The organism is Bacillus sp. FSL K6-2944, assembly GCF_038005385.1.
Taxonomy (GTDB): Bacteria; Bacillota; Bacilli; order Bacillales; family Bacillaceae_G; genus Bacillus_A; species Bacillus_A cereus.
Genome location: NZ_JBBOTE010000009.1, coordinates 1 through 57671, shown reverse-complemented (window position 1 = coordinate 57671; position 57671 = coordinate 1). Strand labels below are relative to the sequence as shown.

The window sequence follows — 57671 nt, the reverse complement described above, 5'->3', positions numbered from 1 at the left end:
TAATTACTGCGGGTATTCTATATGTGCGAGAAAACCTGCCGAAAGAACAGCATTCGATGGAATATGTATACAACTTATTGACAGAACCTTCAGAAAAAGAATTGAAGAATTTGTTTGCAAATTTAGAAGAAGAATCGTCCGCTAGAATCGCTTTTGGTGTCGTGAAAAATGCGACAGATAAAACATGGGGCGGGATTGTGAGTAACGCAGCCAAGGCAATGAAACTATGGAAATTAAAATCGGTTCGTACGTTTTCAAAATACAGTAGCTTTAAATTAGCGGATATTGGGAAGAGAAAAATCGCTTTATATGTGGTCATTCCATTGGCAGACCGTACGTATCGAGCGTTAATTAATACATTCTTTGCTCAATTATTTCAAGAATTATGTGCCTATGCGGATACAAACCATAATACGTTAGATATTCCTGTTCGGTTCTTATTAGACGAGTTTGCGGTGCGCCCATACGGGCATATAAGAAATCTCTGTGGGAAAGAGATAGGAGTCTGCGCTTAACCTATTCGTTACCTTGCTTACCGAAAAAGAGAAATCTGGACGGGACCAGAGCATGCAAGGAAAGCTCTAAGTTGCCCAAATGACCTAGGCACGACTGAAGAGCAAAACGAAACGTTGTAAATAAGGATGAAAGCTAAACTGCTTCAACCATAGTTTAAGAGGGAGTATCGTCGCCCGTGGTGAAAGGGTCATTGATAAGCCACGTTACTTGAGCGTGAGAAAATTTGCCGAATTTCTCGTGAAACACACTTAAAAGTGTGGGCAGAACAAAAGTAACTCAACCTGAGCATCAGGAAACAAACGAAGATGGCATCCGATATTACAACGCCCTTGTTCTTATATGTACTAAATGGGGATTACCTAAGTTGGAGTGCCTAGCAGGTAGGCTATTGAGGATGATACCAAGTGTAAAAAGCAAGGTATGTGGCTCATGAAAATCTAATACGGTAACGGAGCTTTCGTAGTAGTCAGAGCATAGGAAAGCTATGTACAGGGCGAAGGAAAGCAGTCTATTCGACTAATTACAAAGAAGGAAGGAGCGAGAGGCTTTGAGAAATCCTGAAATTGTATTAGGAAATCTAGTAAAACATAGTACAGATAAGAACTATAAATACGTGAAAATTTATAGGAATTTGTACAATCCATTATTTTATCTTAACGCCTACCAAAATATTTATGCTAAAGAAGGAAATATGACGATTGGAACAGATAACCAAACAATAGATGGTATGTCCATGAATCGAATACAACGCATTATCGAAAAGATGAAAGATGAATCATATCAGCCGAATCCAGCTCGAAGGGTGTACATTCCAAAAAAGAATGGACAACGAAGGGCATTAGGGATTCCGTCAATAGATGACAAATTGGTACAAGAAGTCCTTAGGAATATTCTGGAATCTATATATAATCCTACTTTTAGCAATCGCTCTCATGGTTTTAGACCAAATATGAGTTGTCATTCAGCTTTATTGCAAATTAAGGGTTCATTCACAGGATGTAGATGGTTTATTGAAGGGGACATGGAAAAATTCTTCGATAATATCAGTCATCACGTCTTGATAGGAATATTGAGGAAACGAATTCAAGATGAAAAACTCATAGCACTCATATGGAAGTTCTTAAAAGCAGGATACGTGGAAGATTGGAAGTATCACAAAACATATAGTGGTACACCGCAAGGTGGAGTTATAAGTCCAATATTGGCAAACATTTACCTAAATGAACTGGATGAATATATGGAAGAGTTCAAAAAGGATTTTGATATAGGAAAATCTAAAAGAACTAATCCAGAATATAGTCTGATTCAAAAAGAAATTCGTATTCTTAACGAACAAATCCAAAATGAGAAGCAAGAGGAAAAACAAAAAGAGCTGATAAAACAAAGAGCTGAGGCTATTAAAAGTAGAGATAATATGGAAGCAAAACTCCCGGTTGATGAAAAATATAAAAGAATTCAGTATGTAAGATATGCAGATGATTTCCTAATAGGAATAATAGGGAGCAAACAGGATGCAAGAGACATAAAAAAGAATCTCACCGAATTTCTAAGGGATAAATTGAAGCTAACTTTATCCGAGGAAAAAACAAAAATTACTAATACTCGCGAGAAAGTAAGATTTTTAGGATATGACATTAAAATATTAAACGACAATGCGGTGAAAAGAAGAGCAGACGGTCGAAGAACACGCCCATATAAAGGGAAATGTGAATTGTATATGCCCACTCACTCGTTATATCAACGGTTAATGAAAAAAGGCACTATACAGATTTCCCAGCGTACAGGAAAATGGAAACCGATGCATCGATCAGAGCTGTTGGGACTGGATCCGATTGAAATCCTAAGAACTTATAATGCTGAAATTCGAGGCACGTATCAATACTATCAATTGGCAGTAAATGTATGTCATCTAAATAGTTATAAATATTTCTTAGAATATTCGATGTACAAAACTTTAGCTAATAAATATAGAACCACTTTAGCAAAGGCAAAAAAGAAGTTTATGGTAGAAGGCGTTTTTACAATTTTCTATAAAACAAAAAAGGGAATTAAGTCTGAAATACTCTATAATAAAGGGTTTCAAAGACGCAAGACACCGATAAATAATGGGAATGTGAATTATTTTCCAAGTGAGAATCAAAATATGGCATCAACCTCTCTTATTCAACGCCTAATGGCGTATAAATGTGAGTGGTGTAAAAAAGAAACTCCAGATTTAGAAGTGCACCATGTTAGAAAATTAAAAGACCTAAAAGGTAAAAAGTGGTGGGAGAAACAGATGATAGCCCGCCAAAGAAAGACAATGGTGTTATGTAAAAGATGTCATGTTGATTTGCATATGGGAAAACTAGACTGAATAGATGGAGAGCCGTATACCTTGAGAGGGGTACGTACGGTTCGGTGGGGAGTTCTTGGAAACCTATCATAGAAATATGGAAAGGCGCTGGGTTCTTACCTTACAACATTGGAAAAATGCCTGATTTTGCAGAACGACTTTCTACGGTCCGTTCCTATGGGATGGAAGTATCAATCATTGCGCAAAGTATCGGGCAATTAATGGATCGATACGGTGAGAAACAAACTGGTGAGATTATGTCCAATTGTGATACGACTCTTTTTTTAGGCACAAATGACCTCGACACAGCGAAATATTTCTCAGAACGACTGGGTGTGACGACCAAAAGGTTGCGAAATGATAGCCAAACACCTGGAGAATTTGATAGCAATCAACAAGCGTATACCTACGTACAGAGACCGCTCAAGACACCCGATGAACTCTTGAATCAGATGAAAAATAATGATTGTTATGTATTTCAACGTGGCAGATTACCCATTCATGCGCAAAAAGCATGGGTAGCCAACTGGTTTGCAGACCAAGTAGGAGAAAAGGCAGACATGGGATGGCATTTAAAAGAGAAGTCAGCAGAATCGAGTATACCAAAAGAAGAAAGGCCAAAAGAAACGGTAGAGTTTTCCTTTGTATCAGAAAATGAAAAACAAGAAGATAATCAAGACGAATCGCAAGCATCTGTACCAAGTGAAGGAGAAGTACAGGAAACAACGGAAACATCAGAAAGTCAGAAACAGAAAGAGGAACACAACACCGAAGAAACTGTGTCCTTACCGATTACGGTGAAACGAGAACTATGGGGAGACGAGGTGTTACAACCTGTAAGGGTAGAAAAGAAAAATGGACGGATACAAGCTTTGTATACGATGGATTTAGAAGCGGATGAAGAAGCGGATGAAGAAGGAGAAGAGGGCGTTCAGTTTCTTGTACAGAAGAATCCAGTTTGCATGATGACAGATATAGAGTGCGTTCCTCACTATGACGTAAAGGAAACAGAAGAACAGTTTCTGATACAGGTGAAAGAAGCGATCCAGCACATTACACTCAGTCTGATTTATAAAGAACAAAAACGAGATTTTTCGCCAGTGGAACATATCGAAGAGAAAGAAGCACAAAGAAGGAAAGAACAAAAAGAGAAAGCGGAGGTGTAGGTATGATTATTGTATTTGGGGACGGGACGGTAGAGGAAACCGCTACAGAATATGTGTATCGGTTTTCGAAAACAAAGTTAAAACAAGAAGCTCCATTTGACAGCATCAAACAAACCAAATCGTATTTGTTACCGTGTACCTTTGCGGAAATGATACGAGGAGATGTCATACTTCGGTATGAAAAAGAACCCCACTTGTTATCGTTTTCTCGTATCCAACAAGAAAATGAAGCGATCAAAAGGAAAGTGGTGTCTCGCTTGGTCCACCTCTTCCAAACACATCAAGAAACGATGCTCCTTCCCATTCCAGACAATATTTTTTATACGAAGAAAGGGGAAGTGAAGCTCATGTATCAAGCGATGGACCACATGCCTGTCACGGGATTTAATCGAAATGATAGGTTGACCCATATGAAACGTTTACTTGCCTTTGCTTTTTCGAACGAATCATTTGAAGCTTGCATGCTTCAGTCAGTAGAAATGAGGAATGAATTTTTACAACATATCTATCAATCTACAACATGGGAAGCGTTGCAAGAACTCGTGCAAGAGCCTGAGGAAACGGAAGAAAAACAAAAAAAGAGAAAGAGAAATTGGTCATTCGCACCCTTCTCTTTCCCTCTTTCCACCAAGTTATGTGTCGCTTTGTTGACACTATCGGTTTCCTGTAATTTGTATGTTATCACAAAAGACAGTATCCACCCAGCGATGGTGAATGCGAAACAGGATGAACAAAGTGAAAAACAAAAGAAACAAATACAAATGCTAGAACAAGAGAAAACAAAGTTACAAAAAAAAATGCAGGATAAAGAATCTGAAATCAAAGAAATTGTGGGGCAACTGAAAATTGTCATTGAAGAAAACAAAAAGTTACAACAAAAACAAGCGACTGTGCCTCCAGCGCAGTAACAAAAAGGAGTGAACGTGCATGTGGCAAGCGGTGAAAGACTTTTTTACAACGGTAACGAATCCCATTGAAGCCTTTTCTCGGTGGATTGTGGAATTGTCGATTCAACTCTTAAATTTTTTCTTAGGTTCGATTGTGAGTGTCACGAAAATTGATACGGAATATCAAAAGGTACAGGTGATACAGGATGTATTTTCTTGGGTTCGCTTTCTCGTCTATGCCTTAGTAGGAGTCATTGTCCTTCATCAATTATTTAAACAATACTTAGCGATTTCCACGGGTTCCATTCAAAGAAGAACAACGTCCCAAATCATGGGGGATATCGGAAAGTTTGCGTACCGCCTCCTGATGTTACCCTTGTTTTTAGATATCATGATTAAAATCAATTCTTTCTGGGTGGGATTTATTTCAGATAAGGGGCTGGTAGTTGATCAATTTGTAGAGTATTTAGGACTCAATTCAGGAGACAAAGGGGATAAATCCGTTAGTGAAATCGTGTTAGGGAATATCGCACAGACGTATCAATTACAAATGGCAGGAACGGTTGTATTTGTCGCTATTTTCTTTTTAGTCTTACTCGCTATCTTGTTTGTCTTAATGTATATTCAAATGATTATGAGACTCGGGCAAATTGTCTTTTGTTATGTGTTAATACCTTTTGTAGCCTTATCCGCTTTAAATGAAGAGATGGATATGTATTCAACATGGTGGAGAGAAACGATTGCTATTGTGGGAACAGCAGCCGCCCAAGTAAGTTTCTTATATTTAGGTCTCAATTGTATGTTATCTGGTCACGCCATTTTAGGAACAGGTATTTTAATAGGGGTTGTGACAACACCAGCTGTTTTACAAAAATTTGTCTATTCTACAGGTGTGGCAAGTGGTACAGGAAGTATGATGAAATTTATGACACGTCAAGTGCTGATGAAGAGGAGATGATGAACCGTGTATATCAAAGCAACCGTAACCGTTGTACGAAATTGGAAGCCTATACTGATTGGCATACTGGTTTTGTTTAGTCTCTTCATCTGTTTGATGTGGGGAGGAGGGAGTAAGCCACAAACACCAATGGGGACAGGAACAACAACTGTTCCACCTGAAGTTCTAAAATGGGAACCTACGGTTCGTAAATATGCACAAGAATTTGGTGTAGAGCCCTATGTACCGTTAATGCTAAGTTTAATTATGCAGGAGAGCGGCGGACGTTTGCTCGATGTCATGCAATCGGCAGAGGGCGCTTTTAACACGAAGTACCCGAAAATTCAAAACGGAATCACAGACCCGGACTACAGCATATGGGCTGGCGTACAAGAATTCAAACATTCTATTACAATAGCAAATGTGCAGAGTCCATCTGATATCAATCGAATAAAATTAGCCCTTCAAACATATAATTTTGGCCCGGGATTTTTGAACTATATTAATAGTAATGGCGGGGAATATACTCTAGAATTAGCGAAAAGTTTTGCCTTAAAAATGGCAAATGGGCGCACACAATGTGGATTCAGAAGTCCATTTTGTTATGGTGATTATAGCTATGTTGAAAAAGTTTTGAAATACTATCAAACGAGTGAAATTGCTGGTGGTGGAGCTGTTGGAGACGAATTTTTTCAAAAAGTTATGGCTGAAGCCATTAAATATAAAGGTTATAAATATGTATTTGGCGGAGCAAGCCCAACTGCAAGTTTTGATTGTAGTGGTTTAACCCAGTGGACATTCCGAACAGCAGGTGTGCAATTAGATCGAACCGCACAAATGCAATGGAATCAAACAAAACGTATCTCTGCTGAAGAAGCAAAGCCCGGAGATTTAGTGTTTTTCCATGGAACATATAATTCAGGGACATATATTACGCACGTAGGTATTTATCAAGGGAATATGCAAATGTATCATGCTGGTGACCCCCTTGATTATGCTGATTTAAATAAACCGTATTGGCAGCAACATCTCGCAGGGTTTGGTCGAGTACAATAACGATGAGAAAGGGTGAATGAAAATGAGACGTAGTATAGCAATTCTGATTTTATCTATAGGTATAGTGATATTAATAGGGTATGCTTGGAAACAAAAAGGGGAGGTGAAAGTATATGAAACAAAATATAAACAAGTTTTGAAAGAAAATACCAGTTTAAAAGAGAAGGTGCAGGCAAAAGAGAACAATGAGGAAACAAAAGTAAAAAAAGATACAGACGCCTTTTTACGAGCCTTCTTTACGTATGATACGTCAAAAGGTGAACAAGGGTGGTCAAAAATTGATGCATATACAACAGAGTCTGTAAGAGGGAAGTTAAAGCCAGCAGGAGAAGAAAAGAAGCCAGAAAAAACCCCACCAGAAACAACGATTGTTTCAGCTATAAAAGATGTCAAGTTATACTATACAGCTGTGCAAAATGGTGAGAAAGCGAATGTGTTTTCTCGTGTGTGGATTAATACGACTGTAAACGGTGTAACGAGTACCATGCAAATGGTATTAGATATTGAGATGGTATATAGTCCTGAAAAGAAAAAATGGATTGTAGGAAACATTAGTATCCAACAGCCTTTAGGTGAAGAAGGATATATCAATTAATTATTTTATGCAGAGGGAGTGGTTTATATGAAAATGAAACATGATAGAAATTGGAATGCGCTATTGGATTTACAGTTACAAGGGGAGAAAAAAATCCAAGTATTAAATTTTGTGATGGAACGATTAGATGCGAAAAACCAATTGCATATGACACAAAAAGAAATCGCAGAACAAACACAGGTATCCGAACGCACTGTCAGCGAGACGATGAAGACGTTACAAGAATCTGCCTTTTTACAGCGTTTACAGTCGGGTGTGTATGAGGTCAATCAGGCATTTGAATATGAACATCACCTTTCTGAAGAAAAAGGGTTAGCAAAGGGAATGGAAGTGTTACGTGACAATTTACAAACGGTTACAGTAAAAAACGTATTGAATAAAAGTATGAAGGACGTGCAACAACTGATTGAAAGCGATTTAGAAAATCCGAAAGGTTCTACATTGACCAAAGAGGATGTGAAAGAGTTATTAGATCAGCATGTGAAGAGCTTAGAACAAACCCTTCATCAATACTATGAACAGAAAGAGAAGGGGGTTTCGTGGAAAGAAGCCATTCATACCTTAAAAGAAAATGTAAAACAGAGTTATCAAACCTTAAAAGAAACCTTTATGCAAAAAGTGAAACAAAATGTACAAACGGTAAAAGAAGCACCAGGGCAAGTTAAACAGTATACAAAAAATAGATTAATTGATGGAGTAGTTCGTGTAAATAATCTCATCCTTACAAAGAGTCAAGAATTGAATCAAAAACTGGAACAAGCGAGACCGTATCAAAAGGAAACGTTACGAGAAAGGGATAATGAGAAGACGGTTGTACAAGAAAAGGAACAGCTTATAGAAAAAGAAGTGGTGCAAGAAAAAACAGTGGAAGAACCTACTATGCCACAGCCTCTTGAAAAAAACCTCTTAGTAAAACAACAAGCTGAAATACCTACGGATACGATAAAAAAGAATTTTCAAGAAGTGGTAACAGAACAGTTTGAAAAACATCCTGAAGCAACGATGGAAGCATTACGAGAGTATATTGTAGAACAGCATCCGCATATTCATCGAATTGAACAAGTGAATGCGGAAGAATTTGTCACAAGGATTGAAAAAGTATCACATATTTTACTAGTGAACCAACAAGCCAAGATTATAGATCAAAAAGAAGAGTTAGCGGTCATAGCAGAAGAAGTAACAGACGAAAAGCAGGTAGAAAAATTTGCGGATTTAGTGAAGGAAAAACAAGAAGAAATCGTGATGGAAGAAGAGGTTTCAGTGAGTTTCGAAAAATAAGGAGTGGACAACAAAATAGAACCCTACGTTGTTATTTTTTTGTAGGGTTCTCATACTTCTTTAGTAAATCGCTAACAGCTTCGTCTAGTAATTTAGATTTATTAATACGAGTGTCTTTCGCTAATTGGTCTAAATCATACCAAAGTTCTTTAGCAATTGCATTCGAAAGTGTCTTACGATTTTTTAAGCCTCGGTTTTCCATTTCTACCACCTCTAATGTAATTATATAAATGTTTTAAATCACTTTCAACTACTTGCGACTACATGTAGTTAGTTGTATAATTAATTTAGAATTTTAAACGAAAGGTAGTGTGATAATCGTGAACTGTCCATACTGTGCAACTCCGATACAAGTTGATAAGAATGGTGTAGTACAAGAAATTTGTGAATTCTGTGGTGGTCATATGCGGGAACAACAAACAGGTGTCTTACAGCTTTGTCAGAATGGGGAGCGTTTTGAGTTCACTAAGATGCAACAACAACTCTTCTTAGAACACATTCATCAGTCTGTAGAAGAGTTGAAGCAGTATCATACGTACGATTTGTATGTGTTGCTAAAGGAAGTAAGAGAAGCAAGGAGTCAAACGTATTACGGTTTACAACTACTAAATAAAGCTTCCAAAACAGAAAGTACATTACAAGCTACTGCGGATGAAACAGGCGGAGAGTATGAGTATTACACAAGAAAGGCGTGGGTAATAGAAAACATTCTATTAGAACGTCAGGGATTCTTTCCAGAAAAAATTACAGCTCGAGTTCTTCAATATATGTGGGAGCAAATTAAAAAATCGAAGAAAAAGAGTATGAGGATATCAAAGGTTCAGCGCCAGTACAGAGGAGAAGCTTGCTTATAAAGTTTAATGCTGGAGTACAGATTCATAATCCAAAAGGAGAGAAGAAAAAATGAAAAAAACGAGAGAAGTATATGTATGTGAAAGATGTGAAAATGTTTGTGAATCAACAGATTGTTACTTATGCGATGCTGTGTCAGCTCGAAAAATCCCAATGGAAATTGATACAAAGACTATGATGCAAGGTGTGAGAGAAGTATTAGCCTTGATTGAGAGTAAACAAATAAGTATTATGCTAAGTCGTTGCTTTGATGCACCAAGTGACTTAGTGGTAGTAAATATGGCGAAAGAAACGATTCTTGAGGATCTTAATAAGATAGATTTTGTCTTTAACGATGTAACAGCAGTGAAATACAAAGGTTTTATGAGAGAGTGCTTAGGAATTGGATTGCTAGACCCTTATAAAACAGTAGAAGGAGAGCAAGTAACAGGGTTATTTATTTTCACGGAATAGGCTTGTTTGCAAAATTGAAATATTGGAAGAAAGGAGAAGGTGTTGTGGAGGAAATCTTATAGAAGAATCGGAGGAGTATAGTATGAAATTCTTTGAAAAGCGTTTTTTGAAAAGTTTACTGAAGTTTAGCAAATTTGTACATGAATATCGTTTTGAAGATTTTTCAGCACAGGAAGAGAAGGTGTATCAGAAAAACCTTGAGAAACTAAGAAACTTATTTGGTGTAGAGAAATCCCCTATATCCCTAGATGTGATTGATACATCGGTATTAACAGCATATCAAAGAGAACTTTTACAAGAATTTGAGCAGAATGAACTCTTTACTAAGGTTAGGTATAGAGAAATGGTACGGTTTATCTGGAGTAATCCACGGTGTACATTTTCTCATGTCGAACGAGAAGTCATTTGTTATATGCTTCAAACATTGGGGAGTTCTTCTGAAGAATATGATAGAAATCAGCAAGAACAAAAACAAGAGAAAGTGCAAAATTTCCATGAAATCGAAGGTGAAAGAGAGAAAATTCACAGGTTAAGAGAACAATTAATACAAGTAGACATCTTGCAATTAAAAGAAATGGCAGCAGGATTGATGCACAACACATTTGTGTTGCTACGAATGTATTCTTCAAATCAGTATAAGAAAATGCTTGGAAAAACAGCTTACCATCAATTTATTTTTGAAATCGCGGACAGAATGCATAATTTGCCGGAGATTCTTCTCGGTGAGAATAAAAGAGCAATAGTAGAAGAACTGGCTGATACGGTAGTGTTCTTACAAGAACAGAAGCATGTTGACATTATGTTTTTACAATCTAATCTTCAAAGAATGGAAGTTGTACTTAGTAAAAATACACAAAAAATATGTGAGTTGAACCTAACTTGATTCTATATAACAAATTGAGGTGAGGGATTTGGAACAACAATTCCGATATGGTGAAGCGAATCTGGCAATATGGGGGATTCACGTTGATGTTACAGGATGTGTGTATGCACAAGTTGGTATTCCGAACGTAGGGGATATGGAAATTCAAGTCTATAACCATGAAGGAAATGGAAAATTCTTAGTAACACTTCCTGAATTCAATTGGTGCAGTTATGTGGGGGATTTTGAAAAGTTTCATACCAGTCCAAAAGATTATCAGAATGATGTATTTAAAGGATATCGAGGGTACTATCTTACGATGGGCGATATTGTCATGCCGATATCTGAATTGCAACCTTACGTGAGAGAAGTGAAGTTTATTTTTTCCATGCTTCTTTCTTTTCTATATAAAGAAACAACAAATGAGTTATATATTAACACGGGTACGACTTGCACAGTAGAAGAGCATATTGAGTATTGCAAAAGAAAATTAGAATCATGGAATGTGTATATTGCTAAATGACTAAATTGAAGAGGTGAAAACAGTTGGAAGAATATATAGAAGTGCAAGAAAGAAAAGAAACTGTATACCGAATCTATCATGATTTGAGCTTAGAATATGATAAGGGAGCAATATATGTATCTACACATCATGCTGAAATTATAGTTCGGAAACTGTTACAACATATTGAAGAAATTGTGTTAAATATGAAAAGTAAACGAGTAAAGGATAATTGGTTTATTGGTGCCCCTTTGGAAAATATATTGTGTAAATATTTCGGATTCACTTCACATGCAAGAAGGTGGCATCAAGAGTATGTTGAAATTGAACTGCATCACAATTGGGAAGGTGTTTATTTAAAGCATATTCACGAGCCAAGCTGGTTTCACTTATGTAACTTCCAAAAAATAATTGAGCAAGAAATGCTATTAGAACAAGAACAAAATGAAAAGTTTTTGGAGAAAATCAAGGCACTCATGACGATTCCGTATGGAGATGAAACACTCGTTGAAGGAGAATTGAAGAATTATAACTTACATGAGTTGAAACGTTTACATGATTATCTACAAGTTACATTCAAAAAATTAGAAAATAGTCTAGGTAGAGTGTGTATAGAGGAATGGAATGCAGACCCTGCAAACTTTTTTACGGAGTACTATACGGATGGATGGGCGGAAATAGAACAGTAATAGGAAGAGCGGAAGTTCTAACTGTAATTCAATTCAAGGGGGAATCCACGTGAAAGTGATACTATGTGAAAAACCGCAACAAATGAAAAGTTATTCGGAAGCATTTCAAAGTGCCAAACGAGAAAGTACACATATTATCGTAAAAGATACGGAAATCTTCGGAGATGAAGAAGTGATTATGATATCAGCGCTCGGTCATCTCATCGAATTATGTAACCCTGATGAGTATAAAGAAGAATGGAAAAAATGGAGTATGGACCAACTACCTATTATTCCAGAAGAGTTTAAAATGAAGGTGTCAAAAGATAAAAAAATGATTTTTCAAAATGCGAAACAGTGGTTACAAAAAGCAGATGGAATCATTATTGCGACTGATCCTGCTAGAGCTGGAGAGGCCATTGCGAAAAATATTATTATCATGGCAGGTGTGAACGAAACACCACAAAAACGCTTGTGGGTTAAGAGTATGACGCATGATGCAGTCAGAAAAGGATTTCAAAACTTACGAGATGCAGAAGAAACATATAGTTATTATTTAGAAGAACAAGCCCGTTCTGTTAGCGATTGGATTATAGGCATGAATGCCTCACGAGTATTTACGTTGTTGTTCCGAGACAAGAAAGGCGTGAAAGAGGTGTTCAGTGCAGGACGGGTACAATCAGCCTTGTTACACTTAATTCGCCAACGTGAGAAAGAATTAGAGCATTTCAAATTGCAATCATTCTATGAAATTCATGGGCATTTTAATGCGAATGGAATACCCTATGTCGGAAAACTCCTCCAAGATCATAACATTATGAAACTCCATTCAAAAGAAGAAGCACAGGGAAAGTTGCAACAATTGCAAGAGCATACAGCACGTATACAAAAGGTGACAGTGGAACAAAAATTGAAACAAGCGCCGAAATTATATAATCTGTCGGGCTTACAAGCAAAATTAAATAAGAAATATAAAATGTCCCCTAAAGTAGTACTAGAAACTGCACAAAGCCTATACGATAAAAGAATGCTTTCGTATCCCCGAACAGAATATCAGCATATTCCTGTAGCGGAAGCGGAACAGTTGCCAGGTATTCTAGAAAAGCTCGCAAATTGTAAAGATTATCAAACTCTGATTGAAAAAAAAGAAAGAGACACGATTGTACAGCAAAAAGCGTACGTGGATGATGAGAAATGTGGAGACCATTACGCACTGATTCCCACGAATCAAGTTCCTAACTTAGAAACCTTATCCAAAGAAGAAAGATGGCTCTATGATGAGGTTGTGCGTAGCGTCATAGCAACGTTCTATGAGCCTATGACATATAATCAAACAGACTTTTTCACTGAAGTGAATCAAGATATTTTTAAATCGACAGGGAAGCAAATTACCCATCTTGGATGGCAAGTCGTGTTTGGAAAAGAAGAGGAAGAGAATCAAAAAGAACAGACGCTTCCACTTGTAGAACAAGGTCAATCTGTAGAGACAACAGAAATCAAGTTACATGAAGGTAAAACACAACCTCCTAAACTATATACAGAAGGGCAACTAATTACAGTAATGGCAAAGCATGATATTGGCAGCGAAGCAACGAGATCAGGCATTATAGAGAGAATCAAAACACTGTTGTATATCAAAATTGAAAAGAACATCGTACATGTAACTAATAAAGGGAAAATGATGGTGGAAGCCATTAAAGATACCGCAATTGGTTCACCAGAATTAACTGCAAAATGGGAAGTATATTTGAAAGGAATTGGAGAAGGGAAGAAAAAGGATAAGCCTTTCGTAGAAACCTCCAAAAAGTTAGCGCAGAAACTCATCAACGAAGCAAAAGACCAAGTAAACGCATGGGCGATAAATGACTTTGTAGAGGATAAAAAAACGGAACATCATATAGGAGAGTGCCCATCCTGCGGGAAACCTGTCGTAGATAAGAAAACGATATATGGTTGTTCTGGATATGCGAAAGACAATCTAAAGAGTTGTAAGTTTTCTGTTTCGAAAGAATTTTTAGGACAGAAGATTAGTGAAAGTAATATGATAAAGCTGTTAGAGGGTAAGAAAACGACGTTACTTAAAGGATTAAAAGGGAAATCAGAAAAGGAATTCGATGCGTATTTAAAATTGGACGCTGGGAATATTCAGTTTGTATTTCCGAAGAAAAAGAAAATAGCAAAGACATGAATGAGAAAGCGACTGTATGATACAGTCGCTTTCTGAAAATAGACAAATACAAATGAGTAGTAACTTGCTATACAGTTAAAGGGAATAGTATACATCATACCATGTTTATTAGAAATAAAGATATGTAATAATGCATATCTTTATTTTAGAATGTCTCCTTCTTTTTTGGCAGAAGCTAGCTGGGGGTATGGGGGCTAGTCCCCATGATTGACGTAACGATACATGAAATACATGAAATGAATGGACGATAGTACAGGCGTTTTGGCACGTATACTATTCGGTGTAAGCTGAAGAACCTAAAATCTCCTTTTTTGTCGTCAGCTTAGCAACGATACGTTGACGTGCCAAAAAAAGTTTGGCAAGGATGGAAGGGCTACGGAACAACGTAGAGTGGCCCTCTCCAAAGGTGGAGATTTTCTGAAGCAAAGCGGAAGAAAATACAACCTGTTCCTTGCGGAACTTTTAGCCTTTTGGGTATCTGTTTTTAGCCCGCCCGTTCATCGCACGTATGTAAAGGTGTCTGTCAAGGACCTTCGCACAATCTTCTTGTTCTTTCTGTGCAGTGATAACCCATTTAGACGATTTTTCTGGAGTTCTTCCGCCTCCTTATTTACGTGAGGAAATTAGCATGTTAATATGAGTAGTGTTGTTACTTAAATAGCTGATTTCCTAAAACACGTTCCCATCGCTGTGGGGACGTGTTTTTCCGTTTTGGGATAGGTTGGGGGAGTACAACGAAAAGAAAGTAGAATATGGTATAATAAAGGAACAAATAATGGTGAGCAAAGTGAGGGAGAACGATGAAAAATCATGAGCATGTAAATGGTCAAATTCTCCAAACGAACAAGAAATGGTCACATCTGAAACAGAATCAGAAGAATTTGATAGCAGGATGGTTACAAGAAGAATATCGAGGTTTTATCGTCATGTATTTGCGAAAACCCAAACGTTATGAAGAAGAATATATGTTAGATAGTGTGATGGAACGAATTCAGGCACGTGATATTTGGATACCGTATGTAGAAGTAAAGACGTATTTCACACGAAAAAAAGGAAAGTGGTATCGGAAATTAGAAAGCGAGTTAGAAAGTAGAAGGATGGAAGAAGAGAAATAGATTCGCATAACAAATGAAAGAATCGGAATGCTGATTTGTTATGCGAAAGGGGAGCGTATGAAAAAAGACGTACGGAAGAACAGTACGCCTTTCTGTGCCTTATGCCTTTCAGGAGAAAGCGCAATGCCACTTTGTAGTATTCTGTAGGGATTTCGTGTGCAATGAATGAATTGTATGGTGGAATTGCTGTTCTTACTATATGTGAAGTCCGTTTTTTTATATGTTCTTTAGGTGATTCGTTTTATTTTTGAGTGAAATCATAAAATGAGGACAAGACGATGTATGTTGATATGTCTTGTCCTCATTTTGAATGGAGTTAAGGAAAAATAAGCAATGACAATCCAACGAAACAGATGTAGTTATGGTGTAAATAACAGTAGTTGGATGGGATTGTCATGTTAGGATGTGCAAAAAGAAAAATTTTATGCGAAAATGGTTATAAAAACCATTCTATGAAAAAGTATGGTAAAATAGAGGAGACATGTGTATAAGGAATTCGAATTCGGTTCTTTTGCCGAATTCGAATTCCTCCTTCATCAAGAGGAAAGATAGCGCATGACAAGAACGACTAATGGATCCAATTCTTGACTATAGGCGACAACTACAGGATGTGTGAATCCATATAATTTTGTTAATTTCCGAAGTATTTTTTGTTTCTTCTTAATTTTCTTTTGTAAATAGGAAATATAGGGTGTAGACATGAATAGCCTCCCGTGTTGTATACAATATGTTATAAAGTATACATACATTTCACCAGAATGAAAACGGTAACGAGAGAGAAAAAATTCTATTTGAAAGGGAGGAAAACAGAAGGATGAAATCAACAGGGATCGTACGAAGAGTAGACCAGTTAGGACGGATTGTGATACCAAGGGAAACAAGGCGTACGCTTGAGATCCACGAAAAAGACGCCATAGAAATATTTGTAGAAGAGGAAAGTATCATTTTACAGAAATATAAATCGGATGGTACGTGTCTCGTAACAGGAGAAATTTCTTCCCAGAATATCAAACTAGCGGACGGACAGCTGACGTTGAGTCCAGAAGGGGCAAAACAGCTTCTAGAGGAATTAGAACAGTATCTGGACAGAGTTTAAGAATACGAGGGGGAACGAAGGATGGAGAGAAAACCACAACCTGTTTTAAAAGAAAGAACTAGAAATACCGTATCGATGCAGGAACGGTTATTACAAGAAGTCATACAAAAGAAGAAGGTCACTTCTGTGATTTTAATCAACGGATTTCATATGAAAGGAATCGTAAAAGAATATGATGCATTTTCTATTTTGGTAGAATCCGATGATAAAAACCACTTGATTTATAAACATGCGATTTCAACGATTCGATTATAAAAAAGCATGAATCCCAATGATTTCATGCTTCTGTAGTCTGATAGACAGCTACATATTTAGTTGTTTACTGCTTCTTTTAATTGTTTACCGGCTTTAAAGGCAGGTGCTTTTTTTGCAGGAATGATAAGAGATTCTCCCGTACTTGGATTTCGCCCTTCTCGTGCAGCACGTTCTCGGACCTCGAATGTACCGAAGCCAATTAGCTGGACATTGTCACCTTTTTGTAGTGTTTGCTGGATGGATTCTAATACGGTATCTACTGCTAGGCTTGCTTGTGGTCTTTTTAATCCTGTTTCCATCGCTACCTTTTGAATTAATTCTGTTTTATTCATAAAACACCTCTTATTGTCATGATTATTATCTTAGTATAAGGCGAGAATGAAAACGGTGCAAGGTAGTTTGTAAGTGTAACAGATCAGATTCTTTGCGAACGAGAAAACGTGTACATGAGAAAATACCCTAAAAAGAGAATGAGGCGAAAGAAAATGACAAATATTTTTTACATGGAGCTCAATGATCTTGATCATGAACTCGAACGAAGTGCGGAAATACTGAGGGTATTGGCACACCCTGTCCGTCTACAAATTGTACATCAATTAGTCAGGAAACAGACTTTAAATGTGACCGAATTACAACAGATTTTGAAATTGCCGCAATCTACGGTTTCACAACATCTTCATAAAATGAGAAATCATAAAGTGTTATCACATGAACGCAAAGGAACAGAAGTATTTTATCGAGTGGACGATAAACAAGTGAAACAAGCGCTTTACGTACTGATGGGCTAAACAGCTAGTTTCGTGTATCTGCCTAGTTATGTACGGATATAAAAATAAAACGAGAAGAGGGGGCTTCTATGGGGGGGAATTTATGTTACACGTATATCACAATAAAAGAAATCATTTTTATCCATGCCTATGTGACAGGGAAAGAAATTCCCTCTTCACAAGTATTACAAATTCTAGGACAATTTGATCCGGAAGAAATCCCAGGTACAATTAGAGAAACGCGTCGGTATCGTATACGAAATAATGGAGAAGAATTGTTCCAATACTATAGACAGAAACATCCGAAATTATTTGAGAAACAAAGATTATGCACGTACGAAGAGTTGAAGCAACGAGCAGTGTATTACTGTTCGGCCCATTTGACGATTCACATGTAATTCAGGAGGTACAGGAGAATGTTCTGTTCACTTGAATACTACCTAATAAATGGAAATTAAGTCCAATTTATTAGCCGAGGTGATAAAAAAATGAACGCTCAGATTCCTCTGTAACGAAAGAGAAGAAAGCGCCGAATACATTTAGGTCTTGAAAGAAAAAAAGCATCCATACGAATAGATAAGGGTATGAAAAGATGGATAGTAAATATTTCAGGTAGAAAGGGATATAAATCAGTGAGAATAAGTGCATATACAAGTGGTTTATAAAATTTCACGTACCATAGTAAAAAGAATAAAATAAAACATCCAAAACAAAGGTTGCTTCTTCTCTCCTTCCTCCGCTACAATAGATATATACTTTGTAACTACTCAGCTTCTTCAAATAAAAAAACAGGCCAAATACATGTTTCCGATTCGAAAACATGAAAAGAAAATACTCCAATCAGAGAAAGAATCTATGCCAAATAGAGAAATTCTCTTATGAAGTCGTGTTATTCCAAGGAACCGTTCTAGTTTCTATGACTTGGTTTATCGCTTGTAAGACCGATTGTTTTTGTTTTTTCATGGTACTCATAAAGCTTCGTATCTGACAAAAAGATTCTGCGCCTTTCTTACTTCGGAAAGTCCCAGACACTTTCTGTTTTACTTTCGTCATCCGAATATCCCGTTCTGCTTGATTGTTATCAAATGGAATGGCTGGATGTTCTAAAAACGCTAGAATTCTGTCAGAATACTTGACGAAGCGATTCCATAAATTTTGAGAAGGCGTCTGCTTTCCTTTCTTCTTTTGTTTCGTGGAAAGAATCTGTTGTTCTTTCAATATGGATTGATACATAATAAACAGATTCTTTTGCGTCGCTTTTGGCATGGTACCTTCGGATTGCTTTTTCATCGTCAACGCTTGCGTTAGAAATTTCTGCATCTGTTGTGCCCATTGTTCTCCAGTACTATCTATAATTCCTTGTAAATCTCGTAAGAGATGGGCATTACATAAAACGTGACGACAATCTGTATACGCATCATACGATTTCCAACCATCATGCATCGCAATTCCAGAAAAAGATGGCAAGATTTCTCCAGCATCCATTGCTTCTTTTCCACGTTTTTGATGAATATGTTGCAATGTCACCTCCGGTGTACTGGCAGTATGTAACCATTGTGTTTTGTTTTCTACACGCATACCAGTTTCATCAAAATGGACAACAGGAGACTGCAGAATCTTTTCCTTTACTTCTTTTATGAATGGCTGCAATTGAGAAGCGAAAGCCTGTGTATGATTTACCAGGGTTCCTTCGCTTATAGAATGTCCAAAACAATCCTGAAAGAATTCTTTTGTTCGCTTCAAAGAAATGCATTGATAATGCGTTAAATAGGGAATCAGTCTTTTTATATTTGGACCATATTGAACAGGACGAGATACTGTCGAAGGAAATTGGGCTTCTTGGATAGAATGGCAATGTGGGCATTCTTTCTGTTCTACTTTATGTTCTGTCACTTCGATCTGAATAGGTGGTAAGTCATACACTTGGCGAATGCGATACCCTTTTACAGGCTCGTGGTTCAAGGAAGTATGACAACAAGTACAATATGTAGGAGAATGTGTAATCGTATGATCTGGAGTCGCTGTCAAACCAAGAGTATGTCCCTTGTGGCCCAACTGGCCACCCGTTTGACGATGAGACGGTTTGCGCAAACTTTTTGTAACGGGCTTACCCAAACCATCTGTAGAAGGTGGCTTATGACTATTTTTGGAGTTTTTTTTTGAAGCATTTTCTAGTTCTTGTATACGTTTTTCTAACTTAGAAAATGTTTCTTCAAATAAAGAAATAACAGCTTCAGGTCCTTTTTTATATGTATCTAAAATAATTTTTCGATCGACCATAAGATTCACCTCCCCTGTTTGATATACTCAGTATTTACAAATGGGAGGCATATGAAACTAGTAAAATTTAAAAAAGACACCGAAAGGTGGCTGAGTAGTTACTATACTTTCTTTACCCATTCCCCCGAAAAAGGGGAATAACAAAAAAGACAGAATATGAAATAAGAAAGGTGACTCACTCTATGAATCAACCTTTAGTGAATTTACGAGTGGATTTTGCTTTTAAACAATTATTTGGTGTACAAGGACAAGAGGAATTATTGATTTCTTTTTTAAATGCAATCTTGCATGAATCCTTATCTATACCGATAGTATCGCTAAAAATTGAAGACCCACACCTCCATAAAGAATACGAAGAAGATAAATTATCCATACTAGATATATTAGCGACACTTCAAGATGAAACAAAAGTTAATATTGAAATTCAGTTGCGAAATACACAAGAAATTGTGAAACGCTCCCTGTATTATTGGAGTAAGTTATATACATCCCAATTAGAGCAGGGGATGCCTTACCGCTCTTTGCGAAAAACGATTGCCATCAATCTATTAGATTTTAAGCTCTTTCCTCATTATGATGATATGCATACAGTCGGAGAATTTTGGAGCAGGCAACAGAAGGAAGTGTTACTTGAAGACCTAGAAATACATTTCATCGAGATTCCAAAGCTAGTAAGACAATGGAGAGAAGAAAAAATTAATCCGTGGGAAAATGAATTCGCTCGTTGGTTACTTTTACTACCAGCGCACGAAGATGAACATTTAACCCACACGTTGGAGGATATAGCCATGAAACAAGATCCAATGTTACAGAAGGCAATCCACAAATGGGAAAATATGAGTCAGAGTAGCTCTTTCCGTCTCGCATATGAAGCACGTGAAAAAGTATTATTTGATGAACAAGCTAAATTAGCACATGCACGTGAGGTTGGTATAGAAGAAGGTATGGAAAAAGGAAAACAAGTAGGGAAAGAAGAAGGGCTTCAAGAGGGTATAGCAAAAGGAATGGAAAAAGGAAAAGAAGTTGGCATTCAAGAAGGGAAAATCCAACTAATTCAGGGCATGCATAAAAACGGAATGGATATAGAAGATATTGCAAAGTTTACGAGTATGGACCTGTCGGATATACGTCATATTTTGGGACAATAACAAGTAGGCATCCCTACATGAGATGCCTACTTGTTATTGTCTGATTATTCAGATAGTTTTGTTTGTATTTCTCTCCTGCTAAACAAGCGATTGTACTGTTCCTGTATACTTTGGAGTTGTAAACTTAGTCCTTTTGCCATTGGTGCCATCTTGAGGTCTTGTTGTAAGATGAGCAATAACTGGGACACTTTTATAAGCATCTCGTGAATCTCATATGCTTCTTCTATCAAACCGTCTATATAAACCTGATGAAGAATAGACTCAATTCTGCCCATTTTTCCATCAATTTCTTGTAACAATTGTGCAGAATTACCAGACCATGACTTGTCCACGTATAATCCCTCTCCTGTCTTCGATATCTATTTGCATCCAATTTACTGATAGTTTTCATGTTACTATGGAAAAATAGAAAAGGAAATCTGGAAATTCAAACGATACACTTCTTCTGTTACATTCTTTTCAATTGTTTTTATAATTGAAATTTATATATGTATTACTATTCTTGTAAGTTTAGTGGTATATGGTATAAGCATTCCGAATTTCTATTAAAATATCAGCAATTCGTTTGCCATTTTTCAAAATCACGTGATTTTTTGTATACTCGTCTATACATTGTCCTAATTCTTGATTGAACATGACTTCTATTTCACCGTTTTCTCGCATGTTACTCGTTAATAAGGTCGGCTCTTTACTTAACAAGCAATACAATTGTAAGGTTTCAGCCAATACTGTCACTAATGGTCTCAATAGAATATCATGGTGTGGAAGCATATCAGCAGCAATTTGTTTATTTAAAACAAATTGAATGCCATTTTCTTTTACATCAAATCGATATAAGAAAATCATATACACATAGCACACCCTTTTCATATGATGTGTGAAGATATAAGAGAGAATAAGAATCGTATACTGTTGTATCATCCGCTCATTCCCTCGACTGAATAAAAGAATGGTCTATATTCATTATATATCAGGGGAAGTCACTATTCAATTTGTTATTTCATTTTAGCTGGATATTTCCAATCTGGCTTATCTTTTTTATCAGGTTTTATGTTTGTTTTTTGTTTTGGTTTCTTTTGCTCCACTTTGTTCTTCACTTGATTTTGTTGTTCGAATATATCTAATTTTGTTTGCATTTGTTCCACTTGTTCTTTTACTTCCTTAAGTTCCAACTTAATTTCTGATAGCAATCTTAAAATGGCATCGCCTTTATTCATAACAACCACCTTACTTCAGAAGATGAGTATTTTCTCAATGTATAATAGAACGAATTTTCTGTTTAATTTGGTATAATAAAGAAGAATAATTGCCATTATTCCCTTTTCAAAGGATGGACTATACCAATAGTCTGTTCTTTTTTTGATGCTTGTATCCTTTTAACATATGTTTAGAAAATCGATTCGGATATAATGCATGTAACATATCATACGGACTGCTTCCCCAAAACTTATCACAAGGGTACTTCAATCCTTGCTGTTTGATCCATTTTCCCGTATATATTTGTAGCAATGTTTCCTCCGTTAATTTTACCTTTTCTTCAATCGTCCATCGTAAAGCTTCTAACGCATTCTTTTCTGTCCAAAAATTATAAGGAGATACTGAGAATTCCCATCTCTTAAACCGCCCTGGATACAAAGAATTTAACATAATAAATGGATTATTACTCCAAAATTTATGTAATGGCACAGATAATTTCTGATTTTTAATCCACCTAGCACTATATATTCGTTTCAACTCCTCGTCCGACAATTGCTCCTTCTCTTCAATTGTCCACTTTAATGCTTCTAATGCTTTTTCTTCTGTCCAAAACCCATTCGGAGTTACCGGTAATTCCCATTCTTTAAACCGATTGGGGTATAAATCATTTAAAAATTGATACGGACTATCTTTAAAAAATTGGTTTACTGGCGTGCGTAGACCATGTTGAATTAACCACTTCATACTATACTTGCTTTTTAGCTCTTTGTCTGATAATTTTTCTTTTTCCTCAATTGTCCATTTTAGTGCTTCTAATGCTTTTTCTTTTGTCCAAAACCCTTTTGGAGTTACTAGTAATTCCCACTCTTTAAATCGATTCGGATATAACTCATTTAAAAATGCGTAGGGACTACCCTTCCAGAAAATGAAGCAAGGTGAATATAAATTTTGCTCTTTTATCCAACGCAGACTATATTTTTGCAAGAGTTCTCCCGCATTTAATTGCTCTTTTTTTTCAATGGTCCATAGTAGTGCTTCGATTGCTATTTTTTTTGTCCAAAAATATTTAGGAACACATTGAAATTGCCACTCTTTAAACCTTCCAGGATATAATGAATTAATCATCATATAAGGACTGTCTTTAAAAAAAATTCGACAAGGAGTCGTAAGTTTATGCTTTGCAAGCCATTTTGTACTATATACTTTCAAAATTTCTTTTTCATCTAATTGTTCTTTCTCTTCAATAGTCCATTTCAAAGCGTTCAATCCATTTTCCTTCGTCCAAAAATGTAGAGGGGCCATTTTTAATTCCCATTCTTTTACGTGTCCTGGGTACGCATCATTTAACATCCTATAAGGACTGTTATTATATTTTGCAAGCACTGTTGTTAATTTCATTTTTTGAATTAATTTTTGATTCCAGCCTTCACGAAGATCTTGTATATTCCATATTAACACTTGTTCAATTAAATATTTTGTAACACGCCTAGCTAGTTCATTATTTTCATCTTCACTCCAAGTTCCAGGTGGAAACTTCTTTCTGTCTCCATCTAATATTTCTTGATAGATTTCTTCAATTCTAACGGCAAGCATGTCATCACTCATTTCAATTGAATTTATGAAAGAGAATTCAGATAATTAAAATACGGTTAATTCTAAGATATAGGGTTAATTTTATAATAATAACTAGCATAGTATTTTTCAACCTGTTCATAAAGGTGTACTTTTACAGATATGCAGAAACATAGGGAAACTCTCATCTGTAAAAGTTGATTTTAAATTTTACAGACAGCTGTAAAATTTTTGTACCTTTATAGATGGAAATTAGCTATAATTATGATTGAGGTGACAATATTGCAAGATAAAAAGTTTGGATATGTCAGAGTTTCCAGTAAAGACCAAAATGAAGAACGTCAGATTGAAAATATGAAATATCTTGGAATAGAAGATCGGGATATTTTTATCGATAAGCAGTCTGGGAAAAATATGAAGAGGGAAAACTATCAAATGTTAAAAAGATTGGCGCGTACGGGCGATACCATTATTTTTGATTCCTTAAGGCTTAGTGACAGGGTAGCTGCTCTAGTCCGCAGGACTTTTTCCATTAATAGTAAAACAGGGTGTTCTTGAAGGTTATGCTCTCTCTCAATTATACTATTTATTAAATAAACGTAATGAGATGAGGGGAAATATTGAAAAAAAGTTGGACTGAAGAAGAATTATTAGAGAACTACATGCTGTTACCAAATGAACGTCATTTAGTATTGAGTAAAAAAACAAACGCCAATCGTCTGGGATTTGCTGTCTTACTAAAATATTTTCAACAGGAAGCTCGTTTTCCAAGCGAAAAACAAGATATCTCGAAAGATATTGTGCAACATTTAGCACATCAAATAGATGCTTTACCTGAAGATTTTTTTGAACATTATAAATGGGGCGGAAAAGAAAGAAGTTATACAGATCATCGAAAAATCATTCGTGATCTCTTTGGTTTCAGAGAGATCACTTCAAAAGATAATCTCCAATTGATACAATGGCTAAAAGAACAAGTACAACTTACACATGATATGGAAGATTTATCTGATCAAGCTTATCATTTATTTCGCAAATGGAAAGTAGAACCACCTTCTAAAGGTAGTTTAAAACGAATGATTCATTCCGCTATTGATACGTATGAGAAAGATTTATATTATACAATTTCCGAACATTTATCCGCTGAAACTTGTTGTCGATTAGATGCATTGTTAGCTGTGCAATCAAATGAGGATTTAGAAATTGTAGACATCATGTATGAAAAAACAAATTCAAATCAGTTATCTTTTCGATATCTTTTATCGTCTGCATGTAAACCGAGTGTAAATACTATGGAAACAGAATTAAAAAAACTGTTAGCCATCCAACGATTAGAAATTCCTCCTAGACTATTTCAGCATTTACCTCCAAAGTTAGAAAAGAAATATCGTTTCCGCGCAGCAACAGAAACTGTAACAGAATTACGTGCGCATCCGTCCCACATTCGTTATACATTATTAGCTATCCTTTTTTCACACCAATATGGGAAAGTCATTGATTCTTTAGCAGATTTATTAGATGAAATTACACTTAAAATCAAAAATAGAGCTAAAAATACAACTCGGAAAGAAGCCATTACAGAATTGGAACGGGTAAAAGGAAAAAATAAACATATTATAAGCTTATTAAAAGCAACTGTAGAACATCCCGAAGGGATTATTCAAGATACCCTATTTCCAATTGTTAGCGCTAACACAATTCAAGATATAATAAAAGAGATGACAAAAAATGATCGTGAATATAAAGAAAAAATTTATACTAGGATGCATGCTTCTTATGGCGGACACTATCGACGGACATTTATTGATATTTTGATGAATCTTACCTTCCGGTCTAATAACCAATTACATCAACCTGTAATTGAAGCTATTCAACTTATCCGAGAATATAAAGAAAGTGGCCAACGTTATTTTGCAATTGAAGATACTGTTCCAATTGAGGGTGTCATTCAACCTAAATGGAAAAATATCATTATCGAAGCGGATAGTCAGGGAGTTGAAAGAGTCAATCGAATTAACTATGAAATTGCAGTCATTCAATCTCTTCGTACGCAGCTTCGGTGTAAAGAAATTTGGATTGAAGGAGCAAATCGATATCGTAACCCGGATGAAGATCTTCCACAAGATTTTGAAGAAAATAAGGAAGAATATTTTGAAGCATTAAAGATACCACTTGATGTGAAGCCTTTTATTGAAAATATAAAGCAGTTAATGAAAGAAAAACTACAAATGCTTCATCAAGGATTAGAGAGTCAAAGCAATAAAAAAATAGTGATTACTACCAAAAGTAATAAAGGATGGATCCAAGTTACTCCCCTTGATAAACAACTGGAGCCTCCACTTGTACCAACTATTAAACAAGAAGTTAAAAATAGATGGAATGATATTAATTTATTAGATTTATTAAAAGAAACAGACTTTCATACAGGATTCACCAAACATTTTAAAACTACAGCTAACCGAGAAATATTAGATTCAGAAACGATTCAACGTCGTTTACTTCTTTGTTTATTTGGATTAGGAACAAACACTGGGTTAAAAGCAGTAGCTGCTGGAAACCCCATTGATAATTATCGAGAGCTTCGATATATGCGTCAGAAATTTATACATAAAGATCATTTAAGAAAAGCGAATGCAGAAGTAATCAATCAAATTATGAATCATCGAGAGAAAAATGTATGGGGAGAAGCTACCACTGCTTGTGCCTCGGATTCTAAACATTATGGCGCTTGGGATCAAAACCTACTAACAGAATGGCATCCTCGTTATAGAAAACATGGAATTATGATTTATTGGCACACAGATCGAAATTCTGCATGTGTGTATTCTCAAATTAAATCTTGTTTATCTTCTGAAGTAGCTGCAATGATGGAAGGTGTATTGCGCCACTGCACAGATATGGAAATTGATCGAAACTATGTAGATACGCATGGGCAAAGTGTGATTGCATTTGCCTTTTGTCATCTGTTAGGCTTCAAACTTATGCCACGTTTCAAGAATATTGGTTCTCAAAAATTGTATCGTCCTGAAGCTGGGATGAACGAAGAATACCCTCAGTTACATCCTGTTTTAAGTAGACCGATTAACTGGGATCTTATTCAACAACAATATGAAGAAATTGTTAAGTTTGCGACTGCCCTAAGACTGGGAACAGCTTCTGCTGAATCTATTTTAAAACGATTCACAAGGGATACAAAACATCCAACATATTTAGCATTATGTGAACTTGGAAAAGCAATGAAAACCATTTTTTTATGTGAATATTTACACTCCGAAGATATTCGTAGAGAAATTCAAGAAGGACTAAATACTGTAGAGCAATGGAATTCAGTAACTACTTATATTTTCTATGGGAAAAATAGTGAATTACGCTCCAATTCACTAGAGGATCAAGAAGTATCGGCCTTATCACTACAGCTACTTCAAAATTGTTTGGTCTATATGAATACCTTAATGGTACAAGAAATTCTATACGATAACCAACAATATTGGTTGAAAAAAATGACAATAGAAGATTTCCGAGGTTTAACCCCGTTATTTTATCATCATGTGAATCCATATGGAATTTTTAAATTAAATATGAATCAAAGAATACCAATTAAATTACAAGTAGCTTAAAAGTTATCATTCTTGTACAAACAGAGTCATAACTTTTAAGTTTTGACTCTGTTTTTGAAGTGCTGTAATATCAGTATGTAGACAGGTGTCATAACTTAAGGTCTAAAGTTACGGGGAAATAGGAGCGATTTTTATGAAATATGGCTATGCACGCGTAAGTACATTACACCAGGACCTGGGGTCCCAAATTCAAACATTGCAAAATGAAGGCTGTGAAGAAATTTATTCTGAAAAGTTTACTGGAACAAAAACAGATCGTCCAAAGTTTCAGGAATTATTATCTATATTAAAAACAGGGGATATGCTTGTTGTGACAAAACTAGATCGTTTTGCACGTTCAACCGTTGATGCGATACATATAATTAGAACGCTATTTGAAAAAGGTGTAAAGGTTCATATACTCAATATGGGATTAGTTGAAGATACACCAACAGGTAGGCTTGTATTCAATGTAATGAGCGCATTTGCTGAATTCGAAAGAGATATGATTGTAGAACGTACGCAAGAAGGAAAAGCAATCGCAAAGCTAAATCCTAATTTTAAAGAAGGGCGGCCAAAGAAATATAATAAGAAACAAATAGAACATGCCTTATTTCTTTTACATAATCATTCCTACAAAGAAGTGGAAGAAAAAATGGGTATTTCAAAAAGTACATTAATCAGAGCAAAGAGGCAATTAAAAAAAGAGAATGCCACAGAAAGTACAGTTACATCATAGTATGAATCTCCCTATTTACTTTTAATGGGAAAAGTCCTGCGGACTAGAGCAGCTACCCTGTCACTAAGCCCTTAACAAGATTAGGTCGTAGCATGAATGATGTGTTAGAGGAATTTCGTTATTTTGAACAACAGCGTATTAATTTGCAATTTATTAAAGAGCCTTTTATTAATGTGAATTATAATGGCGAAAGTACAAACGATGTGATTCAGCAAGCTGTACAAAAAGCAACCCTTACCATTCTATCTGCTTTTGCAGAAAAAGAAAGAAATGACATTAAACAACGACAAGCAGAAGGGATTGAATTAGCTAAGAAACAAGGAAAACATTTAGGTAGACCACCAGTACAAATTACAGATAAATTTATGGAGGCGTACCGAGAATGGCAATCTGGAAAAATTACAGCTGTCGGAGCAATGAGAAAATATGATATAAAACGTTCTTCTTTCTATAAACTAGTAAAAGAATATGAAGCACAAGGAAAAACGAAATATACAGCTGAAATTGAATGATATTTAAAAAGAAGACAACCGAGTTTCTTCCTATTATATAAGAAGTGTGACGGAAACTGTAGCACACACCTACTATTCTAAATCATGTCTTGCAAAATTTTGCGAAGACACGATACATGTTAAGGGAATCCTCTTAACATGTATCAAGTGATGCTTTGTTTAATCCGTAAGATTTCAAAGTCTTCGCCATGCTACATTGGTAATAGCATACGGCTAACCGTCCAGCCATAGGTTCAAATCCTATATGTTTATACCCTTCTACTTGTAGAATCACAATACATATTTTATTTCTTGATATACATAGAACGTATCATTATACGTGTTAAAAAAACCATCCTGTACATGTAAAATAAAGCTTCTTTTTCTCAAGGATTCACGTTGCAGATGTCTCTATTTTTACCATGCTACATTACTCTGGAAACTGGAACAAATCACGTTTTTTCAATTCTCTATATAGATTACTCACATGACATCCAACCTTTTTTGCGATGTCTGGATAGGCTATTCCCTCATTATATAAAACAATTGCTTGTTGACACTTCTCGTCCCATATCGCTTCTGATGTTTGTACTACCGTTTTTCGTTTCTTACAGACTTTCACTTTATCTGACATCTCCTTGTATACACGTTCCAGTCTGTACATGCTATTCGTAAATGAAATGTACAGAAAAATAATAAATTTACAACAGTACTATCTGAAACAAAAGGGAAGACTAAGTTCCCACACGCTTTTTAATTATTGTCTTCCCTTATTTGGATCACTACCACCGACAATAGCAAAGATATGTTTTGCTATATTTGTATTTTCTTGAACACCGGAGAATACATATTTACCTGGTCCAAATGCATACACATTCACATCTTCACCTGTATGTCCACCTGTCGTCCAACCCGTGATGGAACGCTTGTTGAAAATGGATTCAATAGCATTATCAATCTTGGCCACATCCTTTGATAGAGCGACCTCCTTGATAGCCTGTATTTCTTCTGGTGTTAATGCTAAATCAATATATGTGTCCAATGTCTCTTCTACACTTTCCCCTTTTACAATCTCTTTGGCCATAAAATCAGGTGTACGTTTTGCAGCCTTAATTGGTTCCACTTTAAAATTATACGCATCATTTGCTCCTACAGATAAACCACCCGTAGAGTGATCTGCCGTAGCCACAACCAGTGTCTGCTTATCCTTTTTAGCAAACTCAATTGCCGCTTTAAATGCTCTTTCAAAGTCTTCCATCTCACTCATGGCACCGACAATATCATTATCATGTCCAGCCCAGTCAATTTGGCTACCTTCCACCATTAAGAAGAAACCCTTTTTATTTTTGTTCAAACGTTCAATTGCTGCTTGTGTCATTTCTTCTAATGACGGTGTGTTATCATTACGATCAATCATTTTATCCAATTCACCTAGCGCAAATAAACCAAGGATTTGATCATTCTTATCCTGTAATAGTCGTTCTCGATCAGTTACATAACTATAACCAGACTTCTTAAATTCCTCTGTAAGATTACGATTTTCTCTTACAAAGTTTTTTCTGCCACCACCAAGCATCACATCGACTTTATGCTTCCCTTTCACTTTTTCATCAAAATAATCATTTGCTATGGCATCCATATTGTTGCGATGCATATCATGCGCCCCAAAAGCAGCTGGTGTCGCATGGGTAATTTCAGCAGTTGCGACTAGTCCTGTTGATTTCCCGTGTTCTTTTGCTTGCTCAAGAACTGTTTTCACTGCTGTTTTATCATTATCAACTGAGATTGCCGCATTATATGTCTTCACACCCGACGCCATTGCAGTCGCTGCTGATGCAGAATCCGTAATGTTTTCATGTTCATCTTCTGAATAAGTCTTTTGTGTGCCTACAAGGTATGTATCAAATGCAGTGGATTCCATTTCAAACGTTTTAGGATTATCTTTCATATAGCGATGTGCTGTCATATAAGAAGGCCCCATACCATCTCCAATTAATACAATCACATTTTTAATCTTCGTATTACTGTTCTTTTCGTCTGCATTCACTTCACTAGAACGCGTAACATTCCAGGTTGCTACCGAAGTAACTACTAACGACGCCACAACTGCAAATGGCCAGGTCTTTTTTACAAAATTTCGCATGATTTTGTCCTCCTATATATAATGACTTTCACGTATTTGTTCTTTATGTCCTCAGAAAAGCCGGGCATTTTTGCCCGGCTTTGTAAAAATTATGTCCTGATTTTTTAAGAATGAATAGATGTTCCATCTGGAATCGTATGTTCCATCCATGCTGGCATGATAGGCATGTCCCACCTAAAGTTATATTTATCCATTGCCGTAGGACTAGTAATCCATCTCTTGACAGTATTTCCATGGATATTTTTATCTAACAAGTACACTTTAGGGTTATTTTCAAATTTAACAAGACCTATATTACCATCAATGACTGTGCCGTTTGGCACACCGGATAATGTTAATAATTCATGCACATTATCCCAATTTCGAAATAAACGATTATATACTTCTGGACTAGTAATTCCTCTTTTTGTTCCATTATCAATTAAATAGATAGTAGGATTTCCCACTTCTTTTACTCTCAAACCATTATATTGATTCAAGTTGTTCATTGTAAATTCATACTGAGTTGCATACGTCGTTTCTTGTTCTTGTGCAGAAGCTGCACTGATATTACCAAATAGTGAAGTAGAAATCATAGAAATTCCAAGTAGGCCCATTACACCTATCTTGCATACTGCTTTTTTCATACGTAAATCTCCTTTCGTATTTTGGTACATTTTAAAATATTATCGCGAGTACTCGTTCTACTTATCGATAAACGATTTGATGTTAGAGACAAAGGATTTAAGGTAACCAATAGGTCGTGGATGCTGTTCCTTGATATTGCTGATTTTTATCATAAAAATCAAATCGAAGTTCTTGTACATTCGGATATTTTATATATCGCATGTATTTATACATGTACCATCCTTTTAAATTGTTTGTATTTTTTATGAATAGGTTGCTCATTTTTTGGGGTAAAACCAATGGTCCTGGTGCATCCATTGCTCCTTCTGGAGCTAATCGAAGATAGACGGTATTATTTTTTTGAAAGACTTGTGTGATATCTAGCCATTCCGATCCTGTGTATTGATACGCTGTAGAGCCACCTGGTTGATTTGGTGATACATCTACAACTTGTCTCGAAGAATCTACGATATTTTCTCCTGTCGATAACGCTGCCGCAGAACAGGGCGCCGCTATCATAAAACTACAACAAGCAAGAATACTAGGAATTAAAATAAATTGATTGTTTCGTAATTTCATCTTGTAAAACCCCTCCGATAAAGTGTTATATATGGCATATACAACCATACAATAATGGATTCTACTTTACTAGATTTCATAGGTTGAGAAATATCTTACGGAATAATCTGCGTACAAAACAGGGATACCGAGAATATTTCACTTTAATTAACAAATTTGCTACAAAAAGAAAAAACGCAATCCTTATGAAAGCGTTTCTTCTTTGCGTTTATTTTATGAACAACGGAAAGGGTTTCATATTCACACTTATTTTACCACACATCGTCATCGACAAATATTGAGAAAGTTCTACATATATAATGGATAAGCAGGAATACGCTTTATTCCATTGCAATCACAACCATACCGGTAGCAGAACAGCCTGTTGAATACCCCTTATTACATTTTAAAACCAATATATATTCACCTTTACCCGATTTAGGGGTTCTGGTGCAAAAAAGTTAGGTTAATTGCAAGTAATCTTCTAATTTGGGACATACTGATACGATTACTCTACAAAAGGGATGTGATCAGTATGAAAAAGGACAATTTGTTTAAATGGAAGCATTACCAACCAGATATAATTTTATTAACTGTACGTTGGTACCTACGGTACAATCTAAGTTTTCGAGATTTGGTGGAAATGATGGAAGAAAGAGGATTATCCTTAGCACATACAACGATTATGCGCTGGGTCCATCAATACGGACCGGAACTGGATAAACGTATCCGATGTCATCTGAAACAAACAAATGATTCATGGCGAGTGGATGAAACGTATATAAAAGTAAAAGGGCAATGGATGTATTTATACCGTGCGGTTGATTCTGAAGGAAATACGATTGACTTCAATCTTAGTAAAACTAGAAATCATAAGGCTGCAAAGCGATTCTTTAAGAAAGCTTTGCAATCTTTTCATGCCTCAAAACCTCGTACAATTACAATTGATAAAAATCCTGCTTATCCAGTTGCTATCACCACATTAAAGAACGAGAAAAAAGTGCCGTTAGGCACTCAAATTCGGCAGATAAAATATCTAAATAACGTAGTGGAGCAAGACCATCGCTTCATTAAACAACGTGTACGCTCTATGTTAGGTTTTAAATCTTTTGGCACAGCTACATGTATGCTTGCGGGAGTAGAAGCCATGCACATGATAAAAAAAGAACAGGTGGATTTACAGAATCAGTCTGTTCGCAATCAAAAAGAATTTATTCATCAATTATTTGGATTAACAGCGTAAAGAATGATTCCAGTAGGAATCCTCATTATTTTTTGGGAATGTATCCTTTATTTGCACCAGAACCCAATGGAGGTATTGATCTTGAATTAAATGATAGAGTAAACAACAATACATCTCCTTATATGGGACGAATATCGGTCTTATTACAATGGCATAAACAGGATCCCGTGGATCATTTTGAACGAAGGCGTAATGAGCTTATTTATACAAAGTATCAACAGAATCGGAACCCATTTATTGATCATCCTGAATGGGTACAGCAAATTTGGAGCTCATAAATGGATTCATACTAAAATATTTACATAATCGCTAGTACGTTAAAACCCTTTGAAAAACTGAAATCGTTTTTCAAAGGGTTTTGTTTTTTAATATAATGTGAACATATTGTACACAGTATGCTGATAGATTTCTCCGTTTGTTTTAAAAGATCCAGAAAACGTTCTTGTCTCAGGGACATATCTTCCCCCATTTGTTTCTGGATATGCGGATGTTTGTTTACAGGAAAAAGAAAGATTCAAAGGGAGTTGAAACGAAACTTTTCCATTTTTATCTGTTCGTTTCTTTGCATAAACTGTATTGTCTTTTTTATTATAGATTGTAAATTCTACATCTGCTAAATTATTTCCAGGATAATACTTAAATCCCCCAGGCTCATTATGATCATATTTCCATTCCATAGCTGTCAATGTAATTTCTAATGTTCCCACTTCATTTTTTTTTATTTGTAATGATGGTTCACTAGCTGCTTGTACATTTTGCATTGCCGCTGTACTAAACAGAACTGCACCTGTTACAAAGGGTACAGCTAGAAATCGAATTGCATATTTTACAGTTTTGTTCATTCTATTTCCTCCTTCATATATGAAATGGATTGTTCCTAATAAACATCCATTGTTCTCAATTTGTCTCCCTCGTAACAATTCCAAGTTTTACATAAAACATCTATCATGATGATAGATTCAGCTTTCATTCTTTTCTATTTCACCATGAATCAATTATATATAGGTAATTCTCATGTTAACGAAACTTAAATGCATCATTAACGATACTTTAGTTACATTGTAAATGGATTTCATATGACATACAAGGTACTATCTGTATTTCTCAACCTACGCATATTACGAATCAGAAAACAATGTCTCCCTGTGTAGAACAGTGAAAAATCGAAACAACGTAGATGTATGGTGATTGTATGATACTTATTTTTCCTAATGAGCTGGTTGTTATTTTTCCTGTTGATGTCTTGAACATGACATGCGGATAAGAATCAGAAAAAAGAATTTCAGATTTCGTATGAAACACACAGTATGTAAGAATATATTTCTCACGTTTTAGGTTGTTGACACCAAATTTTATCCTCTCTAGACTAAACATAAGATCACATCCGAATCTGTATTAAAAGCTTACCAATCTAGAAAATTGGCAGGCTTTTTTTATTCTAGTCTGTTCATGTGATCATACCTATAAGGGAGGCGTTACCAAGTGACATTGTTAGAAAACATATTGACGCATAATGAAACATTTGTACAAAAACAAGAATACGAACCTTTTGTTACGACCAAATTTCCAAATAAAAAGTTATTGATTGTAACGTGTATGGATACCAGACTGCTAACATTGTTACCACAGGCATTGGGCTTACAAAATGGAGATGCTAAAGTCATAAAGAACGCAGGTGCTGTGATTTCCCATCCTTTTGGTAGTATGATGCGAAGTATCATACTGGGCATTTATGAATTACAAGTAGAGGAAATTTGTGTGATTGGTCATGCAGATTGTGGTATGGCGGGTTTGCAAGCTGAGCCGCTATTAGAAAAGGTAAAACAGCAAGGCATTGATTCCACCTGTATTCGTACATTGCAACAAGCAGGCATTAATCTATCTACATGGTTAACCGGTTTCCGCAATGTACAGGAAAGTGTCCAACATAGTGTAGAAATCATACGTGAACATCCCTTATTACCATCCTATGTCCCTGTGCATGGACTTGTCATTCACCCCCAAACAGGTCATTTAGAAGTCGTTATAGAGGGATATTCCTACGCACATACAACAAGTCCTTAAATACATGCAGGAAGAGGAGGAAAATGATGAGATTTTCAGGCAGATATGCTGAATATAACCTTGCGAACTTACAAAAAGATATGCTGGCAGGATTGGTAGTCGGAATTGTAGCGATTCCGCTTGCGATGGCCTTTGCCATCGCTTGTGGGGTACGACCTGAATATGGTATGTATACGACGATTATCGCAGGAATTCTCGTATCCATATTTGGGGGATCAAAATATCAGATTGCGGGACCCACAGGTGCATTTGTACCGATTTTACTCGGTATTGTGATGCAATATGGCTATGAAAACTTATTAATTGCTGGTTTTATGGCAGGAATGTTACTTATTATCATGGGTGTTTGCAAACTAGGAAGGTTTATCACCTTTATTCCGCGACCTGTCATGATTGGTTTTACAACGGGGATTGCTGTCATTATTTTCTCTGGACAGATTGCAAATTTTTTAGGGCTTCATCACCTGGAAAAGCAAGAAACCTTTTTTTATAATATGAAAGAAATTGGAACAAATATCGCAGAATTGAATCCATATAGTATCCTTACCGCTTTTCTTTGCTTAGGAATTGTGATCGCAGCTACAAAATGGTTACCTCGCATTCCAGGCGCATTATTGGGATTGGTCATTTCAAGTTTGATCGCAACCCTGTTATTTCCGAATCAAATTGAAACGATTGGGACTACATACGGCGATATCCCGCATCAACTACCGGACTTCCAAATGCCTGCATTTACATGGGATACTATCCTTATGTTACTTCCAGCAGCTTGTATCATTGCGGCATTAGGTGGGATTGAATCATTGTTGTCTGCCATGGTGGCAGATAACATGGCAAACAGCAAACATAATAGTAATAAAGAACTGGTGGGACAAGGAATTGCTAATATGGTGGCACCCTTATTTGGCGGCATTCCTGCGACCGGTGCCATCGCTAGAACCGCAACGAATATTAAAAATGGGGCCACTTCTCCAGTATCAGGCATGATACATGGAATAGTAGTATTGCTAGTGTTATTATTTCTGTCTCCGCTTGCTTTTCATATTCCACTGGCTAGTATGGCACCGATCTTAATGGTCGTTGCTTGGAATATGAGTGAAAAGCATGAATTTATTCATATCCTAAAAACAAAAACAGGAGATACCCTGGTATTGTTTTTGACGTTCCTATTAACCGTTTTCACAGATCTTACAACCGGAGTCAGTGTGGGGTTACTCCTTGCGTTTCTTCTGTTTATTGGAAAAATGAGCAAATCTTTACGTGTTCGAAAAGTATTGCCAGATCCAGTAGATTCCTATGTCAAGCCAGACATCGTCGCAAATGGGAAAAATTGTCCGCAAATCAGTATCTTTACTGTAGAAGGTCCTTTATTCTTCGGCACCATAAAAGAATTCGAAACATCTATAGAGGCATCCCTACAGTCTAACGCACACATTCTTCTCCTACGTATGGGAAACGTTTCTTTTATGGATACTTCGGCAGAGTCAGCAGTAGAACACATTCGAAAGAAAATGCTAGAAAAACAAGGAACCCTTTTGATTTCCGGTATCCAGCATCAACCGAAAGAAATATTCCATCAAACAGGATTATACGAAAGAATTGGCGAACCACACTTTTTCACACGTACAGGAGTAGCATTGCATTTTGCACTACAAGAATTGGAGATATCTAAATGTAAAGGCTGTAAACAATTTGCGTTTCAAGAATGTACAACACTTTCTGGACAATCTGCAGAATCAGATAAGAAACGTTCTCCCTTGGAAATCAACATGTAAATCATGAAGTAACGTGATCAGTATATCTGCTATGTGTTCGTTTGTTCACAAAAGACCTATGTTTTAGAGGACATTTCTATAAAAGGTCCTCTTTTTCTTTCTTCTGTATGCTTCAAGAAGGAAAATGCAGAAGCACAGTTAAATACTTATAGTGGTGACATACACCATTTTTTAAACCCATCGAAGACAAACCGAATGTATCATCTAAATGAAGAAGGAGCGGTCCGATGGAATTAGAACAAGTTGTGCGCAAATATGAAACAGATTTATTACGTTTACCTTATGTTGTAGGAGTAGGAATGGGATTTGTACAAGGAAAAGAAGTAATTCAAGTATTTGTTTCGAAAAAAGTACCACGTTCTCAATTAAAAGCATTGGAACAAATACCTACACAATTAGAAACATACCCCACGAACATTATAGAAGTGGGGACCATTACAAATCATTACACAGGATGAGGGGGAGATTGTTATGGGAAAACATTCAAATATAAAGGTGTTGACGGTTCAGGAACAACAAGACATTCAAAAAGTGCAGCAAAGTGTAGAGGATGATTTCTTACAGTTTCGGAATGTAACAGGTATTGGAGCCGGTATTCAACAGGTAAATGGGATTATGACAGGCACACCCTCTTTACTTGTATTTGTAGATCAAAAACTACCTGTTGAAACATTGGAAACGAATCAAGTTATTCCAAAAGAAGTAAATGGAATCAAAACCGACGTCATTCAAACAGGATATCTATTTGCTGGGACTCAACAAACATTACAAGTTGATACACAAGCCCTTTCCACTCGAGTTCGCCCAGCAAAAGGAGGGTATAGCGTTGCTCATCGAAATGTGACGGCAGGTACGATTGCGACTTGCGTATATGATATATTACCGAATGGTTCTACCAATCCGCCCGCACATGGATATGGTATCCCAAGTCGATATTATATACTAAGTAACAACCATGTATTAGCGAATAGTAATAACGCGAACATAGGTGATCCTATTTTACAACCTGGCCCGATTGATGGAGGGAGCGATCCAGCGGATCGGATTGCGACCTTATCAAGATTTATCCCAATTACCTTTTCTTCACAAGTACTACTTGAAAATCAAAACAATCTCGTTGATGCCGCGATTGCAGAAGCACCTTTTCATCAGATAGATCGTTCCATTCATTGGATTGGTTCTGTGCAAGGCTGGCGACGAAAACAAAATGTTACCGTCGGTACACGCGTCATGAAAACGGGACGGACCACAAATCATACACATGGCGTCATCACTGCAGTAAATGCAACCGTCGATGTAAATTACGGAAGTGGTAGGGTTGCACGGTTTCGAGATCAAATTATCACAACCAACCTTTCTTCAGGCGGAGACTCTGGCTCTTTAATCACGACAAATGATGGTGTTGCCATTGGCTTGTTATTTGCTGGTTCCTCCTCAGTTACAATCGCCAATCATATAGAACATGTCCGCTCGTTACTTGGCATCGAAGTGGCAGAAAACATATTATAAACATGTTCTACCCTTGCGATACCTATTCAACATCTAATCGCTATATGTTATATAATTCTTTTTCTAAAACAAATGAAAAAACGAACACCATGTAATCTTTTTCAAGGCCTTTACAAGGATTTCAAACAAAAAGTACGCCTTGGTATCAAAACCAAGGCGTACCAATCAGGATGATGAGCAAGCACATATTTACGGAACAGGTACTCATATGCTAATTACTCCGGAACAAGATAATAATCTATCATATTTATATATATGACAAGATAAAAAAGATGGAATTAGACTATGTACCTAGTACTTTTAATAATTCTATAGCTGCTGGAATAACAGCTCCGAAAAATGTTAACACAGCGATTGTGATGGCCATATGTATAAATCCCCTTCCCTAATAAAGAATTTTTCTTATTATAACGTTGAATGGATATAGATGCAATAGTTTTTCAACTTTTCAGAAATTATATTTTTCCTTCCATTACTTTCACAAAAAACAGTTTCGAACTACCACTCTCATTCTTTGTTCAAAGGGAATTTCGTCTTTTTATCGAATCTATACACCATACCCTGTTTAGAGGAGTGATTTTCATTGACAGAAATCGTAAAAATTGAGGAACTCAACACATTCTTGCCTTTGGCTTCTTTAGAAGCACTACCTGTGGAAGAACAAAAGATGCGACTACAATATTGGAAAGAGCACTTTTCAATCAAAGAAATCTTAGAAGGATTAGGAACCTATAAAAATAAACTCTATGATTTGTATAAAAAACATGAAATTACGACCCAAGGGCACATGCAGGCAAAACGAAAAGGAAAAGAAAAAACTACTCCCAAAGAAGATACACCTAACACTCTAGAATATACTCATTCCACCGAACCAGCTCAAACGCAAACACTCCCATCAACCATCCCAATGCAAGATGTGCCCGTGATTTCAGAAACTAAACCGACAACAATTCCGTCAGCACCGATAGAGCCTTCTATTCCAGAATCCTTTCATATCCACTATACAGGCCGTAAATCAAAACAGAAAGTCATTCACCAATTACAAGCGCTCGCTACTTTGTTAGAAGAAGAATCACACGAGCAATACCAGTTCTCGATCCAAATTGAAACAACATGCTTAAAATAAAAACAGACAAAGGATACAAACCACCTATAATGTTCTTAACCTTTTGTATAAAGTACAGCTTGTATGAGAAAACTGTTAATCATCCATAATATGTATTCCATTTTGAGTAGCCATTATTAGCTACTCTTTTTTATTACTTACTGTTCACTTACAATACTTTTTCAAATGGAATATCACCATATATATTAATTAGGATGCAGAATATTTTTGTATCGTTTCTAGGACAGCTGACACAATGCTTTGCATATGTTGATGCAATTCCGTTATTTGTAGCAATAATTTTTCTCTTTTATATGTTTTCATCTCCCGCACCATTCCTACAGAAAGTCTTTTTATTTCTTGATATGATTCTGAGCTTTCAAATGCTACTGTCTCTATATATGCTAATTTCGGAAATGAATTGTGCTGTTCTTGTTTCTTGCTCTCCCATTGCTGAAATACATATTGAATCCATAGCCGGATTTCTTCTTGCATAAGTATGAATTTCTGTATTTGCTCTTCTTTTTTATTGCCCCTCATTACAGTTCACTCCATTCTATTTCCATATCAAAAACCTCTCAAAATAATTTTTTTATGTTTTATTTTGAGATCCCCTTTGTTTCTAAAACATATAGCTCATTCACCAAAGAATCATATTCTCTTCGTGTGATTTGCTTTCTATACAACTGAATTAATAACTCTTGATGTGCTTTTGAAAATGCCATTTTGTCAATCCATTTGGGATACATGCGATGCCTCTCTCCATTTCTGTTTGAACATTTTGTCACATTGCATTATTTTATCTCGATATTCAAGTTCGTTCAATTAAAAATATAATTTTTTGAAAATATCAATTTACAATTGACTTATAAGTCATTACAATAGACCTATAATATAGGAAAAAGAGGACATTAGACCTTTACAACATATAGGAGATGCATATGAATGACATGAAACTACAAGATGTTATGACCACTAACGAAGCAAGCTATCGATGGAATATTAACGAATCCACCTTACGAATGCGGATTAAAAATAGTCCTATAATCGACGAGTTAAAAACACAAGGATTAATTAAGTATTTCCTGAAACCCGGAAACAAACGTGGAGAATATTTATTCACTGTTGAAGCGATGGAACGTCTTTATGGTAAAGAAAAAAGAAAGTAATAGAAAGTCCTCAACGCCCACCAAGACTGCGAGGACTTTCCTCAATATCATTTTCCATTCAGAAAGGATGACAAACATGTCAAACGCTTTACAAATTAAAAATGATGAACATATTATATCACATTCTGAAAGACCACAACAGACACCTCAGACGCCAAAAGATAAGCTACTCACCAACAAATATCATGCACTGTGTGAATGGTTCGGGATTGATGGTTGTAAAGAGTCTCAACTATACTTTTTCGGTACTTTTCTTGCCACTATTATTCTATTCACAATAATGTACGTGATGGGAGGTGTCTGCTATGGCTTCTAATGCAGCCGCTACCAACATCAATATTGGAGATTATGTGACATTCCCTTACCGTCACAATCCACCTCTGCAAGTAACAGGATATATTGTAACTGTACTCGAACATACTAGTATTGTAGATATTTCTGAAATGGACTCCTTCTTCCAACTTGGAATCGATGGACGCCAAGTGGTTCGACATGAGCAATATAAACCCGTTCCATTCAAATCCTGTAAAAAGGTGGCACAGTGAATATGTACATGTTTGATGTAAGCTATTGTGTGGATGGAAACAACTTTTCAAAGTCTTTTCTGCTGGCTGAGTCGAGAGATGGATTTGAACTCCAACAACAGTTACAAACTTTGCTGGAACAAGAACACGTTGCACCTGTATACATTATGGAAACAGATTTGGAAGAACTATAACGAATCATACAGCAAACACAGAAAAGAGGTGGAAATATTGCTTAGTTTTCTCATAAGTGGTTCTGTTGTCTTATTCTTGGCTGGTGTTTTATTTACATTTCTAAAAAAAGGACTATCCATTTTTTCTAAATTTGCACTGATTGGATTAAAATTATACGGTATCATATTTGTAGGTGTCCTCATCACGTATGTATTCTATTGCATTCACTATTATGCGGAATAAGGAGTGGTTTTTTTGAAAATTAGTGCCTATACACTTTCTTATACCATCGTAGCACCAAGCGGAGAAATGTACCCGACGCAAGAAGTAGTCATGTATACCGCCTCACAAGAGCGTGCGATTCAATTACTAGATGATGAAATTCAGCGAAGATTAGGAGAGGGCTACAATCGACATATCTCTTATACAAATCAAGAAAAAGAAGAACATGAACCCATCCAACTGTCCCTTTTCTAACGATAAAAACCCTTCAGGTCGTTAGCTTACCGGAAGGAAAAATAAGAACAAATGCCCTCCTGCTTGTAGGCATTTGCTATGGGTGTTCAATATAATGGAATATACGGAACACCTTGATTGTATCATATACTCATATAGAGGAATACTGGAAAATTCATCATGTGTTCCTACACAAAATCCCCTTGGAATCGCATGAAACATGTATTTGACCCTCAAGGGGATTCCCTTTACACACCTCGCCACTACTCTCTCATTCTATAGCCATTCCGTTGCCAAGACTGTGTACTTTACTACGCTTTACCTATACTAAAAAAAGAGCAGGCATACAATACAACGTCAGTATTGTGCGCCTGCTATACATAGGGATTTTGACTTTTGTTGAAGCTACTATGAAAAAAGTGAAACATGTTAAACTCCGCATATTGGAAGTCATATTAATTGATCTTCCTTATTATACAGCAAATATCGACAGGATGACAGAGAAACCCCCTTACTTCAGATGTTCCCCTTTTGTTTTACATGTTTTTACATTATAGTACGTGAAATTATTAGTTTTCTTCTTACCTACTTCCACTTCCTCACTTCATACAAAAAGCGAAACCCCTTGCAAGAGTAAGAGCTTTCGCTTTTTTATTTTACTAGCATACCCTTTACAACAAGTTGCAATTTATACTTCAGTGTAGTCGCAACTTGTAGCTATTAATATGTATGCCATATTCCATGAAATAATTACATAATATATTTATATTTTTGGTTTTCTATAGTTTATGCTCTTACATGTCTATTCATCACTTTAAAATGAAACTGTTTTAACAATGGAACTTCTGGACAAACTATTATTAAATTAATCTAATTCAGAGGTGAACGTATAATGGCATGGGAATGGCTTAGTATCAAACCACGTAGTAAACTAGGGAAATTTTTAGATCGACATGACCTTACTCAAGAAAAAGTTTCAAAAGTTAGTGGGGTTAGTAAAAGTACACTCAGTCGGCTCTGTAAAGGGAACGCTTTTCACCCCTCTTTTAAAAACCAAAATAAGATTATCACTGCATTACGTAAATTAACAGGAAAAAACATTGACCCTACTGATTTTTGGATGTAAAAAAGCTATACTGGCCCAAGTATTCTTTTTATAATGCATCCTGTAGCAAGTATATCTGTACATACACATTATGCTTCAGTGCATAATTCATTAATTGCTTTTCCCTACAGTCAGATATCGTACAGAAGATGATGATGGGCTTAATTTGCTGTTGCTTCTGATAAATGTTAGTTAAATAAGCATAATACTGTATTTTCTTTTCATTTACTTTCATATGCTGTAGCCGGTCTACTTCTACAAAGTGAGGAACATTGTCTTTTGTGAAAAATGCGTCTGGAACAATTGTTTTTTCTTCTCCTTGATAGCACAGAGTGATGACTTGCTCTGTTTTCCAATCAGGAAAATCTAACCACATCCATGCTTCATTTCGCAATAAAATATGTTCTAATTGATGCTTCCTTTTTCGTTCTTTCGCCTGTATGCCGAGCAATGCCATCCCTTTTTTATTGAGGTAATACACATACTCTCGGTTGTGCGAAGTCACATGACAGTAGGAGCGTAAATCCTTCAGAATACGATTGGCATTCCGAATGCTACCTAGACAATGAATGGCTTGCAACTGTCGTCTAGACGCAAATTCCAATTTACTTAAACTCGATAAAATCTCGATTTGTCTCGCTTTTTGTTTTAGTTTTTGATGTTTCAATTTGTTTCACCACCTTATACTGTTTTAATGCATTCCACATTTCCTTATTGGACAGATAAGGCACTTGAATTTCTTCTACACGATCTGTTTTGAAAAGCGCTCGCCCTGGTATGGATGGAAGTTCTTCTAATCCACTTTCATCTATTGCCACCTGTGAAGCCACTACGGTCGGTAAGCGGAATCCAATCTTGGCGTCGCTGTTTTGTTTTATTTGTCTCGGTAATGTATCAGAAGTCGGGTACTGGGTACAAAAAATCAGGCGAAACCCCAATGCTCCGCCAATCCTCGCTATTTCCGATAACATTTCTTGACACATATAGAGCATATCTCTCTTTTGTTTTGGCAATCCCTGTATTGGGCACAAGTTCGCTGATTCATCAACTATAATGAAATAGCGTTCTTTGATTGGTGTATCTACAATGTTGGTAAAATAAGATTCTTTCATGCGTACTACCTGTTCTACCATCTTTTCACGGATACGATTCAACATATCAAATGCTTGCATGGGATTCTCCGCCACTTCTTCTACTTGTGCCAAGTCCTTGTAAGGGCTGAATTCCAATCCTTCTTTTAAGTCAATCACATAGAATTTCACATGACGGGGTTGCTGTAAAATTAAGCTCGTCATCATATTTTTGAGAAAAACTGTCTTGCCAAAACGAGTCATCCCACTCACGCACATATGCGGTGTTTTTTCAAAATCATGATATATCATACGGTCTAACGCTCTTCCCATGATGACGTTCCATGTCTTCTCTCGTAACAATTCATTGGACCAATGCCATTTTTCAGGAATACATTGCTGGAATACCCGTATAAACAGCTCCCGTCGTTGAAAGGAAATCATGACGGGTTTATACAACCCTTCCTCTAATACTTGCGCTAACTTCTGTATGAGCTGACTCGGCACACCTAATGGCAGCCGATAGACAAATGTTGTACTAATATCATCCTCTGTTTGTTTCAAAAATACGGGGTACTGCATTTCTCCTTTATGCTGTACACACACTTTCGTGATTTCAAAAAACGCTTTGATTTTCTTTTTATCACTTAGCTCTTTTCCCTTAAAAAAATACGCTACTGTTAAAAAAGTAACTGGAATTACCAAAAGCGAAAACATAAACTCCATACCTCCCTAGAGGTAGTTGGGGTTATGTAGTACATAAGAAAGAAGTTGTTTCCATGCATTGCGACAGCTCCCTTCAACTACCCGATAAAATACTAGCGTAGAAATACATCGAGCATATCACGTAGCACATACCACACCGTACCAATTAACAAGCATTTGAGACCCGCACGTAGCATCCAATCGGGAAGGTGAAGCCCTTTTCTTTTCAGCAATTTAATACCCATAACGATTGCACCTGTCACGCCATATACAACCCCTAATTCGCCTACAATGGTCATGTTATCGCCATCCTTTCGGTTGAATGGATAAATTCCCTTGAGAATCCTTGTATAACTGGTAATCTTCTAATAACTCATTCCAAGAGACGGGATGTTCGTTTCCATACAAATCATCTTCAATTTTTTCACTCAAAGAATAGTACCCTCGATATTGCCGATCTAAATACACGTCATAACGGAGCATGTGCTCCTGTATCGCTGTTATATCCTCTTCTTTTCTCGCACTTTTGTACAGTTGTTGCAAGGTGCGAGAAGAATAAAGATACGGTGTGCTGTACAACATCTGATATTGTCCCATGTATCCTCACCATCCTGATAAGATTCTAGGTTCTTTAGATACATATGAGGGAGTAGAAGAAAACTAAAGTTGTACACAAAAAAAACGCTATTTCATCAAATAGCGTTTCTACTCAAGGTTATATTTTTTCATCAATGGTTGATAGGGAAGCGAATTTCTCTTCCACCTTTTAAAATATTTCGCTTATTATCAGATATCGGTTTTGCTTCAGGGAGCATTTCTCCAGTAGAACGATTAATCCAGTTAGAACTACTATTGATGCGCCATTCCTTATTTTCTTCTATCCACTCTATCCAAAGCTCAATATCCACCGTTTGCCCGTATACACTGGCAGGATCATTGTATTTCACATATGTGGTTATCGTTTGATTGGGCTGATCGATTTGGCTGTATTTGTCTAATACTTGATAGGTTTGTACCATACCTTGTTGTGTTGCTCCTCGCCAATCTGCAAGGTATGCATACTTCGGTAATACTTCTTCTTGTACACGCTTTGTTAAAAACTTCTGTTGTATCTCACGTACCATTTCATCAGAAAGTTTCAACCCTTCCACACGTACATAGGGATCTAAATATTCTTTCGTGCGTTGCTCCACGACTTTTACATCATCAGCTGTTAATTTCTTTTTTTGCTCTTTCTTTTGAGAAGTTTGTTGCACTTCCTGTTTTGCTACTTGTTCCGTAGGAGAGGAATCACCGCTTTTGGCTACGATGATTCCGACCATAACTCCCACTACAAGGAGTAAAGCACCGATGACACTATATAACACCTTTGTCTGTTTCAAGCTATTCACCCTTTCCTTCTATAGTTCTAAACCTCTATGTTTCATTTTTTGCCTTCTGATTTCTTGTTGATGTTCATATTCTCTTTCTTTTGCTTCTTGCTGCATTTTTTGACGCGTACGCTCCAGAATATCTGATACTTCCAGTAAGCCATCTAAACGATTTTCTTTTTCTTGGAATTGATGATACGACAACTTCAGTTCTTCCAACTCTGCTTGGCGTGCTTCCCCATTTTCTTTGACTAACTCTTGCTTGAGTTGTAGAACCTCTTTCGCTTTTTCAATGCGCTCCTGTACAGTCTGATACTCTTTTAGTAATGTTTGATCTCGTAGTACCACTCGCTTGAACGTATTTCCTTTTGTTTCTAACTCTTTCTTCTCTTCTTCTGCTTGTGCTAAGACTTGTTCTGCCCGTTGAACTTTTGCAATTTTTTGTACCACCGCAGACACCCGTGAAATATGTTGTTCTGTTATCATTTTTTGCGCAATCACTTTATCTTGTTTCTTTTGCAATTGTGCGTGACGATTCGTGAAATCATACACCGTGCCACTTTCTTCATTCCACAGTTTCATTTGAACCAATACTTGTCGCTCTTTTTGACTCAGTAAATGACGATTCGTATACAAGTCTTTCAGCTCTGGATACGTTTCTCCTACATAGCGAATCGCTTGTTCTTCTAATACCTTTTTCGCTTGTTGGATTCGTGGCAATTGCACTTCCGCTATCCGTTCTTTCCGAAGCGCTTCTTTTTCTATTTTCTCTACATTCCACTTCATTCGTTGTAAACTATATGCTAGGTTATTTACATCAATTCCTTTTTGAGTTAACCACGTTTTTAATTTCTCTAATTGATATTGATGAGAACTTGTTTTTCTCCACTTTGAAGAAAGTTTTTGATACTCACCTGCTCGTTCAATCGCAAGTTCATATGCCATTCTTTTTGTTCTAGCTTCATCTAATATGATCTTAATCGGTGTATTCGTTAATTGTTCTTGCAACTGGTCAATAGCCACAGACACATTGTGATAGGTTACTTCTTTTCTTAATACTTTTTTGGCTTCCTGTAACATTTTTTCTTCTTTTTGCTGTAGCGAAAGTTTTGTTACATAAGACATACTTTCTTCTTCTGTTACATCTCTTCCCATCGCTTGTTTCCAGCTTAACCACTTACTCATAACAGGGCTATTTTCTGTCATCCCTAATGATTGAATAATCCCTTGTGTTTTCGGATATTGTTTCAACTCTTGTTCACAACGTTCTACTAAAACCTTACGAGCTTTCACTAACACTTTTGCTTGCTCAATAATATGCTCCACACGTTCCGAACGTTTTTGTTTTTGCTCCGCCACTTTCCATTTATGAAGTTGCTTTCTACGCTTATCAATGGCATCAATGGTTACTTCTTTTCTGATAATTTTTTCCGCTTCTGATAGCACTTCATTTTCTTTCACTCTTTGCACAATCATGCCCATAGAAAGCGAAGGAGATTGTTTCATTTCTTCTAACAATTGAATCGCTATTTCTGGGTGTTTTTCTTCCTTCCAATCACGAAGATATACGCTGTATCCTTGGCGAGAAAGATAGGACATCGCTTGCAATTCATACCACTGAATGGCTTGCTTCGTATCCTCTCTTTGTGCTTGTAATATATTCATATTTGACACATAACGAGTATCCGAAATACGTCCATCATTCTGCTGTTTTTGCATACTCTTTTCCCAACGATCTAACAGGACTACATGTGATTGTAGACGTTCATAAGTTACAGATTGCTTCATATGACTTTCAGCCTTTTCCATAACCATGTCACGCTCGACCGCTTCTACAAGTGACACCATATCTTCTGTTTGCAATTCTTTCATTTTTTCATACATGCGAACCGAATATTCACCTTGTAATTCCATTGGTTGTTCTTGAATATATACGTGCAGATTTTTTTCTTCTAACTGTCGATAAGCGGACGTTTCAATTTGCTCTTTTAACCAAGTATAAGAATGTAATTTCTGTTTCGATTTACTATCTTGTAAACGTTCTTGTTGTTTCGTAACAAGCTCGATTTTTTTATGAAGAGCGACATATCCTTTTACGGATATCTCTACTTTTGAAATCGAATCTGTTTCTTTCTTTTGTTGTTCTTTAACGAGCGATTGTCTCTTTTCTTGTAAGGAAATGAGACGCTGATTATAGGCTTGCACACGACGATTATATTCTCCAGTTTCTGTACGAATCCCACGTTTCTCTAACTGATGTTCTTTATAACCGATATGCTTTGTTGGTAACAACTCAATTCCTCGTTCCTCGTAAGAACGATGGTCAATTCTCTCTTGTACATTTTCTTTTTCTAAAGACAGATTCGCATACTTCGCCCATGCTTCTCTCCATGCAAGTAGATTTTCTTTCTTATCCCAATCTCTATTTTTCTTTTTAACAAATCCATCCTGAGAAATCTCACGAGTTGTCAATAAAATGTGGGCATGAGGATTATTTTTGTCATCTCGGTGAATCGCAACATCAGCAATCATGCCTTGTTGTACAAATGTATCATGTGCAAATGTTAAAACAAGTTCTCGTTGCTCCGATTCTGACAATTCATTTGGGATTGCTACAACCACTTCTCTTGCTAAGCGACTGTTTCCTCTTTTCTCAAAACGTTCTACTTCATTCCATAAATCTTGACGACGAAAAACCCATGATGGTGCTTCAGAAGGCGCTAGGATATGCGTCTCAGGTTGCACGGTACGAGAGTAGTATTTTGTTTCTTTTGTTCGTTCACAATACAATGACTCACCACTTCGATACGCAGCACTCGCTACTACATTTTGTTGTTTCTTTCTTGAAATTGTTTTTACCTTTAAATGATAGATCGCCATATCCTAGTTCACCTCCTCAAATTTGATACTTCTACTATACAAACCCCGTAGGGAACAACCGATGTATTTCGGTTGGTAAAACGTACAAACTGAAAGTTTGTGTAAGTGCGCACTGTACGTTCCTTACAGTGAATATTTTACCATCTTTTCTTCTTTCTTTCTATAATTTTCTGAATTATTTTTATTGATTTTATTATCCACACAAATTATAATTGATGTACATAGTTTTTCTATCTACTGGAATTCAGGTGATAAAAAATGAACCATGAAACAGAGCTAAAAAAGATTGAACGAGAATTAGAGTACTTAAAAATCACAAAACGAGAATTGCAATTTCAAGATAAACAGCATGATAGAAAAAAACGAACGAAACGATTAATAGAAACAGGTGCATTATGCGAAAAATACTTCGATATGTACCACATGACAATTGAAGATCGAGAGGAAGTATTTAAAATATTTTCTAATTACATCAAAGCAAATACGCCTAATCGTTTTTGTAAAAAAGAAAGCACTTAGTAGATCAACAACGAAATTTATAAAGGGTGGTAGGTTACATGAGTAATAAAACCGAAGAAAAATTAAAAGCACTTCTAGAAAAAGAAGAACAACTCAAGAAAGAAAAACAAGAATTAAAAAGAAAAATGAAACTTGAGGAAAAGAAAAAAAGAGAGAAGCTGTGTAAAAATACTGGTGAACTAACAGAGAAATATTTCAATATTGAGCATCTATCTATCAAAGACCGAGAAGTTTTATTTGAATCAATTTCTATTCGTGTTAATGAAAAAATCGAGAATTTATTTCCTAATGCACTGAAAATAAAACACATTTCATCTGAAGATGAAAATAACAAAATTGTTACCAATCATTCTCCTGTAGCTCTGTAGACTTTTTAAAGTAACTATACTCATACAAAAGGAGATTATTATTTTTATGCATCTGACAACGTACGTTGCGTTAAATATGTTTGATAGTACACTTTCATTCATCCAAGCAAATAACCTAGAACAAGCTTGTGAAAATCTGAAACATTCCTCATTTGATTTGGAAAAAACGTGGAGAATACATGATATAACTTGCTATAGCAAAAAAGATGCAATTATGATATCAGCTCATAATAAATCCGACAATAATTATGTTCGTTATCTCATTATGAGTAAGAGAAAATGGGATGAAGAAAAAGGTAAATTTCAAACTGTATTTAGAGAGGTCTCTTATCACAATAAGTGATGAAATCCTCTCTTCATTTTTAAAATTTCTAGTGAAAGAAGGACTTCCCTTGATTCAAATAAAAAGTTCCCTATTGAAACGTGATGTTCAATGAAACATTGTATGAAATGCAATAATATAGTTGAACCCCTAAGTTATAGTACGTTACGTAAAATCAAAAAATCCGCCGCTGAGTTCAAGCATTCGGATAAAGAAGAAATGCACAAAATTAAAATCTCCGCACTTCAGTTTTCCAACAAAAAAATTTGTGAATATTGCTATTTAGAAGATTTAGCATACCTCACAACAATTATGAGAATAAAAGCAATACAACAAGAAAAATCCCTGTTTTAGAATTTCGATTCTATAAACAGGGATTTTTTATTAATAATTGCTTACAATTCAAATGGTGTTTATGGCAACATACTATTTACTTTGTAATTTTTCCTTTTTCTCTTTTTCAGCATTCCACTTATGCGTGATGGATCGGATTTCTTTTAAATCCAATTTTTCCGCAGGAATAATATCCATAATCGAACCTTTGAACAAGCAATGTGTTTGCTCTTCTGTTTGTACGTAGATAGTATATTCGTCTCTGCCATCTACGATGCCCTTTACCACTTTTCCGCCTTGCATAACAAACTTACAAGGCATTTGTTTGTGGTCTAAATACTGTAATAAGAAATCTAATTTGTAGTACATCCTTTCTCCTCCTATTTTTTTGTACACATATTTATCATAAATTTTATTTTTTAAATTTATTACGATCAAACTTAGGTTTATTTCTTCTATGGTCTATTTTCTCGTTAGTATCATCTATATCATTTTTAGCTTTTTGTTTATCCATATTTTCTTCTATTAATGGTTCTGAAATTGCAGGTTTTATTATGTTTTCTATTATTTCATTTCTATTGGTTGGTTCTACAGAGTTACTACCTCTTGTTTCAATCTGATTCCCACCACCATAAATTTCTTGCAACATTTGAAATTGCACATCAGGTTGGTCTATTTCTCCATAACCATACTTATTAATATGATGAAGGAGAATTTTACGAATTGATTCATTAATATTTTTTTGATTATCAAGTAATTGCCTGATATTGGGGTCTTTTGCTTGAAAGCTGTAATTATCAGTTTTTCGTTTTTCTCCTTTTTTCCTACCCATATACTCTCTCTCCTTATTCTTCATCCTCTTGACTTAACACATGATAAATCGTCATTCCTTCAACATTCATATTCGTTGTAAAGTCCTTTGGAATCCATAAGACTTTAATACCATATTTATCACAAAAACCTTTTAGTTGGTCGTATAAAACATCTTTCATATGAATGTTTCCACCTCCATATACTGCGACAACATCCACATTATATTGGGCCTTGCGCAACCTTTTTGTAAGCTCTGAATAAATATTATCAGCTTGTTCTACTTTTTCTTCATCTAAGTAGGCAAGGGCAAGTTTTTTAAATCGTCTATTGGGATTTGGATCTTTAATGATCTCTGCAAAATGTTGACGTTCTATCTCAACATTCACCTCGTCAGCTAATTTCTCTTTGGCACTTTCAATCGCATGGCCTATACCGTATTTTTTCCCGCTTTTTTTATCGTGTTCAAAATCATAACCTTCAGTTAGTGGGAATTCAGTTGTTCCATCCCCTATATCAGCATGTTGAATTCGTTTACTTTCAAAGTACTCGCCTGTTATTTCTTCAAGTTGATATGTTTTTTGAAATTCTGTAAACATATTAGATGATCTATACCCTACGATTCCTTTTTCATCTATTTCATTAATAAGCGCAAAAAGGGCGGATACCCCTTCTTGAAGCACATCTACTTTTTCAAAATTCACATTAACTACAACATCTATTGCATCCACATGAACTGTTATTGTATGAATATGATCAATATATTTTTTTTCAAATTGTTCAGCATTTTCTATTGTCCATTCCGAGGCTGGAAGACATGTTTCCATTTCAACCGTTAAATCAATACGATTTGGTAATGACCCTGATTTCTTATAAACTTCTTGAACTGCATAACCTGCTAAAAAGCTAGACGTATTAATAACTGGTAATTCTTGCTCATATTTTTTTAGCACATCTATATCAAGGTTATTTGGTGAATCACTACTTTTTAATGCCTTATCCCCAATAAAATACATTCCTGGTGATGAAACTGCACCAGATGTAATAGAGACATTTAAGTTTTCTAATAAGTTAGGTATCACATTTTCTGGTTTAAGGTTTAAATACGTTGGCTTCTTGGTTAATTTCTTATATACATTTGCTTGCTTTTTTAATTCGCCATTAATTGTTATTTTTTGTTCACTATTCCCATTGTCATTTTGAACCACATAATGCATAGTTTCAGTTTTCATAATTTAACCCCTCCACATTAGTTATTTTAAATTCATAATAACTTAATAAAACTTAAAATAAGTTATTTATTAGTGATTGATTTACTTATAGCATGAAAGTTTTAGTGTATACATAAATTATACTATATTTTCATGGTTAATAAAAGCAAATAAATACTATAAAAAATTAAAATAAGTTATTTTAATTTTTTATAGTATTTATTTAAGTTAAATTGAGTTGGCATCATATTTACTAAAAAAACTTTTTGCTTATCCATGTAATAGCATTCACATGATCTCAGTCCATTGTTACCGGACTGAGCGTTTTTTTGCGAGAGGAAATAAGGAAGATTGGACTGATGTCTCTCTCCCAAACACTAGAACCTATTTTCCTGTCTCGGGTTGGCTGTTAGAGTTATATTCGGGGTTTTTAGGGAATCCTAAAGAAATTTGCTGCATCCTTGTAGAGTCATATTCAGCCAATTATGGACGAATCCTAACAGTCTTCCCTTCAAATAAACATCATTTTACATTTAAAACCATAATGATGTAAATGTTGGATATGCATATATGCATGAAATATATTACGAATTGGTTGTTATACTCCAATTACAGAAAAATTTATATATATTGAAAGTTTATGTCATAATAAACTTGAGAAATATAGTTTTATTATTCAGAAATATTTTTATTTTGTTATAATTAAAGGGGATTTTTAATGTGGAAATATAAGAGGGGGATATAATGAACAGTTCATTACACAATATCGAATCTTTATCACAGCAATTAAATGATTTGTATGCAGCTATTCGTAAAAGGGACTTAAACAGTTCTATTATCTTAAAAGAAAAAATCGACTTGCATTTTGATGAATTCCAAAAAAACTCTGATTTGGCTCTTCACTATCACCTTATTCACTTTCGATATAATTTCTTACTAGATAATTTCAATATTTCAAAAGATAGTTTTGATGTTATTGATACTTTCGATATACCGCTTACAGGTATTTTAGGATACTACTACACATTTTTTAAAGCAATTTATTTTAACGCTGTGGGAAATTATATTGAGGGAAAAGCTTATTTCTATAAAGCAAAAGAATTATTACATGATGTTCCTGATGAATTAGAATATGCAGAATTCCATTATATGTTAGCCATTTCTTTATATGACAATTTTGAATCTCTTTTAGGAATAAAAGAGGTCTTAGTATCTAAGAAAGTATTTCTTAAAAACGATACTTTTGAAACAAATGTTGCTTTTTGTAACAATTTACTCGGATTAATGTGTACAGATTTAAAAAATTATGAATTAGCAGCAGATTTTTATTACGAGGCATTACATACGTTTCAAAAACTTAATGAAGAAAATTGGATATTAATGGTTCAGCAAAATTTAGGTTTTATGTATTCAGAACAAGAGCTAACTGAACAATCTTTACATTATCTTTCTAAGGTAAACAAAAAAGTATTAAATAATTATAAAGTTTTATTTGTTGAAGCAAAAGAACTTTTCAAATTGGGAAAAAATGCGGATGCACTTGATTGTATTGAAAGAGGGGTACATATTTGCAAATCTTTACATCATGAAGAATATTTACATCACTTTAATATTCTTCAAGCTTTTGTACTAGATTTACCTGGTATAGAAATTGAAGAAATAATTTTAAAAGGGAAATTATATTTTGAAAAGCAAAATTTAACAGCGTATAATCAAAGGTACTTTGAGCAACTTGCACATAAGTATAAGCAGGAAAATGAATATTTTAAATCTTGCGAATGTTATAGTTTATCTTACAATTATGCAAAACAAACTAATAAAAAGGAGGTGCTTTCATGCAAATAGTAAAATTCACTGTATTAAGTGCTATAGTATTATTAAGTGTTTTAAATATTGATAATGTAAATACTCTTCAAAAATCAGAAAATATAATAGTGCAATATCAACATGGAAACACAGGAGGGTAAGTTTTACCTCCTGTGTTTTTTTATTATAAAAACACATATAAATAGTTAAATCTTTATAAGAAACACCATCTATATTATTTAAATCATGTTTTAAATAATTAAAAAAATTAGTTATATTAGGATTTATTTTATCCTATTGGCTCTTACTCTCACAAGGGGTTAGAGATTTCTTCTTATTCAATTTCTTATTCAATTCCTTATTCAATGTAGCTATCATTCTATGTATGAATTTAGCTCACTTATTCTAAAAACACCCTTTCAAACTTAAAAACTAATAATTGATTAAAAGGATTTTTAAATTTAACAATACAATTTCATGACAAAAAGCCTTGTGAGGTTTAATTTTTTCAACAAGGCTATATGATTCTTATTTTGTTGTTAGAAATAGCAGTTAAGAGTTAAAACCTAGTATTTCTCGTAACTTCTTAAAATCAATTTGGTTCTTAAATGGCTTATCAAACTCCGTATTAACCATGTGTTCTTTTAATTTCTCCTTGCGCAGTTCCCTATAAGCATTTATTTTATTTGTATACATTTCTATGAAATGGGCAGGAGTACTTACATCTGATTGAGTATGCTCAAAATAGCGTACACACTCCTCGAAAGTCTTTCTTACTTCCCAATCTACGTCTGGTGGCATACGCAATGCAATTGTATAAGCATCTTTTTCAGTAATATTTGTATTTTTACTTAACATGTAGAGATAAAGCTTCTTCTGATCTTCACTCATAAAATCATTCATTTCTTGTAATCTTGCCGCCAGTATCTCTTGTAAGCTAGTTTCCAATTTTTTATCTTCGTCAGAATTCGTTTCTTGTTCCTCATTTTCTTTTTCTTCAGGTTCTACTTCAACAGGATTAAATAAATCTAATCCTGTTGAAGTAGATAAAAGTTGCGTTTCTTCAGATTGTATGTCTTTTTTCTTATTAAAACTCTTACACAAAAAATCTGTAAATGTGGAACAAACATCAATAGTTAACGCCCATTTTTCCTTGAAATATTCTAAGATTTTTAAATAGTTGTTGTGTAAAGCGAGAATATAAACAGAAGGTGCAATCTTACCGTGGCGTCTAGTCTTAATTTGATGACAAACACCAAGGTCTTCTAAAAAACATATTATTTCATTAATAAGTGGAAGAGATACTTTAGATTTTCGACTTAATTTTTTCTGAGATACTTGAGAATAACCATTCTGTACTAAAAATGATAGGATTGTTTCTAAAGCACGATATTTTTGAGGAGAATCTAGGTAATCATATGTATTCTTTGCTTCGCAATCTAATAAAATATGATCTATATAAGAAATGACATGTTTTACATGACGATTAATTGTACCCTCTTTTGGGGATAAATGTTGAATATGTGGATTTAAATCTTTTAAAGCTGAGCTGAGTAAAAAATTTCGAATGAACACAAAAAAACCTCCTATTTTTCCTAACTCAACAAAGGATGGAAAATAGGAGGTTTTGATTCACAAGATATTTAACATATGGTATAATTGTATTGTGTTAAATATACTTAAGAAAACCCCCTACTTTTTGGGTCATTTTAATTGTTTCAGCCGCCAAACTGATAAGACAATTAAAATGGAGTTGAGGTAGGGTTTTTTTTATTTAAAAGCATTTATGATGACATATTAGTTTTTTTATCTTGTAACATGACTTAAATAATATTAAATTACGTGTTAATTTGACCAAAGTAATTCTGTGAAAAACTTTATCTGAATTTACATACTTTAATCTTATAACTAATTTGATAGAATTTCAATATATAAACGAGTAAATTCGACTTGAAAAAACGTTAAATCTACAGAGATAATTTAGGAGTCTTGAGTGAAAAGGGGTTCTACATATAGAAAGTTGCAAGGGAAATTAATCGATTGGTTATTTTTATCAAGACTTAATTTATTTTATTCTTGGATTATCAGGCCGCTTTCTTGAAAGCGATCGAAGAACACCGAAAACCCACTTTTTTAGAAGTGGGTTTTCGGCTTTTATCTAAATGAAATTATTAAGAGTTTTTTATTTCGTTTTGAAGGTAATTAGCAAAAGTTTCAAAATCCATATGCAGTTGTTTTTCTTTATAGTTAAAAAAATTTAAATATGCATCAAGTTCAAATTTTAATTTGTCTTGTTTTATAGTTGGTAAATTTGAAAGTTGTTCATAAAGTTGATTGCATCTTTCTTGTTGTTCATCTGAAATAGAAATATTTAACGGGTTGTCGCTTGCTCCTATTAAATAGTCTGTACTGACATCTAAAACTTTTGAAATTACAGCTAGAATGTCATATGGTGGCTCAGTGCCTTTTAGTTCCCAATTTGATAACGAGTTCACAGTAAAAGTGGAATCACTTAATTCACTAACTTTTTCTGAAAAATCCTTCATTTTCCATCTGCGCTCTAGGCGTAATTGTCTTAATCTAGTTCCAAAAACTCCCACAAATACCAATTCCTTTCATTGATAATTAAAAAGTATAAAATCGATAGTGAAGCGAAAATAAATAACAAGAAATAAATATGTAAAAAATACATAAAAAAATGTTTTTTTTACTTGTTTTTAGCTTAAAGATGATATAAGATAAAAACCAAGGGAGGTGTTAAGTATGAATGTTCATCAAAATATTGTAACGAATTTAAGGTTAGTTCGCGAAAGTAAAGGAATTACGATGAACCAATGTTCAAAAGACTTAAATATTCCATGCGGTGTTTTTCATGAAATCGAAGTAGGCAAAAAAAGTACAATTGCATCTCGAGCTATTATAATTGCAGAGTATTTTAATCTACCTGTAAGCGAACTATTTAGTCCAACATATTATCGAGCCAAGGTTACGTAATTCTGATTAACTTGATAAGTATACCCATACAATATACATTCAATGTACATTGTATAGGAAATAAGAAAGATTTCAATCATTTTTAACTGCAAGTAGAAACTATGTTCATGAAGTATATTTTTTTGTTCAATTTAGACTGAATTTTTTTAATATTAAATATATTTAGATCTTTGAAAATTTCATACTCAAAAAGGAGCTACTAACAATGACGAAAAGATTCGTGTATTCCAAATCCTTGGCCTTGGTGATGAGCTTATGTATGTTCTTCATCAGTGTACTGATTCCGATGAAATCTGCGAGT

General features: G+C 35.3%; 64 protein-coding genes and 3 pseudogenes (1 of these 67 running past the window's edge). 42 read left to right on the top strand and 25 right to left on the bottom strand.

The features are described 5' to 3' along the window. The 8 genes and pseudogenes from MHH55_RS35020 to MHH55_RS34985 form a co-directional block, all read left to right on the top strand. Window positions 1-503 (top strand): annotated as a pseudogene (locus tag MHH55_RS35020) (VirD4-like conjugal transfer protein, CD1115 family); its annotated part reaches 814 nt to the left of the window's first position; the annotation flags it as partial. A 560-nt stretch (window positions 504-1063) separates the two neighbouring features. Continuing rightward, the gene (locus MHH55_RS35015; protein ID WP_327946840.1) at window positions 1064-2872 is read left to right on the top strand and encodes a reverse transcriptase/maturase family protein; all 1809 of its coding nucleotides are present in this window, start codon (window positions 1064-1066) and stop codon (window positions 2870-2872) included. 104 nt (window positions 2873-2976) lie between these two features. Next, window positions 2977-4017 (top strand): annotated as a pseudogene (locus MHH55_RS35010) (type IV secretory system conjugative DNA transfer family protein); the annotation flags it as partial. Between the two features lie 2 nt (window positions 4018-4019). Continuing rightward, entirely contained in the window at window positions 4020-4925 is a 906-nt protein-coding gene (locus MHH55_RS35005; protein WP_340882680.1) for a hypothetical protein, read from the top strand. 19 nt (window positions 4926-4944) lie between these two features. Further along, a complete protein-coding gene (locus tag MHH55_RS35000; protein WP_340882678.1) occupies window positions 4945-5862 on the top strand; it encodes a conjugal transfer protein TrbL family protein in 918 nt (305 codons plus the stop codon). Window positions 5863-5868: 6 nt separating this feature from the next. Continuing rightward, on the top strand, window positions 5869-6897 hold the full coding sequence (locus MHH55_RS34995; RefSeq protein WP_061659241.1) for a bifunctional lytic transglycosylase/C40 family peptidase: 1029 nt from the start codon (window positions 5869-5871) through the stop codon (window positions 6895-6897). 22 nt (window positions 6898-6919) lie between these two features. After that, window positions 6920-7492 carry a hypothetical protein gene (locus MHH55_RS34990; protein ID WP_078185706.1) on the top strand — a complete coding sequence of 191 codons (573 nt, stop codon included), beginning with the start codon at window positions 6920-6922 and terminating at the stop codon, window positions 7490-7492. A 27-nt stretch (window positions 7493-7519) separates the two neighbouring features. Beyond that, window positions 7520-8770, top strand: a complete 1251-nt coding sequence (locus tag MHH55_RS34985) for a replication/maintenance protein RepL (RefSeq protein ID WP_340882674.1) — start codon at window positions 7520-7522, stop codon at window positions 8768-8770. A 31-nt stretch (window positions 8771-8801) separates the two neighbouring features. Here the strand turns inward: MHH55_RS34985 and MHH55_RS34980 are convergent, their stop codons facing one another. Further along, window positions 8802-8972, bottom strand: a complete 171-nt coding sequence (locus tag MHH55_RS34980) for a ribbon-helix-helix domain-containing protein (RefSeq protein ID WP_000431537.1) — start codon at window positions 8970-8972, stop codon at window positions 8802-8804. A gap of 118 nt (window positions 8973-9090) precedes the next feature. Between MHH55_RS34980 and MHH55_RS34975 the strand changes: the two genes are divergently transcribed. From MHH55_RS34975 to MHH55_RS34945, 7 genes are all read left to right on the top strand, one after another. Then, a complete protein-coding gene (locus tag MHH55_RS34975) occupies window positions 9091-9624 on the top strand; it encodes a hypothetical protein (protein WP_234803750.1) in 534 nt (177 codons plus the stop codon). Between the two features lie 49 nt (window positions 9625-9673). Further along, window positions 9674-10075, top strand: coding sequence for a hypothetical protein (locus tag MHH55_RS34970; RefSeq protein WP_078185709.1), 402 nt, complete (start codon window positions 9674-9676; stop codon window positions 10073-10075). A gap of 82 nt (window positions 10076-10157) precedes the next feature. After that, window positions 10158-10958: a hypothetical protein gene (locus tag MHH55_RS34965; protein WP_078185710.1), complete on the top strand. Its 801-nt coding sequence runs from the start codon at window positions 10158-10160 to the stop codon at window positions 10956-10958. A 28-nt stretch (window positions 10959-10986) separates the two neighbouring features. Further along, on the top strand, window positions 10987-11460 hold the full coding sequence (locus MHH55_RS34960; RefSeq protein WP_243168590.1) for a hypothetical protein: 474 nt from the start codon (window positions 10987-10989) through the stop codon (window positions 11458-11460). 23 nt (window positions 11461-11483) lie between these two features. Beyond that, window positions 11484-12128, top strand: coding sequence for a hypothetical protein (locus MHH55_RS34955; RefSeq protein WP_340882669.1), 645 nt, complete (start codon window positions 11484-11486; stop codon window positions 12126-12128). Window positions 12129-12177: 49 nt separating this feature from the next. Continuing rightward, the gene (locus MHH55_RS34950; RefSeq protein WP_340882667.1) at window positions 12178-14295 is read left to right on the top strand and encodes a type IA DNA topoisomerase; all 2118 of its coding nucleotides are present in this window, start codon (window positions 12178-12180) and stop codon (window positions 14293-14295) included. An 800-nt stretch (window positions 14296-15095) separates the two neighbouring features. After that, entirely contained in the window at window positions 15096-15410 is a 315-nt protein-coding gene (locus MHH55_RS34945) for a transposase (protein WP_078185714.1), read from the top strand. Between the two features lie 536 nt (window positions 15411-15946). Here the strand turns inward: MHH55_RS34945 and MHH55_RS34940 are convergent. Beyond that, a complete protein-coding gene (locus MHH55_RS34940) occupies window positions 15947-16111 on the bottom strand; it encodes an aspartyl-phosphate phosphatase Spo0E family protein (RefSeq protein WP_075718517.1) in 165 nt (54 codons plus the stop codon). 113 nt (window positions 16112-16224) lie between these two features. On the opposite strand from MHH55_RS34940, the gene MHH55_RS34935 reads away from it, so the two are divergent. Together MHH55_RS34935 and hfq are read left to right on the top strand one after the other, a co-directional pair. Beyond that, the gene (locus MHH55_RS34935) at window positions 16225-16506 is read left to right on the top strand and encodes an AbrB/MazE/SpoVT family DNA-binding domain-containing protein (protein ID WP_078185715.1); all 282 of its coding nucleotides are present in this window, start codon (window positions 16225-16227) and stop codon (window positions 16504-16506) included. Window positions 16507-16527: 21 nt separating this feature from the next. Beyond that, window positions 16528-16761, top strand: coding sequence for an RNA chaperone Hfq (gene hfq / locus MHH55_RS34930; RefSeq protein ID WP_075718521.1), 234 nt, complete (start codon window positions 16528-16530; stop codon window positions 16759-16761). A 56-nt stretch (window positions 16762-16817) separates the two neighbouring features. On the opposite strand, the gene MHH55_RS34925 is transcribed toward hfq, so the two are convergent. Continuing rightward, window positions 16818-17093: an HU family DNA-binding protein gene (locus MHH55_RS34925; protein WP_078188017.1), complete on the bottom strand. Its 276-nt coding sequence runs from the start codon at window positions 17091-17093 to the stop codon at window positions 16818-16820. A gap of 153 nt (window positions 17094-17246) precedes the next feature. On the opposite strand from MHH55_RS34925, the gene MHH55_RS34920 reads away from it, so the two are divergent. Then, the gene (locus MHH55_RS34920) at window positions 17247-17549 is read left to right on the top strand and encodes an ArsR/SmtB family transcription factor (protein ID WP_078188018.1); all 303 of its coding nucleotides are present in this window, start codon (window positions 17247-17249) and stop codon (window positions 17547-17549) included. Between the two features lie 68 nt (window positions 17550-17617). Further along, the gene (locus MHH55_RS34915; protein ID WP_078188215.1) at window positions 17618-17926 is read left to right on the top strand and encodes a hypothetical protein; all 309 of its coding nucleotides are present in this window, start codon (window positions 17618-17620) and stop codon (window positions 17924-17926) included. 478 nt (window positions 17927-18404) lie between these two features. Here MHH55_RS34915 and tnpC read toward each other — a convergent pair whose 3' ends face one another. Beyond that, window positions 18405-19808 (bottom strand): IS66 family transposase, encoded by a 1404-nt coding sequence (tnpC, locus tag MHH55_RS34910; RefSeq protein WP_100910632.1) that lies wholly within the window; start codon window positions 19806-19808, stop codon window positions 18405-18407. Between the two features lie 182 nt (window positions 19809-19990). On the opposite strand from tnpC, the gene MHH55_RS34905 reads away from it, so the two are divergent. Beyond that, on the top strand, window positions 19991-20956 hold the full coding sequence (locus MHH55_RS34905) for an Rpn family recombination-promoting nuclease/putative transposase (RefSeq protein ID WP_078185719.1): 966 nt from the start codon (window positions 19991-19993) through the stop codon (window positions 20954-20956). 44 nt (window positions 20957-21000) lie between these two features. Here MHH55_RS34905 and MHH55_RS34900 read toward each other — a convergent pair whose 3' ends face one another. The 4 genes from MHH55_RS34900 to MHH55_RS34885 form a co-directional block, all read right to left on the bottom strand. After that, complete coding sequence (locus MHH55_RS34900; RefSeq protein ID WP_078185720.1) at window positions 21001-21288, bottom strand: hypothetical protein; 288 nt, start codon at window positions 21286-21288, stop codon at window positions 21001-21003. Between the two features lie 178 nt (window positions 21289-21466). After that, window positions 21467-21802 (bottom strand): hypothetical protein, encoded by a 336-nt coding sequence (locus tag MHH55_RS34895; RefSeq protein ID WP_134208736.1) that lies wholly within the window; start codon window positions 21800-21802, stop codon window positions 21467-21469. A gap of 149 nt (window positions 21803-21951) precedes the next feature. Then, entirely contained in the window at window positions 21952-22173 is a 222-nt protein-coding gene (locus MHH55_RS34890; protein ID WP_078185722.1) for a hypothetical protein, read from the bottom strand. Between the two features lie 118 nt (window positions 22174-22291). Then, entirely contained in the window at window positions 22292-23746 is a 1455-nt protein-coding gene (locus MHH55_RS34885) for a hypothetical protein (protein ID WP_088029414.1), read from the bottom strand. A 243-nt stretch (window positions 23747-23989) separates the two neighbouring features. On the opposite strand from MHH55_RS34885, the gene MHH55_RS34880 reads away from it, so the two are divergent. The 4 genes and pseudogenes from MHH55_RS34880 to MHH55_RS34865 all read left to right on the top strand — a co-directional run. Next, window positions 23990-24283: a recombinase family protein gene (locus tag MHH55_RS34880; RefSeq protein WP_340882708.1), complete on the top strand. Its 294-nt coding sequence runs from the start codon at window positions 23990-23992 to the stop codon at window positions 24281-24283. A gap of 104 nt (window positions 24284-24387) precedes the next feature. After that, on the top strand, window positions 24388-27342 hold the full coding sequence (locus MHH55_RS34875) for a Tn3 family transposase (RefSeq protein ID WP_445661833.1): 2955 nt from the start codon (window positions 24388-24390) through the stop codon (window positions 27340-27342). A 133-nt stretch (window positions 27343-27475) separates the two neighbouring features. Continuing rightward, window positions 27476-28060 (top strand): recombinase family protein, encoded by a 585-nt coding sequence (locus tag MHH55_RS34870; RefSeq protein ID WP_078187806.1) that lies wholly within the window; start codon window positions 27476-27478, stop codon window positions 28058-28060. Window positions 28061-28131: 71 nt separating this feature from the next. After that, window positions 28132-28572, top strand: a pseudogene (locus MHH55_RS34865) (recombinase family protein); the annotation flags it as partial. 409 nt (window positions 28573-28981) lie between these two features. Here the strand turns inward: MHH55_RS34865 and MHH55_RS34860 are convergent. The 4 genes from MHH55_RS34860 to MHH55_RS34845 form a co-directional block, all read right to left on the bottom strand. Then, window positions 28982-29173 carry a helix-turn-helix domain-containing protein gene (locus MHH55_RS34860; protein ID WP_445661841.1) on the bottom strand — a complete coding sequence of 64 codons (192 nt, stop codon included), beginning with the start codon at window positions 29171-29173 and terminating at the stop codon, window positions 28982-28984. Window positions 29174-29308: 135 nt separating this feature from the next. After that, entirely contained in the window at window positions 29309-30694 is a 1386-nt protein-coding gene (locus tag MHH55_RS34855) for an alkaline phosphatase (RefSeq protein WP_340882662.1), read from the bottom strand. 104 nt (window positions 30695-30798) lie between these two features. After that, window positions 30799-31320: a hypothetical protein gene (locus tag MHH55_RS34850; protein WP_098214425.1), complete on the bottom strand. Its 522-nt coding sequence runs from the start codon at window positions 31318-31320 to the stop codon at window positions 30799-30801. 97 nt (window positions 31321-31417) lie between these two features. Next, the gene (locus tag MHH55_RS34845; RefSeq protein ID WP_340882656.1) at window positions 31418-31879 is read right to left on the bottom strand and encodes a hypothetical protein; all 462 of its coding nucleotides are present in this window, start codon (window positions 31877-31879) and stop codon (window positions 31418-31420) included. Window positions 31880-32393: 514 nt separating this feature from the next. Here MHH55_RS34845 and MHH55_RS34840 point away from each other — a divergent pair. Together MHH55_RS34840 and MHH55_RS34835 are read left to right on the top strand one after the other, a co-directional pair. Continuing rightward, a complete protein-coding gene (locus MHH55_RS34840; protein WP_340882654.1) occupies window positions 32394-33101 on the top strand; it encodes an IS6 family transposase in 708 nt (235 codons plus the stop codon). 38 nt (window positions 33102-33139) lie between these two features. Further along, on the top strand, window positions 33140-33379 hold the full coding sequence (locus MHH55_RS34835; RefSeq protein WP_445661843.1) for an endonuclease: 240 nt from the start codon (window positions 33140-33142) through the stop codon (window positions 33377-33379). Between the two features lie 87 nt (window positions 33380-33466). Here MHH55_RS34835 and MHH55_RS34830 read toward each other — a convergent pair whose 3' ends face one another. Continuing rightward, window positions 33467-33943 (bottom strand): SpaA isopeptide-forming pilin-related protein, encoded by a 477-nt coding sequence (locus MHH55_RS34830; RefSeq protein ID WP_340882652.1) that lies wholly within the window; start codon window positions 33941-33943, stop codon window positions 33467-33469. Between the two features lie 640 nt (window positions 33944-34583). Here MHH55_RS34830 and MHH55_RS34825 point away from each other — a divergent pair. The 5 genes from MHH55_RS34825 to MHH55_RS34805 all read left to right on the top strand — a co-directional run bounded on the left by MHH55_RS34825 (window position 34584) and on the right by MHH55_RS34805 (window position 39575). Beyond that, window positions 34584-35165 (top strand): beta-class carbonic anhydrase, encoded by a 582-nt coding sequence (locus tag MHH55_RS34825; RefSeq protein ID WP_340882651.1) that lies wholly within the window; start codon window positions 34584-34586, stop codon window positions 35163-35165. A 26-nt stretch (window positions 35166-35191) separates the two neighbouring features. Next, window positions 35192-36940 (top strand): SulP family inorganic anion transporter, encoded by a 1749-nt coding sequence (locus tag MHH55_RS34820; protein ID WP_340882649.1) that lies wholly within the window; start codon window positions 35192-35194, stop codon window positions 36938-36940. Between the two features lie 227 nt (window positions 36941-37167). Further along, window positions 37168-37398: a hypothetical protein gene (locus MHH55_RS34815; protein ID WP_069356801.1), complete on the top strand. Its 231-nt coding sequence runs from the start codon at window positions 37168-37170 to the stop codon at window positions 37396-37398. Between the two features lie 13 nt (window positions 37399-37411). Continuing rightward, window positions 37412-38449, top strand: coding sequence for a hypothetical protein (locus MHH55_RS34810; protein WP_340882647.1), 1038 nt, complete (start codon window positions 37412-37414; stop codon window positions 38447-38449). Between the two features lie 583 nt (window positions 38450-39032). Then, complete coding sequence (locus MHH55_RS34805; RefSeq protein WP_000136353.1) at window positions 39033-39575, top strand: hypothetical protein; 543 nt, start codon at window positions 39033-39035, stop codon at window positions 39573-39575. A gap of 189 nt (window positions 39576-39764) precedes the next feature. On the opposite strand, the gene MHH55_RS34800 is transcribed toward MHH55_RS34805, so the two are convergent. Next, window positions 39765-40094 (bottom strand): hypothetical protein, encoded by a 330-nt coding sequence (locus MHH55_RS34800; protein WP_065486456.1) that lies wholly within the window; start codon window positions 40092-40094, stop codon window positions 39765-39767. Between the two features lie 401 nt (window positions 40095-40495). Here MHH55_RS34800 and MHH55_RS34795 point away from each other — a divergent pair, with 401 nt between their 5' ends. The 5 genes from MHH55_RS34795 (at window position 40496) to MHH55_RS34775 (ending at window position 43003) form a co-directional block, all read left to right on the top strand. After that, window positions 40496-40723: a helix-turn-helix domain-containing protein gene (locus tag MHH55_RS34795; RefSeq protein ID WP_000999223.1), complete on the top strand. Its 228-nt coding sequence runs from the start codon at window positions 40496-40498 to the stop codon at window positions 40721-40723. Window positions 40724-41028: 305 nt separating this feature from the next. Next, the gene (locus tag MHH55_RS34790; protein ID WP_340882644.1) at window positions 41029-41268 is read left to right on the top strand and encodes a DUF2187 family protein; all 240 of its coding nucleotides are present in this window, start codon (window positions 41029-41031) and stop codon (window positions 41266-41268) included. Between the two features lie 2 nt (window positions 41269-41270). After that, entirely contained in the window at window positions 41271-41441 is a 171-nt protein-coding gene (locus MHH55_RS34785) for a hypothetical protein (RefSeq protein WP_023523686.1), read from the top strand. Between the two features lie 235 nt (window positions 41442-41676). Further along, on the top strand, window positions 41677-41898 hold the full coding sequence (locus tag MHH55_RS34780; protein WP_243168610.1) for a hypothetical protein: 222 nt from the start codon (window positions 41677-41679) through the stop codon (window positions 41896-41898). Window positions 41899-42769: 871 nt separating this feature from the next. After that, window positions 42770-43003 (top strand): helix-turn-helix domain-containing protein, encoded by a 234-nt coding sequence (locus MHH55_RS34775; protein WP_030030304.1) that lies wholly within the window; start codon window positions 42770-42772, stop codon window positions 43001-43003. A gap of 28 nt (window positions 43004-43031) precedes the next feature. On the opposite strand, the gene MHH55_RS34770 is transcribed toward MHH55_RS34775, so the two are convergent. From MHH55_RS34770 to mobQ, 6 genes are all read right to left on the bottom strand, one after another. Next, a complete protein-coding gene (locus MHH55_RS34770) occupies window positions 43032-43649 on the bottom strand; it encodes a replication-relaxation family protein (protein ID WP_340882638.1) in 618 nt (205 codons plus the stop codon). After that, on the bottom strand, window positions 43588-44769 hold the full coding sequence (locus tag MHH55_RS34765; protein WP_340882636.1) for an FtsK/SpoIIIE domain-containing protein: 1182 nt from the start codon (window positions 44767-44769) through the stop codon (window positions 43588-43590). The genes MHH55_RS34770 and MHH55_RS34765 overlap by 62 nt, the downstream gene beginning before the upstream one ends. A 101-nt stretch (window positions 44770-44870) precedes the next feature. Beyond that, complete coding sequence (locus MHH55_RS34760; protein WP_088029368.1) at window positions 44871-45056, bottom strand: hypothetical protein; 186 nt, start codon at window positions 45054-45056, stop codon at window positions 44871-44873. Between the two features lies 1 nt (window position 45057). Beyond that, a complete protein-coding gene (locus tag MHH55_RS34755) occupies window positions 45058-45354 on the bottom strand; it encodes a hypothetical protein (RefSeq protein WP_088029366.1) in 297 nt (98 codons plus the stop codon). Window positions 45355-45485: 131 nt separating this feature from the next. Further along, window positions 45486-46148, bottom strand: a complete 663-nt coding sequence (locus tag MHH55_RS34750) for a hypothetical protein (RefSeq protein ID WP_088029364.1) — start codon at window positions 46146-46148, stop codon at window positions 45486-45488. 9 nt (window positions 46149-46157) lie between these two features. After that, window positions 46158-49007 (bottom strand): MobQ family relaxase, encoded by a 2850-nt coding sequence (gene mobQ, locus MHH55_RS34745; RefSeq protein WP_340882632.1) that lies wholly within the window; start codon window positions 49005-49007, stop codon window positions 46158-46160. 258 nt (window positions 49008-49265) lie between these two features. Between mobQ and MHH55_RS34740 the strand changes: the two genes are divergently transcribed. Genes MHH55_RS34740 through MHH55_RS34730 form a run of 3 tightly spaced genes read left to right on the top strand, consistent with a single transcriptional unit; the run spans window position 49266 to window position 50237 of the window. After that, window positions 49266-49526: a hypothetical protein gene (locus tag MHH55_RS34740; RefSeq protein ID WP_144489173.1), complete on the top strand. Its 261-nt coding sequence runs from the start codon at window positions 49266-49268 to the stop codon at window positions 49524-49526. A gap of 38 nt (window positions 49527-49564) precedes the next feature. Next, entirely contained in the window at window positions 49565-49894 is a 330-nt protein-coding gene (locus MHH55_RS34735; RefSeq protein WP_144489172.1) for a restriction endonuclease, read from the top strand. Window positions 49895-49940: 46 nt separating this feature from the next. Next, entirely contained in the window at window positions 49941-50237 is a 297-nt protein-coding gene (locus MHH55_RS34730; RefSeq protein WP_340882630.1) for a hypothetical protein, read from the top strand. Between the two features lie 405 nt (window positions 50238-50642). Here MHH55_RS34730 and MHH55_RS34725 read toward each other — a convergent pair whose 3' ends face one another. The 3 genes from MHH55_RS34725 to MHH55_RS34715 are packed head-to-tail and all read right to left on the bottom strand — an operon-like array spanning window position 50643 to window position 52591. Next, complete coding sequence (locus tag MHH55_RS34725; RefSeq protein WP_340882628.1) at window positions 50643-50918, bottom strand: RNA chaperone Hfq; 276 nt, start codon at window positions 50916-50918, stop codon at window positions 50643-50645. A 43-nt stretch (window positions 50919-50961) separates the two neighbouring features. After that, entirely contained in the window at window positions 50962-51381 is a 420-nt protein-coding gene (locus MHH55_RS34720) for a hypothetical protein (protein WP_340882626.1), read from the bottom strand. Window positions 51382-51394: 13 nt separating this feature from the next. Next, window positions 51395-52591: a ParM/StbA family protein gene (locus tag MHH55_RS34715; RefSeq protein WP_088029352.1), complete on the bottom strand. Its 1197-nt coding sequence runs from the start codon at window positions 52589-52591 to the stop codon at window positions 51395-51397. A gap of 723 nt (window positions 52592-53314) precedes the next feature. Between MHH55_RS34715 and MHH55_RS34710 the strand changes: the two genes are divergently transcribed. Continuing rightward, the gene (locus MHH55_RS34710; protein ID WP_075720262.1) at window positions 53315-54415 is read left to right on the top strand and encodes a response regulator aspartate phosphatase; all 1101 of its coding nucleotides are present in this window, start codon (window positions 53315-53317) and stop codon (window positions 54413-54415) included. Continuing rightward, a complete protein-coding gene (locus MHH55_RS34705) occupies window positions 54406-54537 on the top strand; it encodes a hypothetical protein (RefSeq protein WP_254915330.1) in 132 nt (43 codons plus the stop codon). The genes MHH55_RS34710 and MHH55_RS34705 overlap by 10 nt, the downstream gene beginning before the upstream one ends. Window positions 54538-54928: 391 nt before the next feature. Here the strand turns inward: MHH55_RS34705 and MHH55_RS34700 are convergent, their stop codons facing one another. Beyond that, window positions 54929-55951, bottom strand: coding sequence for a Replicase RepFR55 (locus tag MHH55_RS34700; RefSeq protein WP_075717005.1), 1023 nt, complete (start codon window positions 55949-55951; stop codon window positions 54929-54931). 596 nt (window positions 55952-56547) lie between these two features. Next, the gene (locus tag MHH55_RS34695; RefSeq protein WP_043935277.1) at window positions 56548-56976 is read right to left on the bottom strand and encodes a helix-turn-helix domain-containing protein; all 429 of its coding nucleotides are present in this window, start codon (window positions 56974-56976) and stop codon (window positions 56548-56550) included. A 163-nt stretch (window positions 56977-57139) separates the two neighbouring features. Between MHH55_RS34695 and MHH55_RS34690 the strand changes: the two genes are divergently transcribed. Next, on the top strand, window positions 57140-57370 hold the full coding sequence (locus MHH55_RS34690; protein ID WP_043935275.1) for a helix-turn-helix domain-containing protein: 231 nt from the start codon (window positions 57140-57142) through the stop codon (window positions 57368-57370). The last annotated feature ends 301 nt before the right edge of the window (window positions 57371-57671 follow it).

Coding starts and splice junctions, on each gene's coding strand:
- MHH55_RS35005 (WP_340882680.1), top strand. CDS start 4,020: ATGATTATTGTATTTGGGGACGGGACGGTAGAGGAAACCGCTACAGAA.
- MHH55_RS35000 (WP_340882678.1), top strand. CDS start 4,945: ATGTGGCAAGCGGTGAAAGACTTTTTTACAACGGTAACGAATCCCATT.
- MHH55_RS34990 (WP_078185706.1), top strand. CDS start 6,920: ATGAGACGTAGTATAGCAATTCTGATTTTATCTATAGGTATAGTGATA.
- MHH55_RS34985 (WP_340882674.1), top strand. CDS start 7,520: ATGAAAATGAAACATGATAGAAATTGGAATGCGCTATTGGATTTACAG.
- MHH55_RS34980 (WP_000431537.1), bottom strand. CDS start 8,972: ATGGAAAACCGAGGCTTAAAAAATCGTAAGACACTTTCGAATGCAATT.
- MHH55_RS34970 (WP_078185709.1), top strand. CDS start 9,674: ATGAAAAAAACGAGAGAAGTATATGTATGTGAAAGATGTGAAAATGTT.
- MHH55_RS34965 (WP_078185710.1), top strand. CDS start 10,158: ATGAAATTCTTTGAAAAGCGTTTTTTGAAAAGTTTACTGAAGTTTAGC.
- MHH55_RS34945 (WP_078185714.1), top strand. CDS start 15,096: ATGAAAAATCATGAGCATGTAAATGGTCAAATTCTCCAAACGAACAAG.
- MHH55_RS34940 (WP_075718517.1), bottom strand. CDS start 16,111: ATGTCTACACCCTATATTTCCTATTTACAAAAGAAAATTAAGAAGAAA.
- MHH55_RS34935 (WP_078185715.1), top strand. CDS start 16,225: ATGAAATCAACAGGGATCGTACGAAGAGTAGACCAGTTAGGACGGATT.
- hfq (WP_075718521.1), top strand. CDS start 16,528: ATGGAGAGAAAACCACAACCTGTTTTAAAAGAAAGAACTAGAAATACC.
- MHH55_RS34925 (WP_078188017.1), bottom strand. CDS start 17,093: ATGAATAAAACAGAATTAATTCAAAAGGTAGCGATGGAAACAGGATTA.
- MHH55_RS34920 (WP_078188018.1), top strand. CDS start 17,247: ATGACAAATATTTTTTACATGGAGCTCAATGATCTTGATCATGAACTC.
- MHH55_RS34915 (WP_078188215.1), top strand. CDS start 17,618: ATGGGGGGGAATTTATGTTACACGTATATCACAATAAAAGAAATCATT.
- tnpC (WP_100910632.1), bottom strand. CDS start 19,808: ATGGTCGATCGAAAAATTATTTTAGATACATATAAAAAAGGACCTGAA.
- MHH55_RS34905 (WP_078185719.1), top strand. CDS start 19,991: ATGAATCAACCTTTAGTGAATTTACGAGTGGATTTTGCTTTTAAACAA.
- MHH55_RS34895 (WP_134208736.1), bottom strand. CDS start 21,802: ATGATTTTCTTATATCGATTTGATGTAAAAGAAAATGGCATTCAATTT.
- MHH55_RS34890 (WP_078185722.1), bottom strand. CDS start 22,173: ATGAATAAAGGCGATGCCATTTTAAGATTGCTATCAGAAATTAAGTTG.
- MHH55_RS34885 (WP_088029414.1), bottom strand. CDS start 23,746: ATGCTTGCCGTTAGAATTGAAGAAATCTATCAAGAAATATTAGATGGA.
- MHH55_RS34880 (WP_340882708.1), top strand. CDS start 23,990: ATGATTGAGGTGACAATATTGCAAGATAAAAAGTTTGGATATGTCAGA.
- MHH55_RS34875 (WP_445661833.1), top strand. CDS start 24,388: ATGCTGTTACCAAATGAACGTCATTTAGTATTGAGTAAAAAAACAAAC.
- MHH55_RS34870 (WP_078187806.1), top strand. CDS start 27,476: ATGAAATATGGCTATGCACGCGTAAGTACATTACACCAGGACCTGGGG.
- MHH55_RS34855 (WP_340882662.1), bottom strand. CDS start 30,694: ATGCGAAATTTTGTAAAAAAGACCTGGCCATTTGCAGTTGTGGCGTCG.
- MHH55_RS34850 (WP_098214425.1), bottom strand. CDS start 31,320: ATGAAAAAAGCAGTATGCAAGATAGGTGTAATGGGCCTACTTGGAATT.
- MHH55_RS34845 (WP_340882656.1), bottom strand. CDS start 31,879: ATGAAATTACGAAACAATCAATTTATTTTAATTCCTAGTATTCTTGCT.
- MHH55_RS34840 (WP_340882654.1), top strand. CDS start 32,394: ATGAAAAAGGACAATTTGTTTAAATGGAAGCATTACCAACCAGATATA.
- MHH55_RS34835 (WP_445661843.1), top strand. CDS start 33,140: ATGTATCCTTTATTTGCACCAGAACCCAATGGAGGTATTGATCTTGAA.
- MHH55_RS34830 (WP_340882652.1), bottom strand. CDS start 33,943: ATGAACAAAACTGTAAAATATGCAATTCGATTTCTAGCTGTACCCTTT.
- MHH55_RS34820 (WP_340882649.1), top strand. CDS start 35,192: ATGAGATTTTCAGGCAGATATGCTGAATATAACCTTGCGAACTTACAA.
- MHH55_RS34815 (WP_069356801.1), top strand. CDS start 37,168: ATGGAATTAGAACAAGTTGTGCGCAAATATGAAACAGATTTATTACGT.
- MHH55_RS34810 (WP_340882647.1), top strand. CDS start 37,412: ATGGGAAAACATTCAAATATAAAGGTGTTGACGGTTCAGGAACAACAA.
- MHH55_RS34800 (WP_065486456.1), bottom strand. CDS start 40,094: ATGAGGGGCAATAAAAAAGAAGAGCAAATACAGAAATTCATACTTATG.
- MHH55_RS34795 (WP_000999223.1), top strand. CDS start 40,496: ATGAATGACATGAAACTACAAGATGTTATGACCACTAACGAAGCAAGC.
- MHH55_RS34790 (WP_340882644.1), top strand. CDS start 41,029: ATGGCTTCTAATGCAGCCGCTACCAACATCAATATTGGAGATTATGTG.
- MHH55_RS34785 (WP_023523686.1), top strand. CDS start 41,271: ATGTACATGTTTGATGTAAGCTATTGTGTGGATGGAAACAACTTTTCA.
- MHH55_RS34775 (WP_030030304.1), top strand. CDS start 42,770: ATGGCATGGGAATGGCTTAGTATCAAACCACGTAGTAAACTAGGGAAA.
- MHH55_RS34765 (WP_340882636.1), bottom strand. CDS start 44,769: ATGTTTTCGCTTTTGGTAATTCCAGTTACTTTTTTAACAGTAGCGTAT.
- MHH55_RS34760 (WP_088029368.1), bottom strand. CDS start 45,056: ATGACCATTGTAGGCGAATTAGGGGTTGTATATGGCGTGACAGGTGCA.
- MHH55_RS34755 (WP_088029366.1), bottom strand. CDS start 45,354: ATGGGACAATATCAGATGTTGTACAGCACACCGTATCTTTATTCTTCT.
- mobQ (WP_340882632.1), bottom strand. CDS start 49,007: ATGGCGATCTATCATTTAAAGGTAAAAACAATTTCAAGAAAGAAACAA.
- MHH55_RS34740 (WP_144489173.1), top strand. CDS start 49,266: ATGAACCATGAAACAGAGCTAAAAAAGATTGAACGAGAATTAGAGTAC.
- MHH55_RS34735 (WP_144489172.1), top strand. CDS start 49,565: ATGAGTAATAAAACCGAAGAAAAATTAAAAGCACTTCTAGAAAAAGAA.
- MHH55_RS34730 (WP_340882630.1), top strand. CDS start 49,941: ATGCATCTGACAACGTACGTTGCGTTAAATATGTTTGATAGTACACTT.
- MHH55_RS34725 (WP_340882628.1), bottom strand. CDS start 50,918: ATGTACTACAAATTAGATTTCTTATTACAGTATTTAGACCACAAACAA.
- MHH55_RS34720 (WP_340882626.1), bottom strand. CDS start 51,381: ATGGGTAGGAAAAAAGGAGAAAAACGAAAAACTGATAATTACAGCTTT.
- MHH55_RS34715 (WP_088029352.1), bottom strand. CDS start 52,591: ATGAAAACTGAAACTATGCATTATGTGGTTCAAAATGACAATGGGAAT.
- MHH55_RS34710 (WP_075720262.1), top strand. CDS start 53,315: ATGAACAGTTCATTACACAATATCGAATCTTTATCACAGCAATTAAAT.
- MHH55_RS34705 (WP_254915330.1), top strand. CDS start 54,406: ATGCAAATAGTAAAATTCACTGTATTAAGTGCTATAGTATTATTAAGT.
- MHH55_RS34690 (WP_043935275.1), top strand. CDS start 57,140: ATGAATGTTCATCAAAATATTGTAACGAATTTAAGGTTAGTTCGCGAA.